General features: G+C 70.0%; 53 protein-coding genes, 1 tRNA gene and 1 pseudogene (1 of these 55 only partly in view). 40 read left to right on the top strand and 15 right to left on the bottom strand.

Annotated features, from left to right (window positions below; all coding sequences use genetic code 11):
- Positions 1-307: the 3' portion of an ABC transporter permease gene (locus tag ACGFRF_RS20575; protein WP_393741855.1), read on the top strand. The gene continues 557 nt to the left of window position 1, outside the view; only the last 307 of its 864 coding nucleotides appear in the window; its start codon lies off the left edge, out of view; it ends in the stop codon at positions 305-307.
- Positions 308-443: 136 nt separating this feature from the next.
- Positions 444-2,363, top strand: a complete 1,920-nt coding sequence (locus ACGFRF_RS20580; protein ID WP_393741857.1) for an AMP-dependent synthetase/ligase — start codon at positions 444-446, stop codon at positions 2,361-2,363.
- A gap of 51 nt (positions 2,364-2,414) precedes the next feature.
- Here ACGFRF_RS20580 and ACGFRF_RS20585 read toward each other — a convergent pair whose 3' ends face one another.
- Positions 2,415-2,813 carry a rodlin gene (locus tag ACGFRF_RS20585; protein ID WP_393741859.1) on the bottom strand — a complete coding sequence of 133 codons (399 nt, stop codon included), beginning with the start codon at positions 2,811-2,813 and terminating at the stop codon, positions 2,415-2,417.
- Between the two features lie 247 nt (positions 2,814-3,060).
- On the opposite strand from ACGFRF_RS20585, the gene ACGFRF_RS20590 reads away from it, so the two are divergent.
- The 4 genes from ACGFRF_RS20590 (at position 3,061) to ACGFRF_RS20605 (ending at position 6,475) form a co-directional block, all read left to right on the top strand.
- A complete protein-coding gene (locus tag ACGFRF_RS20590; protein ID WP_393741861.1) occupies positions 3,061-3,459 on the top strand; it encodes a rodlin in 399 nt (132 codons plus the stop codon).
- Between the two features lie 236 nt (positions 3,460-3,695).
- The gene (locus ACGFRF_RS20595; RefSeq protein WP_393741863.1) at positions 3,696-3,923 is read left to right on the top strand and encodes a chaplin; all 228 of its coding nucleotides are present in this window, start codon (positions 3,696-3,698) and stop codon (positions 3,921-3,923) included.
- A 113-nt stretch (positions 3,924-4,036) separates the two neighbouring features.
- Entirely contained in the window at positions 4,037-4,900 is an 864-nt protein-coding gene (locus ACGFRF_RS20600; protein WP_393741865.1) for a chaplin family protein, read from the top strand.
- 378 nt (positions 4,901-5,278) lie between these two features.
- Entirely contained in the window at positions 5,279-6,475 is a 1,197-nt protein-coding gene (locus ACGFRF_RS20605; protein ID WP_393741867.1) for a glycoside hydrolase family 26 protein, read from the top strand.
- On the opposite strand, the gene ACGFRF_RS20610 is transcribed toward ACGFRF_RS20605, so the two are convergent.
- Genes ACGFRF_RS20610 through ACGFRF_RS20645 form a run of 8 tightly spaced genes read right to left on the bottom strand, consistent with a single transcriptional unit; the run spans position 6,472 to position 16,235 of the window.
- The gene (locus ACGFRF_RS20610) at positions 6,472-7,599 is read right to left on the bottom strand and encodes a GNAT family N-acetyltransferase (RefSeq protein ID WP_393741869.1); all 1,128 of its coding nucleotides are present in this window, start codon (positions 7,597-7,599) and stop codon (positions 6,472-6,474) included. The genes ACGFRF_RS20605 and ACGFRF_RS20610 overlap by 4 nt on opposite strands.
- Positions 7,596-8,252, bottom strand: a complete 657-nt coding sequence (locus tag ACGFRF_RS20615) for a lipopolysaccharide biosynthesis protein (RefSeq protein ID WP_393741871.1) — start codon at positions 8,250-8,252, stop codon at positions 7,596-7,598. Before ACGFRF_RS20615 ends, ACGFRF_RS20610 begins: the two co-directional genes overlap by 4 nt.
- Positions 8,249-9,406 (bottom strand): glycosyltransferase, encoded by a 1,158-nt coding sequence (locus ACGFRF_RS20620; protein ID WP_393741873.1) that lies wholly within the window; start codon positions 9,404-9,406, stop codon positions 8,249-8,251. The genes ACGFRF_RS20615 and ACGFRF_RS20620 overlap by 4 nt, the downstream gene beginning before the upstream one ends.
- Positions 9,403-10,095, bottom strand: coding sequence for a polysaccharide deacetylase family protein (locus ACGFRF_RS20625; protein ID WP_393741875.1), 693 nt, complete (start codon positions 10,093-10,095; stop codon positions 9,403-9,405). Before ACGFRF_RS20625 ends, ACGFRF_RS20620 begins: the two co-directional genes overlap by 4 nt.
- 52 nt (positions 10,096-10,147) lie before the next feature.
- Positions 10,148-12,199, bottom strand: coding sequence for a murein biosynthesis integral membrane protein MurJ (murJ, locus tag ACGFRF_RS20630; RefSeq protein ID WP_393741877.1), 2,052 nt, complete (start codon positions 12,197-12,199; stop codon positions 10,148-10,150).
- Positions 12,196-13,557: an O-antigen ligase family protein gene (locus ACGFRF_RS20635; RefSeq protein ID WP_393741879.1), complete on the bottom strand. Its 1,362-nt coding sequence runs from the start codon at positions 13,555-13,557 to the stop codon at positions 12,196-12,198. The genes murJ and ACGFRF_RS20635 overlap by 4 nt, the downstream gene beginning before the upstream one ends.
- A gap of 3 nt (positions 13,558-13,560) precedes the next feature.
- A complete protein-coding gene (locus ACGFRF_RS20640) occupies positions 13,561-14,982 on the bottom strand; it encodes an exopolysaccharide biosynthesis polyprenyl glycosylphosphotransferase (protein ID WP_393741881.1) in 1,422 nt (473 codons plus the stop codon).
- Positions 14,979-16,235 (bottom strand): glycosyltransferase, encoded by a 1,257-nt coding sequence (locus ACGFRF_RS20645; RefSeq protein ID WP_393741883.1) that lies wholly within the window; start codon positions 16,233-16,235, stop codon positions 14,979-14,981. Before ACGFRF_RS20645 ends, ACGFRF_RS20640 begins: the two co-directional genes overlap by 4 nt.
- 294 nt (positions 16,236-16,529) lie before the next feature.
- On the opposite strand from ACGFRF_RS20645, the gene ACGFRF_RS20650 reads away from it, so the two are divergent.
- From ACGFRF_RS20650 to ACGFRF_RS20685, 8 genes and pseudogenes are all read left to right on the top strand, one after another.
- Positions 16,530-16,769 (top strand): chaplin, encoded by a 240-nt coding sequence (locus tag ACGFRF_RS20650; RefSeq protein ID WP_393741885.1) that lies wholly within the window; start codon positions 16,530-16,532, stop codon positions 16,767-16,769.
- Between the two features lie 170 nt (positions 16,770-16,939).
- On the top strand, positions 16,940-17,869 hold the full coding sequence (locus ACGFRF_RS20655; RefSeq protein WP_393741887.1) for a hypothetical protein: 930 nt from the start codon (positions 16,940-16,942) through the stop codon (positions 17,867-17,869).
- A gap of 132 nt (positions 17,870-18,001) precedes the next feature.
- Complete coding sequence (locus ACGFRF_RS20660; RefSeq protein WP_393741889.1) at positions 18,002-18,289, top strand: hypothetical protein; 288 nt, start codon at positions 18,002-18,004, stop codon at positions 18,287-18,289.
- 155 nt (positions 18,290-18,444) lie between these two features.
- On the top strand, positions 18,445-18,948 hold the full coding sequence (locus ACGFRF_RS20665) for a DUF5949 family protein (RefSeq protein WP_393741891.1): 504 nt from the start codon (positions 18,445-18,447) through the stop codon (positions 18,946-18,948).
- A pseudogene (locus ACGFRF_RS20670) lies at positions 18,945-19,267 on the top strand (vitamin K epoxide reductase family protein); the annotation flags it as partial. The gene ACGFRF_RS20665 and the pseudogene ACGFRF_RS20670, both read left to right, overlap by 4 nt.
- Positions 19,268-19,387: 120 nt before the next feature.
- Entirely contained in the window at positions 19,388-19,900 is a 513-nt protein-coding gene (locus tag ACGFRF_RS20675) for a hypothetical protein (protein ID WP_393741893.1), read from the top strand.
- Positions 19,901-20,163: 263 nt separating this feature from the next.
- A complete protein-coding gene (locus ACGFRF_RS20680; protein ID WP_393742134.1) occupies positions 20,164-20,658 on the top strand; it encodes a tyrosinase family oxidase copper chaperone in 495 nt (164 codons plus the stop codon).
- Positions 20,642-21,508: a tyrosinase family protein gene (locus ACGFRF_RS20685; protein ID WP_393741895.1), complete on the top strand. Its 867-nt coding sequence runs from the start codon at positions 20,642-20,644 to the stop codon at positions 21,506-21,508. The genes ACGFRF_RS20680 and ACGFRF_RS20685 overlap by 17 nt, the downstream gene beginning before the upstream one ends.
- Before the next feature lie 64 nt (positions 21,509-21,572).
- Here ACGFRF_RS20685 and ACGFRF_RS20690 read toward each other — a convergent pair whose 3' ends face one another.
- The 3 genes from ACGFRF_RS20690 to ACGFRF_RS20700 all read right to left on the bottom strand — a co-directional run bounded on the left by ACGFRF_RS20690 (position 21,573) and on the right by ACGFRF_RS20700 (position 24,241).
- Positions 21,573-21,872, bottom strand: coding sequence for a chaplin (locus ACGFRF_RS20690; RefSeq protein WP_393741897.1), 300 nt, complete (start codon positions 21,870-21,872; stop codon positions 21,573-21,575).
- A gap of 202 nt (positions 21,873-22,074) precedes the next feature.
- Complete coding sequence (locus tag ACGFRF_RS20695) at positions 22,075-23,034, bottom strand: D-2-hydroxyacid dehydrogenase family protein (RefSeq protein ID WP_393741899.1); 960 nt, start codon at positions 23,032-23,034, stop codon at positions 22,075-22,077.
- A gap of 448 nt (positions 23,035-23,482) precedes the next feature.
- The gene (locus ACGFRF_RS20700) at positions 23,483-24,241 is read right to left on the bottom strand and encodes a GntR family transcriptional regulator (RefSeq protein WP_393741901.1); all 759 of its coding nucleotides are present in this window, start codon (positions 24,239-24,241) and stop codon (positions 23,483-23,485) included.
- A gap of 79 nt (positions 24,242-24,320) precedes the next feature.
- Between ACGFRF_RS20700 and ACGFRF_RS20705 the strand changes: the two genes are divergently transcribed.
- The 6 genes from ACGFRF_RS20705 to ACGFRF_RS20730 all read left to right on the top strand — a co-directional run bounded on the left by ACGFRF_RS20705 (position 24,321) and on the right by ACGFRF_RS20730 (position 35,196).
- Positions 24,321-24,599 (top strand): hypothetical protein, encoded by a 279-nt coding sequence (locus ACGFRF_RS20705; RefSeq protein WP_393741903.1) that lies wholly within the window; start codon positions 24,321-24,323, stop codon positions 24,597-24,599.
- Positions 24,600-25,122: 523 nt separating this feature from the next.
- Positions 25,123-25,347: a hypothetical protein gene (locus ACGFRF_RS20710; RefSeq protein ID WP_393741905.1), complete on the top strand. Its 225-nt coding sequence runs from the start codon at positions 25,123-25,125 to the stop codon at positions 25,345-25,347.
- The gene (locus ACGFRF_RS20715) at positions 25,344-26,087 is read left to right on the top strand and encodes a GntR family transcriptional regulator (RefSeq protein WP_393741907.1); all 744 of its coding nucleotides are present in this window, start codon (positions 25,344-25,346) and stop codon (positions 26,085-26,087) included. Before ACGFRF_RS20710 ends, ACGFRF_RS20715 begins: the two co-directional genes overlap by 4 nt.
- Positions 26,084-26,386, top strand: coding sequence for a hypothetical protein (locus tag ACGFRF_RS20720; RefSeq protein WP_393741909.1), 303 nt, complete (start codon positions 26,084-26,086; stop codon positions 26,384-26,386). Before ACGFRF_RS20715 ends, ACGFRF_RS20720 begins: the two co-directional genes overlap by 4 nt.
- 3,981 nt (positions 26,387-30,367) lie before the next feature.
- Positions 30,368-30,832, top strand: a complete 465-nt coding sequence (locus tag ACGFRF_RS20725; protein WP_393741911.1) for a hypothetical protein — start codon at positions 30,368-30,370, stop codon at positions 30,830-30,832.
- A 68-nt stretch (positions 30,833-30,900) separates the two neighbouring features.
- On the top strand, positions 30,901-35,196 hold the full coding sequence (locus tag ACGFRF_RS20730) for an AAA domain-containing protein (RefSeq protein WP_393741912.1): 4,296 nt from the start codon (positions 30,901-30,903) through the stop codon (positions 35,194-35,196).
- 398 nt (positions 35,197-35,594) lie between these two features.
- On the opposite strand, the gene ACGFRF_RS20735 is transcribed toward ACGFRF_RS20730, so the two are convergent.
- Entirely contained in the window at positions 35,595-36,059 is a 465-nt protein-coding gene (locus ACGFRF_RS20735; protein WP_393741914.1) for an NUDIX hydrolase, read from the bottom strand.
- Positions 36,060-36,077: 18 nt separating this feature from the next.
- Here ACGFRF_RS20735 and ACGFRF_RS20740 point away from each other — a divergent pair, with 18 nt between their 5' ends.
- From ACGFRF_RS20740 to ACGFRF_RS20795, 12 genes are all read left to right on the top strand, one after another.
- Positions 36,078-36,857: a GntR family transcriptional regulator gene (locus tag ACGFRF_RS20740; protein ID WP_393741916.1), complete on the top strand. Its 780-nt coding sequence runs from the start codon at positions 36,078-36,080 to the stop codon at positions 36,855-36,857.
- Positions 36,858-36,994: 137 nt separating this feature from the next.
- Positions 36,995-37,351 (top strand): hypothetical protein, encoded by a 357-nt coding sequence (locus tag ACGFRF_RS20745; protein WP_171156182.1) that lies wholly within the window; start codon positions 36,995-36,997, stop codon positions 37,349-37,351.
- A gap of 2 nt (positions 37,352-37,353) precedes the next feature.
- A complete protein-coding gene (locus tag ACGFRF_RS20750) occupies positions 37,354-38,712 on the top strand; it encodes an FtsK/SpoIIIE domain-containing protein (protein ID WP_393741918.1) in 1,359 nt (452 codons plus the stop codon).
- Positions 38,713-38,796: 84 nt separating this feature from the next.
- Positions 38,797-39,000, top strand: coding sequence for a hypothetical protein (locus ACGFRF_RS20755; protein ID WP_393741920.1), 204 nt, complete (start codon positions 38,797-38,799; stop codon positions 38,998-39,000).
- Positions 39,000-39,710: a DUF2637 domain-containing protein gene (locus ACGFRF_RS20760; RefSeq protein ID WP_393741922.1), complete on the top strand. Its 711-nt coding sequence runs from the start codon at positions 39,000-39,002 to the stop codon at positions 39,708-39,710. Before ACGFRF_RS20755 ends, ACGFRF_RS20760 begins: the two co-directional genes overlap by 1 nt.
- On the top strand, positions 39,707-39,907 hold the full coding sequence (locus ACGFRF_RS20765) for a hypothetical protein (protein ID WP_393741924.1): 201 nt from the start codon (positions 39,707-39,709) through the stop codon (positions 39,905-39,907). The genes ACGFRF_RS20760 and ACGFRF_RS20765 overlap by 4 nt, the downstream gene beginning before the upstream one ends.
- Before the next feature lies 1 nt (position 39,908).
- Entirely contained in the window at positions 39,909-40,100 is a 192-nt protein-coding gene (locus tag ACGFRF_RS20770) for a mobile element transfer protein (RefSeq protein ID WP_393741926.1), read from the top strand.
- Positions 40,101-40,112: 12 nt separating this feature from the next.
- A complete protein-coding gene (locus tag ACGFRF_RS20775) occupies positions 40,113-40,268 on the top strand; it encodes a hypothetical protein (RefSeq protein ID WP_101417603.1) in 156 nt (51 codons plus the stop codon).
- 24 nt (positions 40,269-40,292) lie between these two features.
- Positions 40,293-40,610, top strand: coding sequence for a SpdD-like protein (locus tag ACGFRF_RS20780; RefSeq protein ID WP_393741928.1), 318 nt, complete (start codon positions 40,293-40,295; stop codon positions 40,608-40,610).
- A gap of 127 nt (positions 40,611-40,737) precedes the next feature.
- Positions 40,738-42,105, top strand: coding sequence for a replication initiator protein RepSA (gene repSA / locus ACGFRF_RS20785; RefSeq protein ID WP_393741930.1), 1,368 nt, complete (start codon positions 40,738-40,740; stop codon positions 42,103-42,105).
- On the top strand, positions 42,102-42,302 hold the full coding sequence (locus tag ACGFRF_RS20790; protein ID WP_356131060.1) for a helix-turn-helix domain-containing protein: 201 nt from the start codon (positions 42,102-42,104) through the stop codon (positions 42,300-42,302). Before repSA ends, ACGFRF_RS20790 begins: the two co-directional genes overlap by 4 nt.
- Entirely contained in the window at positions 42,302-43,696 is a 1,395-nt protein-coding gene (locus ACGFRF_RS20795) for a tyrosine-type recombinase/integrase (protein WP_393741932.1), read from the top strand. The genes ACGFRF_RS20790 and ACGFRF_RS20795 overlap by 1 nt, the downstream gene beginning before the upstream one ends.
- Before the next feature lie 174 nt (positions 43,697-43,870).
- On the opposite strand, the gene ACGFRF_RS20800 is transcribed toward ACGFRF_RS20795, so the two are convergent.
- Positions 43,871-43,946, bottom strand: a tRNA-Arg gene (locus tag ACGFRF_RS20800).
- 319 nt (positions 43,947-44,265) lie between these two features.
- Between ACGFRF_RS20800 and ACGFRF_RS20805 the strand changes: the two genes are divergently transcribed.
- The 8 genes from ACGFRF_RS20805 to ACGFRF_RS20840 all read left to right on the top strand — a co-directional run bounded on the left by ACGFRF_RS20805 (position 44,266) and on the right by ACGFRF_RS20840 (position 56,008).
- Entirely contained in the window at positions 44,266-45,873 is a 1,608-nt protein-coding gene (locus ACGFRF_RS20805) for a dynamin family protein (RefSeq protein ID WP_393741934.1), read from the top strand.
- A 912-nt stretch (positions 45,874-46,785) separates the two neighbouring features.
- Complete coding sequence (locus ACGFRF_RS20810; protein ID WP_393742136.1) at positions 46,786-49,014, top strand: GTPase; 2,229 nt, start codon at positions 46,786-46,788, stop codon at positions 49,012-49,014.
- Positions 49,015-49,382: 368 nt separating this feature from the next.
- On the top strand, positions 49,383-49,859 hold the full coding sequence (locus ACGFRF_RS20815; RefSeq protein ID WP_393741936.1) for a single-stranded DNA-binding protein: 477 nt from the start codon (positions 49,383-49,385) through the stop codon (positions 49,857-49,859).
- Positions 49,860-50,161: 302 nt separating this feature from the next.
- On the top strand, positions 50,162-51,547 hold the full coding sequence (locus ACGFRF_RS20820) for a Cys-Gln thioester bond-forming surface protein (protein ID WP_393741938.1): 1,386 nt from the start codon (positions 50,162-50,164) through the stop codon (positions 51,545-51,547).
- 186 nt (positions 51,548-51,733) lie between these two features.
- Positions 51,734-52,333, top strand: a complete 600-nt coding sequence (locus ACGFRF_RS20825) for a YcxB family protein (protein WP_393741940.1) — start codon at positions 51,734-51,736, stop codon at positions 52,331-52,333.
- A 913-nt stretch (positions 52,334-53,246) separates the two neighbouring features.
- Positions 53,247-54,911, top strand: a complete 1,665-nt coding sequence (gene ettA, locus ACGFRF_RS20830) for an energy-dependent translational throttle protein EttA (RefSeq protein WP_393741942.1) — start codon at positions 53,247-53,249, stop codon at positions 54,909-54,911.
- A 6-nt stretch (positions 54,912-54,917) separates the two neighbouring features.
- Positions 54,918-55,334 (top strand): acyl-CoA thioesterase, encoded by a 417-nt coding sequence (locus tag ACGFRF_RS20835; protein WP_393741944.1) that lies wholly within the window; start codon positions 54,918-54,920, stop codon positions 55,332-55,334.
- Positions 55,331-56,008, top strand: coding sequence for a hypothetical protein (locus ACGFRF_RS20840; RefSeq protein WP_393741946.1), 678 nt, complete (start codon positions 55,331-55,333; stop codon positions 56,006-56,008). Before ACGFRF_RS20835 ends, ACGFRF_RS20840 begins: the two co-directional genes overlap by 4 nt.
- Positions 56,009-56,122: 114 nt before the next feature.
- On the opposite strand, the gene ACGFRF_RS20845 is transcribed toward ACGFRF_RS20840, so the two are convergent.
- Positions 56,123-57,073, bottom strand: a complete 951-nt coding sequence (locus ACGFRF_RS20845; RefSeq protein ID WP_393741948.1) for an ABC transporter ATP-binding protein — start codon at positions 57,071-57,073, stop codon at positions 56,123-56,125.
- Between the last annotated feature and the right edge of the window lie 340 nt (positions 57,074-57,413).

Genomic DNA, 57,413 nt, shown 5'->3' on the forward strand with positions numbered 1-57,413 from the left:
CTTCGTGTCCCAGCTCGTCACCGCCGCGCTGGCGTTCTGGCTGTCGACCAGGACGGACGCCCCGCTCGGCGCGGTCGGCGGCGCGGTCGGCCTGACCATCGTCGGCAATGTCCTGGACGCCGTCACCGCCCTCGGCCACTGGCGCGACTTCCTGCCCGCGCACTGGCAGTTCGCCTGGGCCGACGCCGTCCAGCCGCACGCCGAGTGGTCGGGGATGATCCAGGGCGCGGCGATCTCCCTCACCTACGCCCTGGTCCTCTTCGCCCTGGCCTTCCGGGGGTTCGCCCACAAGGACGTCGTCTCCTGAGACCGGGGAGGATCCGGGGGCGCGTGCCGCGTCGACCTTTCCCTGCACGCGCCCCATTGACCTTTTCTTACTTGCGAGTAAGTTGACGCACCGGTAAGGACCTTCGGCAGGGCACGAGCCGCGACCGGGAGCCGTCATGGGCGTACGCAGGGATCTGAAACGGGCACGGCAGCGCACCGATCTGGCGGCCCGCGGCTCGGTGGAGCTGGTCAGGGACGCGACGGGCACCGTGCGCGAGGTCCGCGCCGCACCTCTGGCACCCCCGCTCACCACCGGCTCCATGGCCGACCTGCCGTTCACGCACGCGACCGAGACCCCGGACGCGGTGCTCCTGCGCCGCCGCGAGCAGGGCGCCTGGCGCCCGGTCACCGCGGCCGCCTTCGCCGCCGATGTCACCGCCGTCGCCAAGGGACTGGTGGCCGCCGGCCTGGAACCGGGCGGCCGGGTCGCCGTCATGTCCCGCACCCGCTACGAGTGGACGGTCCTGGACTTCGCGATCTGGGCGGCCGGCGGCCAGACCGTGCCGGTCTACCCCACCTCCTCCGCCGAGCAGGTGGAGTGGATCGTCCGCGACTCCGGCGCCCGGTTCGCCGTCACCGAGACCACCGAGAACGCGGCCACGGTCACCACCGGCACGGCCGGCCACGCCCACCCCCCACGCCTGTGGCGACTGGACGCGAACGCCCTCGCCGAACTCGCCACCCTCGGCCGTGACGTGCCCGACGAGGAACTCGGCAAGCGGCGCGCGGCGCTGACCCCCGACACCGTCGCCACGGTCTGCTACACCTCCGGCACCACGGGCCGCCCCAAGGGCTGCGTCCTCACCCACGCCAACCTGCACGCCGAGGCCGCCAACACCGTCGAGCTGCTGCACCCGGTCCTCCAGGCCGTCACCGGTCGGCAGGCCTCGACCCTGCTCTTCCTGCCGCTCGCCCACATCCTCGGCCGCACCCTGCAGCTCGCCTGCCTGCTGGCCCGCATCGAGACGGGCCACTTCCCGAGCGTCAGGCCCGACGAACTGCGGCCCGCCCTCAAGGAGTTCCGGCCCACTTTCCTGGTCGGGGTGCCGTACCTCTTCGAGAAGATCCACGACACCGGGCGCGCCACCGCCGAGAAGATGGGCCGTGCCGCCTCGTTCGACCGCGCCGAGCGGGTCGCCGTCCGCTTCGCCGAGGCCTACCTGCGCGGGTTCCTCGGCACCGGCAAGGGCCCGGGTCCCGGCCTGTACGCCGCCTGGGCCCTGTACGACCTGCTGGTCTACCGGCGCATCCGGGGCGAGCTGGGCGGCCGCATGCGGTACGCCATCAGCGGCGGCTCCCCGCTGGACCGCAACCTCAACCTCTTCTTCCACGCGGCCGGGATCGTCGTCTACGAGGGCTACGGCCTGACCGAGACCACCGCCGCCGCCACCATCGTGCCCCCGCTCGGCCCCCGCCCCGGCACCGTCGGCCTGCCCGTCCCCGGGGTGGCCGTACGCATCGCCGACGACGGCGAGGTGCTGATCAAGGGCGGGGTGGTCTTCGGCGCGTACTGGAACAACCCGGCCGCCACCGACGCCGTACTCGCCGACGACTGGTTCGCCACCGGCGACCTCGGCCGCCTGGACCAGGACGGCTACCTCACCATCACGGGCCGCAAGAAGGACATCCTCGTCACCTCCGGCGGCAAGAACGTCTCTCCGGCTGTCCTGGAGGACCGGCTGCGCAGCCGGTCGCCCGTCGGCCAGTGCGTGGTCGTCGGCGACAACCGGCCCTTCGTCGCCGCCCTGATCACCCTCGACCCGGAGGCGCTCGCGCACTGGCTGGCGGTCCGCAAGCTGCCGCCGGACACCCCGGTCTCCGAACTGGTCGGCGACGAACGGTTGCGGGCCGAGGTGCAGAAGGCGGTGGACTACGCCAACGAGGCCGTCTCCCGCGCCGAATCCATCCGGGCCTTCGCGCTCGTCGAGGGGGAGTTCACCGAGGAGAACGGGCTGCTGACCCCGTCCCTCAAGGTCAAGCGGCACGCGGTGACGGCCGCGTACGCGGAGCATATCGAGGCGCTGTACCGCCGCTGACACGCCGAAGCGGGCCGCCGAACCGCACGGCGACCCGCTTCGGCCGCTGGATCAGCGGTCGCTGTCCGCGGACAGGACCGACACGTCCTCCAGCACATGCGCCAGCGCGCCGTCGCGCTTGACGTTCGAGGAGTTCTCGGTGCACTGCTGCTGCATGTGGTCCGAGAGAACCGGGATGTCCTGGACATTGACGCCGGCGAGGGCGCCGACGCCGACGGGAATGTCGGTCAGCGCGATGCACGGCTTGTTGAAAGAGCCCTGGATCAGGGCGATCTGCGGGCTCATTTTCCCGTACGTGGCGGAGTTGCCGTAGCTCTGCCACGCACCGTTGCCGTTCGCGGCGGTCGGCCCGCTGTCGTTTCCGCTCGCCAGCGCCGCAGGCGCCGCAGCGGTGGCAGCGCCCATTGCGGAAGCGGCCACGGCCGCGGTGGCGACAATCTTCTTGATCACTGGCCAGTCCTTTCTGAGAAAACCCCGTTCGCCGGAGCGTTCTGGTCAACTCCGAGGCCTCCGCGGAGTTTCTCCCGTTCACTCCGTCGGTCGATGGTGCGGACTGGTGGTGTGTTTTTACGATGGGCGGCTGCTCGTCATCGCCCGGGCGCGCACACTCCAACCGAGTGAATCAGCGGAACCAACGCCGATACGCCGAGTTGATGAGGCCGTAGGGCATGCGTCGTTACGAGGAAAGGAACGCGAAGTGCTCAAGAAGGCAATGGTCGCCGCGGCCGCCGCCGCTTCTGTCGTGGGAATGGCGGTGGCCGCCGCGCCGCAGGCGCTTGCCGTCGGCAACGACGACGGACCGACCGTCGCGAACGGTAACGGCGCCGCGCAGTCGTTCGGCAACTCGGCGACGAAGGGCAGCATGAGCCCGCAGCTCTCCCTGGTGCAGGGTTCGCTCAACAAGCCGTGCCTCGGTGTTCAGGACACCGATGTCGCCGTCGACGCGGCCATCGGCGGCACGATCCAGGACATCCCGATCCTCTCGGACCACCTGCAGCAGCAGTGCTCCGACAACTCCGCGAACGCCAAGCGGGACGGTGCGCTCTCGCACGTCCTGGAGGACCTGTCGGTTCTCTCGGCCGACACCGAAGGCTGAACCGTTCGGTCCGGCCCGGGCCATCCGCTGAATTGACGGCGGATTGCCCGGGCTTTTTCATGCATATTCCGGCGAGGGTGAAACGCGTGAGAGCGATGCGATCGAGTGATTGTTACTCGGATCGCGTTCGAGTGACTCCCATTATGTCTATTCCTCCTTCCGTGCCACGACCGTCCACGTCGTGTTCGCACGGTTCTGGCCGTCATCGGGGCATGACCCCAGAGAAGGGAAGATTCATGAAGAAGAGCGTCGCAGTCGCCGCGGGGGCCATCCTGGCCCTGGGTCTGGCCGGGCCCGCCTTCGCCGACTCCGGGGCCGGGGTCGGCGCCGCCAACTCGGCGGGCGTCCTGTCGGGCAACGTCATCCAGGTGCCGGTCCACGCGTCGATCCACGCCTGCGGCAACACGGTCGACATCATCGGCCTGCTGAACCCGGCCCTCGCCAACTACTGCGCCAACCGCTGAGGCGGAGTACAGCGCACCAGCCCACGGCTGTCCTGGCCGGCCTCGGATCGGGGAACCTGATTCTTCGTTCCGGGGCCGGCCTTCCCACTTCTTCGAGCAGGAAGACAACGAGAGTGCGACAGACCCTCAGCAAGGGCATGGTCGTGGCCGCCGCCGCGACCAGCATGCTGTCCTTGTACGGAAGCTCCGCGCTTGCCGACACGGACGCGCACGGCGTCACCCACGGCTCACCCGGCGCGCTGTCCGGCAACAACGTCCAGGCGCCGGTCCACGTGCCGATCAACACGTGCGGCAACTCCGGGGACGCCGCCGCCGCTTCGAACGCGGCGGTCGGCAACTCCTGTTCCGGCCACAGCGGTTCGAAGGGAGACGGAGCCGGCAGCAGGCACCCTGCCGCGCACGACGACTCCGACGACGACTCCGGCCAGGGTGGTCCCGGCAGCCACCCCGGCTCCAGCAGCCCCGGCGACGACCACACATCGCCTCCGTCCGGTGGCGAGGACCACCACACGCCGTCGCCGTACGGCGGGAGCGAGACGAGTTCGCCGCCGTACGGTGGCGAGGAGACGACCCCGCCGCCTCACGGTGGGAGCGAGGCGACTCCGTCGTCCTACGGTGGGGAAAAGACCACTCCGCCGCCCTACGGCGGGAGCGAGTCGACTCAGCCGCCTTACGGTACGGACGAGTCGACCCCGCCGCCCTACGGTGAGGACGAGTCGACCCCGCCGCCCTACGGTGAGGACGAGACGACCCCGCCGCCCTACGGTGGGGAGGAGTCGACCCCGCCGCCCTACGGTGGGGAGGAGTCGACCCCGCCGCCCTACGGTGGTGGTGAACACCACCCGGGGCAGCCGCCCACCCTTCCGCACACCGGTGGTGAGGCACGGGCCATGCTCGCGACCTCGGCCGCCAGTGCCGCGCTGATCGCGGCCGGGACGATCCTGTACCGCCGCGGCCGGGCCGCCACCCGTCGGTAGCGTGCCGGGTGCCGGACCCGAGCGCCCGGCACCCAACGGCCCCAGCGCGTACCACCACCCCGGATCCGCCGGCCGGCCGGGAACAGGCCGGGGCACGAGGACTCGAACCCCCTCCCCACCTCCGGCGCCCCGTCGGCGCCCGTCGCCGGCAGCGCGCGCAGCTCGGGACAGGCGGGACCGTACGGGCCCGCGCCCACCACCAGCAGGTCGTACCATCGGCAACCGCTCGCCTTCTCTCCTTCTCGTCCGTTCGCCCGTGCGGGGGTTCGGGCCCCCTGAACGCCGTAACCCTGCGCACGGAACTCATATGGATATGACTGTGTGTCAATAACCGGAAGAGCGCAGCGAGCGTGCCGGCGAGTGAGGAGAGGAGCAGACATGGCTCCACAGCAGCGACGGGCTCGTTTCCGCCGGCTGGCCATGGTCGCGGCGGCGGTCGCGGTGTCGGCCGCCCTGGCGGCCGGTCCCGGACGCGCGGCAGGGGTGGTGCGGATCGCCGAGCCCCCCGCTCCCGCACCGACGACCGGGACGTCCACCGGGACCGCCCCGCCCTTCGGTGCCTTCCTCGACTCCGGACCGCTCGGCGTGGCCCGCATGGCCGAACTGAGCAGATGGCTGGGCGGGACCGAGCTGAGGGTCGCCCACACCTATCTGCCCGGAGGCCGCTGGGAGGACATCGAGGGACCGCCCGGCTTCCTGGACGCATGGGCCCACTGGCGACTCCAGAAGGCCGACCGGATGCTCGTCCTCAACGTGCCGATGCAGGAGCGCAACGAGGAGAACGTCTCCGACGCCGAGGTGCGGTCGCTGCTGGGGCAGGCCGCGGCCGGCGCGTTCGACCACCACTTCAAGGTGCTCGCCGAGCGGCTGGTGCGGCTGAAGGTGCCGGACACCGTGATCGTGCTCGGCTGGGAGATGAACGGCGTCACCTACACCCATCGCTGCGGACCGGACCCGCAGGCCTGGAAGACGTACTGGAACCGGATCGTCACCACCATGCGGTCGGTGCCGGGGCAGAGGTTCCGGTTCGATTTCACGCCGAGCCGCGGCCGGGACGCCGTGCCCTGGACCGAGTGCTACCCCGGGGACGACACGGTCGACATCATCGGCATGGATGCCTACGACCAGCCGACGGGACTGTCGTTCGACGAACAGGTGAGAGAGCCGTACGGACTCCAGCAGCAGGTGGACTTCGCCGAATCCCACGGCAAGCCCATCTCGTATCCGGAGTGGGGTCTCTTCCGCAACGGTGACAACGCGGCGTACATGCAGCGCATGCTCGCCTGGTTCGACGAGCACGAACCGCTGTACAACACGCTCACCGACTACTGCCCGCACGGTGTGTGGCAGTGCACCGAGAACCCCCGGTCGTCCCAGCTCTACCGGACGGCCCTGTACGGCCGCACCGAAGACCCGGCCCCGGTGCCCACCACACCCACACCCACCCCGACACCGACCCCCACCCCGGAACAGCCCCCGGCCGGCTGCTCACCGCTGGACGTGGGCGACTGGACCGAGTACTGGCTCGACGGAAAGCTCTGCCTCCGGCTCGACTGGTGGTCGCGCAGCCACTAGTCCTGGCCACGTTCCCGCCACCGGCGCAGCACCTCCTTGCCCCGCTGCCGGGCGGCCGCGTCGCACAGCACGGCCGTCAGCAGCGGGGCCGTGCGCCGCCGGGCCAGCAGCAGCCGCTGGTTGACGACCCGGTCGGGACGCCAGTGGAGTTTGTACGGCTCGTCGCCGCGCAGCAGGCTCAGCGTGCCGCGCTCGCCCAGGTGCATGACGTTGTCGGTACAGGCGTCCAGCAGCATCACCGCCACGTCGGCCCTGCGTTCCCGCAGGCCCGGATGGGCGCCGTAGAGGTAGCCGCCGGCCAGGCCGTGCGACAGCAGGGTCAGGTCGACGGCCACCACCTCGCCGTCGATCCGGAACTCGGTGACCACCGCGTTCCCGGAGCGCACCATCGGACCGACCGCGCGCGCCAGGTGGGCGTGGAACCGGGGCCGGAGATGCTCGGACGTCACCTTCCGCCCCTGCCACTGCAGCCGGTGCAGCTCCAGCAGCCGGACGAGCGCCCCGTCCACCTCCTCGGGTCCCACTGTCCTGCGCCGCACGCCGAGCGCGGCCAGCTTGCGCAGCTTGGCCCGGACCCGCTGGGCCTTGCCCGAGGGCAGCCGGGCCACCAGCTCCCGCATGGGCACGGCCGGCAGCTCCAGGCACGGGGAGTCACGGATCGCGCGGCGCGGGCCGCGCCAGCGGTCGTAGACCCGCTCCAGCGCACCGCCCGGCCGCACCTCGCGGAAGTCGATCAGCGCCGTGCGGGCCGCGTCCGCCAGCGCCTCGGTGAGCGCGCCGGCCGCGCGCCCGTCGTCGCCGTCGTCCAGCAGCACGTCCGCGTAGTCGGAGACCGCCCCGCCGAGCGGGACCAGTCTGGGCAGCAGCCGGTGAACCAGCATCAGCGGCGCGGCGGCCACCAGTTCGCCGCCGGAGCGCACCAGCAGCACCCTGAGCCGGCCACGCCTGCCGTACGACAGCCACCACGAGTGCAGCCAGGCGTGGCTCTGGAACGGGGTCGCGGCGGCGCACCGCTCGTACAGCCGTCCCCAGGCCGGGGCCAGCTCGGCGAAGGCGGCCTCGTCGGTGACGCATTCGGTGGTGAGGGCGGACAGTGCGGTGCGCGCCGGGTACGTCGCCGTCACAGTCGGCCGTGCGTGTCGGCGGAGCGGGCCGGGCCGGGCACCGAGGCCGGGCGCGCGGTCTCCTCCTCCGGCCGGCGCTTCGGCCGCACCAGCAGCGCGAGACCGCCGAGCAGCCCGCCCGCGCTCGCCCCGACCGGACCGGTCACCTCGGCGGAGGCGGAGGCCGGCTCGGTCGGCTGCACCGCCCGGGAGAACTGCAGGAGTTCGACGTGCGTGGCGGCCTTGGCGCCGTTGGCGTGCTGGGTGAGCGCGCGGGCGACCGCGTTGGCCATCTCCGCGGCCCGCGCCGGGCGGGCGGAGGTGGCGGAGACGGCGACCATCGGGGCGTCCGGCGAGGTCGCGGCGCGCACGCTGTCGCGCAGGGTGTCCACCGGCACCCCGGCCCACACCTGGGCGTCGCCGAGCACCGCGAGCTGGGTGGCGATGCGCCCGTAGGCCTGTGCGAAGCCCAGCGCGGTGGCGGTGTCGGACTTCTCGGTGGGTACGGCGATGACATAGCTGGTCGCCGTGTACGTCGGCGTCCTCAGCGCACCGTACGCGCCGCCGAGCAGCCCGCCCGCGAGGACACCGGCCGCCACCAGCGACCAGGGCGGCAGCGCGCGGAGACGGGAGAGGCGTGAGGTGCGGGATCGCCGGGTGCGGTGGTCGGTCATGACGGGGTTGCTCCCTGCTGGATCGGAACGTGGGGGGACGTCGGGGCGAGCGCCGCCGCGTAGACGTCCATGAGCCGGGCGGCGCTGCGGGTGATGCAGTAGTGGCGGGCCGCCTCGGCGGCGGTGCGCGGGCCGGGTCCGGCGGCCCGGACCTCGGCGAGCGCGCGGGCGTAGGCATCGGCCCGGCACGGGACGCGCACCGCGTCCGGCGCGGCCTTCGGCGGCAGGTCCTGCAGGGCCGGGCAGGACGTGTAACGCACCGGCAGGCCGGCCGCGAGCGCCTCCACGACCGCGAGACCGAACGCCTCCTCGGGGGAGGGCGCGGCGAGCACGTCCATCGCCGAGGTGAGCGCGGGCAGGTCCGGGCCGGGCGAGCCGTCGGGGACGTACGGCCGCTCACCGGTGAACAACACCCGGTCGGCGACCCCCGCCTCTCGCGCCGCCCGCCGCAGGGCGCTCTCCTGCGCGCCCCCGCCGACCAGCAGCAGCCGGCAGTCGGCCGGCAGCCGGGCGAGGGCGTGGATCAGGACGTCGAAGCGTTTGCCGGGGGCGAGACGCCCGATGCCGCCGACGACGAACGCGTCGGCGGGCAGCCCGAGCCGGTCGCGGGTGCGGCGCCTGGCCACGGGGTCGAAGGCGAACCGTGCCAGGTCGATGCCGTTGGGCACGACCGTGATGCGCGGCCCGGGGACACCCCAGCGGGAGAGCCGCTCGGCGACCGTGGGGGAGACGGCGACGGTGGACCGGCCCAGCCGTTCCCCCAGGAGGTACAGGCCGCGCACCCCCGCCGTGAGCGGCCGGCCCTCCATCTGCGAGTCGCCGAGGGAGTGTTCGGTGGCGACGACCGCGCGCACCCCGGCCAGCCTGGCGGCGATCCGGCCGTACAGGCAGGCCCGGTACAGGTGCGTGTGCACGAGGTCGTAGCGGCCGCGGCGGACGAGCCGGGTCAGCCGGGGCAGCGCGGTCAGGTCGCGGTTGCCGGTCATGCCCAGGTGCACCACCCGCACCCCGTCCGCCGCCAGTCCGTCGGCCACCGGCCCGGGGTCGGTCAGCGTCACCACGTCACACGGCACCGGCAGATGGCGCAGCAGCAGCCGCAGTTGCTGCTCGGCACCCCCGACCCCGAGCCCGGTGATGATGTGCAGGGCTTTCACCGCAGCCCCTCGACCGGCCGCCGGCGCAACCGGTGCAGCCGGTACTTGAGGAACAGCCGTACGGCGGTGTCGTTCTGCCCGATGTGCAGACGCGGCAGGACGTGCGGGCCGTTCAGCTCGCCGGGGTCGATGGCGCAGGCGTAGCCGTACCCGGCCTTCCGTACGGCGTCCACGGCGCGCCGGTCGACCGTGCCGTACGGATAGCAGAAGCCGGTGACCGGGGCGCCGGTCACCTCCTCCAGCAGGGCGCGGCTCCCGGCGGTCTCGGCCGTGAGGAGGGCGTCGTCGGCCCGCGTGAGGTCGACGTGGGTGAGGCCGTGGGAACCGATCTCCATGCCGGCGTCGGCGGCGCGCCGGATGCCCTCGGCGGTCAGCAACGGCTTGCGCGGGCCCAGCGGGTCCCAGGCGTTGTCGCCGCCGAGCCGGCCGGGCAGCACGAACAGGGTGGCCGTGCACTCCAGGCGGGCGAGCACCGGCAGGGCGTGCTCCAGGAAGTCGGCGTAGCCGTCGTCGAAGGTGAGGGCGACCAGGTCCCGGCCCCCGCCCCTGGCGCGGGCGGCGAGCAGTTCGGCCACCGACACCCCGCGCAGCCCTCGCCGGCGCAACCAGCGCAGCTGCCGGTCCAGCCGCTCGGCGGTGACCGTGACGCGGTACGGGTCGTCGGAGCGGTCACCGACCGAGTGGTACATGGCGATCCACGGGACCGGTCCGGTTCTGGCCGGCCGGGAAGGCGCGGTGGTCTCAACGGAGGAGGGCATGAGCGAGCTTTCGGGTGCGGGTGCGTACGGAACGGAGTGCGGATGCGAAGCCCTGGGCGCCCGGGGCCCGGCCGGCCAGGACGAACACGACGGTGACGGTGACGCCCCCGGCCGTCAGCCCGGCGAGCGGTGTGGCCGGCAGGCCCCCGACGAAGCCGCCGGCCAGGGCGGCGGCCACCGCCGCCCCGAACGGCCGGCTCAGCTCGTGCAGCACGTGCCGGGTGCGGACGGGCACACTGCGGTGCCCCATGCCGGCGAGCAGCAGGACGGCGGTGACGGTGATGCCGGCGGCGTTGGCGGCGGCGATCCCCGTGACGCCCCAGGGGCCGACGGTCCAGGCGCCGGCGCAGCAGGTCGCCACGATCCCCGCGGCCATCGCGGCGACGGGGTACCAGGTGGCGCGGCCCGCCGAGAAGTAGGAGCGGACCAGGACACCGGTCAGCGTCTGGCCGAGCAGCCCGAGCGCGTAGACACGCATCACGTCGGCGGTGGCCGCGGTGTCCTCGGGCGTGAACGCCCCCCGCTCGAACAACAGGCCGATCAGCTGCGGGGCGCAGGACACGACCGCGGCCGTGCCGAACAGCACCAACCCGGCGGCCACCGCCAGATCCCGCTCCACCCGGGCCCGGGCCCGCTCGGTATCGCCCTCGGCCAGCGCCCGCGCCACCACCGGGAAGGTGACCGTGCACAGCATCATCGACATGGTCATCGGGATCTGCGCGACCTTCTGGGCGTAGTTCAGGTGCGAGATGGCCCCGGCGGGCAGGCCGGCGGCGAGAAACCGCTCGATGAGCACCTGCGACTGCCGGCACAGCGCGAACAGCAGCACGGTGGCCAGCAGCGGTACGTCCATCGGCCGCGCCTCGCCCACGGCTCCCGGCGCCACGGGCGACCCGCTGGGGCGATGGCGCAACTCCCTTACCAGCGAGGGAAGCTGGATCAGCGTCATCAGGCAGCCGCCCGCCGCGACCCCGAACGCGGCCGCCCGCACCCCCCAGTGGCCGCCGAGGGCGTACATCGCCGTGATGATGCCGAGGTTGTAGGCGAGGTAGATCGCGGCCGGCGCGAGAAAGCGCCGGTGGGCCCTGAGGGCCGCGCTGCAGTACCCGGCGAGGCCGAAGCTGAGCACACAGCTCGCGGTGAGCCGGGTGCAGTCCGCGGCGAGGCCCGGATCGGGCAGGCCCGGCGCCAGCGCGGCGACGAACTGCGGTGCCGCCAGCGTCAGCAGCGCGCCCACCGCCGCGAACGCCAGCGCCAGCCGGGGCAGGGTGCCGGCGACCAGCGAGCGGACCGGGTCCCCGGGGGCGCCCTGGGCGCGGCGGGCCAGGGCCGCGCTGAACGCCGGGATCAACGCGAAGGCCAGCCCTTCCTCGATCAGCAGGGTGGCCGCGAACTCCGGCACGGTCCAGGCGACCAGGAAGGCGTCGGTGTCCCGCCCCGCCCCGAACAACCGCGCCAGCGACTGGTCCCGCACCAGCCCCAGCACCGCCGACGCGACCGAGAGAGAGGCGGTGAGCAGCGCGGCCCTGGCAAGAAACCGACGCGTCGGCGGAACGTGACCGAAACCGACAGCCCGCCCGGCGGCGCCCTCCCCGCCGGGTTCCGCGTGGGGGATGGGGGCGTGGTGTGGGGGTGGGGTGGCTTCGTCGGGGATGGTGGGGCGGGCCGTGGGCAGGGCGGTGTCGGTGGGGCGGGCCGTGGGCAGGGCGGTGTCGGTGGGGTGGGTCGTGGGCACGGCGATTCCCGTGGTGTCGGGGGGCCGGTGCCCTGACGAGGTGGTTCTGCCGGCGTCGGTGAAGCGGGTGGCGGGCAGGGCGGCTTGGCTGGTGCTGGTGCTGGTGTCGTTCGCGATGCCGGTGCCGGTGCCGGTGCCGGAGGCGATGGTGGTGGTCGGTGGTTCACGCACCGCGCCCGGTGCCGGGGCGGGGGGCGGGTCGGTGTTCGGGTCCGGTGCCTCGCCGGTCGTGGGGCTGGTGATCTCGACCGCCTCCGGTGTCGTACCGGCCGGACCGTGGGAGGTGCGGGGTGCCGTCATCGGAGGGCCGCCTCCCCCGCCACCGCTCCCGGCTCGCTCGGTACGGCGGTGCTCCCGCCGGAGGCGACCTGGTCGGCACCCACCAGAGCCCACCAGGCGACCAGCCCGAAGCACACCGCCGTCAGCACGGTGGAGGGACCCCCGATGTCGGCGTACACGAAGTCCACGAGCTGCCAGACCAGCAGCCCGCAGCCGACCAGCGCGCACTCCAGGCCCCGGCCGCCGGCCGCCCGGGCCCGGCACAGGCCGCGCAGGGCGCACACCAGCAGCGCCAGCCAGCCGCCCGCGAGGCACAGCAGCCCGGTCAGGCCCTGTTCACCGAGGACCAGCAGATACATGTTGTGCGGGGAGAGCAGCGGCTGCCTGCGGAACGCGGAGCCCGCCCCCTCGGTGTCGCTGCCGGAGGACAGCGCGAGCGAGGCGTGTCCGTCGCGATACTCGGGAAAGCCCTTCAGCCCCACTCCGGTCAGCAGGTGCCCGCGCCACATGTCGGCGGCCGCCGCCCACATCGTGTACCGGTCGGTGACCGACTGGTCGGGCGCGTCGGTGACCCGGGTGATGCTGTCGATCCGCTCCTGCAGCATCGCCGTACCCACCCCCAGCCCACCCACCAGGACCACGCACGCGGCCACCACGACCGCGCCGACCGTCAGCGCCCGGCGCGCCCCGGCCAGCACCAGCTGGACGGTGACGGTGACGGCGGTGGCGATCCAGGCGCCCCGGCTGAAGGACAGGGCGAGGGGCAGGAGCAGCGCGAGGGCGCAGCCGGCGGCGATCACACGGTCCCGCACCGCCGAGCGGCCCAGCGCCAGGCCCACCGAGCACACCAGCCCGAAGGACACCACCGTCGCCATGCCCATCACGTCCGTCGCCCCGAACGTGCCGACCGCGCGGACGTCCTCGCCCTGGTACGACGCACCGGTCCCGGTGAGGTACTGGTGCACGCCGATCCCGCCCTGCCACCCCGCCAGGGCCACGATCGACCAGGCCAGCAGCCGGAAGTCGGACCGGCCGCGGACGAGGAGCACGACGGCGGCGGGGACCAGCACGAAGACCTGGAGATAGCGGCCGAGTCCGGTGATCCCGGCGCCGGGTGAGACCGCGTTCATCGCGGCGAGCGACAATCCGGCCACCGGCAGGCCGAGCACCAGGGCGGCGGTCCGGCTGAGCGGTCTCCGGCGCTCGCGCAGCAGGCGTACGGCGCAGTAGCCGACGACCAGCGCGGACAGCGCGTCGGCGGGGCCGGCACCGCCCTCGCCGCCGGGCGGGACCGGCAGTGCGAGCAGCGCGACCACGGCCGGCACGGGCAGCACCGGGGACAGGCGCGGCGGACGGCGCAGCGGCAGGGCCAGGGCCATCGGTCAGCTCCCCGTCGAGCGTACGAGCGCGGCCGCGGTGCGCAGCAGGATGCAGATGTCCTGCCACAGCGACCAGTTGTCGATGTAGGCGTTGTCGAACCGCGCCCGGTCCTCGATGGAGGTGTCTCCGCGCAGCCCGTTGATCTGGGCGAGCCCGGTGATGCCGGTCTGCATGCGGTGGCGGGCCGCGTAACCGGGGTGGGCCTGGCTGAACCGGGCGACGAAGTACGGGCGTTCGGGGCGCGGGCCGACCAGGCTCATGTCACCCCGGAAGACGTTCCACAGCTGCAGCAACTCGTCCAGCGAGGTCTGCCGGAGGAAGCGGCAGAAGGGGCGCATCCTCCGCTCGCCGGCCACGCTCCACCGGGTGGCCGCCTCCTGCTCGTCGACCGGGCGGTGGGTGCGGAACTTCAGCAGCGTGAAGGGCCGGCCCTCCTTTCCGATGCGTTCCTGCCGGAAGACCACGCCGGGTCCGTCGGTGAGCCGCAGGACGACCGCGCACACCAGCAGCACCGGGCTGAGCAGCACCAGCAGCGTCCCGGACACCACCACGTCCAGCAGCCGCTTGCCGGTGCCCACCCGCCGCCGTGCGCCCAGGTTCAGCCGGCGCACGGCGAACCCGGCGAGCTGGTCGCGCATCTCGTACGCCGGGGAGTCCGCGTCGACCTCCCACACCGTGCAGCCCCCCTCGACGAGGGCCCGCAGCAGCGGCCCCTGCTCACCGCGCACGGCCGGATCGACGGTGAGCACGACCCGCACCCCGTTCTGGATGAGCGCCCGCTCCACCTCCTCGCCGCCGGCGAGCACCGGCAACCCACCGCTGGCATCCGGGAGTTCCGTCACGACGCCGACGGGCCGCACCCCGCAGCGCGGGTGCCGCAGCAGCGCGGCGGCCACCCGCTGCGCGGTCGCGGCGGGCCCGATCACCAGCGCGGTGTGCGGCCGACGCAGCAGGGCCGCCCGGCGCCGCCAGTGCACCGCGCCCCGGCCCGCGCAGGCCGCCGCCGCGTGCAGAGCCCAGCCGAGCAGCAGGATCCGGGCGGACAGGGCGCGCTCGGGGTCGTGGGCGGCGAGCAGGGCGGCGACGCCCAGCCAGGCCACCGCGATCCGGCCGGTCACCACGGGCAGTTCGTCGAGCACCCCGGGTACCGGCCGGACGGAGCGCGGGCGCAGCAGCAGCGCGCCGGACACCAAGGAGGCGACCAGCAGCGGGCGGCGGGTCGCCTCGTCCGCTGCGACCGCGCCCACCAGTGCGGCGAGCAGGTCGACGGCGAGCAGCGGCAGCGGCGAGGCGGACCGCGCGGGCCGGCGCCGCTGCGGGAACCGGAAGCTGCCGGCGGTCCGGGGCGGCAGGACCGAGACGGGTGCGCATCCGTGGTCCCATGGCTGCGCGCCGGGGGAGGGGACGGTACTTTCCGCAGTCACGAGTGGAGGGACTCCCTGTGCTCGGAGGGCACGAGCGGCCGGGCGCCGAGGAGTTCGCGGTAGAGCGCCGCGACCCGTTCGGCGGTGTGCCGCACGTCGTGCGTGGACAGGACGTGCCGCCGCCCCTGGGCACCGAGCGCCGCGCGCAGCGGGGGGTCGGACAGCAGCCCGGCGACCGTCCGGGCCAGTGCCGCGGGGTCGTCGGGCGGGACCAGGCAGCGTGCGGCGAGGCCGGGCGGCAGGCTCTCGCGGGCGCCGTCGACGTCGGTGAGTACGACGGCCCGCCCGCAGGCCAGCGCCTCCAGCGGGGCGAGCGCCATGCCCTCCCACCGCGAGGGCAGCACCACCAGGTCGGCGGCCCGGTACCAGGGCACCGCGTCGGCGACCGCACCGGTGAACCGCACGGAGGGGTGGGCCCGTCGGCGCAGGGCCGCGCCGTCGGGTCCGTCGCCGACCAGCACCAGCCGGGCCTCCGGCACCGCACCCAGCACGTCCTCCCAGGCCGCCAGCAACACATCCTGCCCCTTCTGCCGGCACAGCCGTCCGACGCAGACCACAAGGGGGGCCGCGGGATCGAGCCCCGGCAGGACAGCGGCACGGGCGGGGGCGGACGAGATGCCGGAGAGCGGGTCGGAGGGTGGGGTGGGCGAGGTGACGGGTGGAGGGGCGTGCAGCGGGGCGGACGCGGTGGTGGGGGCCGTCGGCTCCGGGCAGAAGCGGTCGAGGTCGACGCCGTTGGGGATGACGGTGCAGGGAGCGCGTACTCCGGCACGCATGCCGGTCGCACGCTCTGCCTCGCTGACGCACACCACGCGGTCGGCCCAGCGCGCCCCCCACCGCTCCCAACGCAGCGCGAGGGCCCCGGTGAGCCCGCCGACCGCTTCGAACGACCAGGCGTGCGGCTGGAACACGGTCGGCACGCGCCGGCGGACGGCGAGCCGGCCGACCAGGCCCGCCTTGGCGCTGTGCGCGTGCACCAGTTCGGGCCGCACCTCGTCGATCAGGCGTACGAGTCGCCGTAACTCGCCCGGCAGCCCCCGACCCGGGGACCGGCCGGCCTGCCAGTGCCGTACCTCGACGCCCAGGGCCCGTAGCCCCGCGGCCAGTTCACCGCCGGGGCAGGCCACCGTGACGTGCAGACCCGCCGCGAGCTGGGCCCGCGCCAGGTCCAGTACGACCCGGGCGACACCGCCGTCCACGGGTTGCGCGAGGTGCAGGACCCGCGGCCGAGGGTCGGGTGCTGACTGGTGCATGCGCGGGTTTCCTCGCTCACGGGGGCGCTCGGGACTGCGGTCGGGAACGCGTCTTACTGCCGGACGTCCACGACGACGAAGAGCGCACCGGCGCACGCCCCTTCCCGATGGGAAACGAGCCGGGAGCCCTGCTGGTCACCACCGCGCCGCAGAGCCGTGCCAGGATCGAACACGTAGCGGTCCTGGCCGAGGGCACATCACCCCATTGGCCGCACAACTCCACAGGGTGCCACGCGTTGACACAGCGCCGGGTGTCCGCCCGGATGTTGTGTCGATCCCAAGGAGCACCTCTCCATGTCGCGTATCGCGAAGGGCCTGGTCCTGACCTCCGCCGCCGTCGCGGCCGTCGCCGGCGGTGCCGGCGTGGCTTCCGCCGACTCCGGCTCGCACGGCCTTGCCGCCGACTCTCCGGGCGTGGTGTCGGGCAACGCCATCCAGGTCCCGGTTCACGTGCCGATCAACCTCTGCGGCAACACCGTGGACGCCATCGCCCTGCTGAACCCGGCGTTCGGCAACACCTGCGTCAGCGACTGACGTCGGGACGCACCCCTTCGGACCGGCCGTCCGCCCCGCGAATCCCTCGCGGGGCGGACGGCCGGTTTTCGCTCCCTCGGATGGATCACGCGTGGTATTCGAGCGGTTGCGGTGTGCGATCGATGAACCGACGGTGGGCTCAGGTCCCGATGTCCACCGAAAGGAACACCATGCGTGGTCTGCCGCCGCGGCGTCTCGCCTCCACCGTCCTCTGCGCCGCCGTCCTGGTCGGCATCACCGGCCCCGCCGTCGTCGCCGCCGACTCGGCGCGGGAACGCGCCCGTGCCGCCTCCCAGGTCGCCGTCCCCGGTGCCGAGAAACTGCTGGCCCAGGTCAGGGCCCTGGGCACCACCGGCTCCGTCCCCCCTGAGGTCATCGACCTGCTCGACCGGTCCCTGACGCAGGGCAAGCTCCCCGCCGATGAGGCCAGAAGGCTCGGCGAGGCGGCGAAGCAGGCCGTCGCCAGGGCCGCGGCGGACCCGGCCCCCCTGGCCACGCCGACGGCGCCGAACGCACCCACCGCCCCCGCGACACCCACGGCGCCCGCCGCCCCCACGGCACCGACGGCTCCCGCCAGTCCCGCGGCACCCACCGTCCCGGCGACCCCCACGACGCCCGCCGCCCCCACGACGCCCGCCGCCCCCACGACGCCCGCCGCCCCCACGACGCCCGCCGCCCCCACGACGCCCGCCGCCCCCACGGCGTCCGCCACCCCCACGGCGTCCGCCACCCCCACGGCATCGGCAGCACCCGCCACGCCGAGCGTGGTCGCGATGCCGGACGTGGCGGCCAGTCCGTCGCAGTCCGCGGCCGCCGCTGCGGCCCTCCTCGCCGCACCGAAGGACGCTGACGACGGCCAGCAGCCCGCGGCCCGCGACGCCGTCGACGACCTGCTCTCCGCGCTGGACGCCGCGATCGACAAGCTGGTCGACGCCATCACCTCCAGCATCGACCAGGTGCTCTCCTCGGCCACCGGCGTGGTGGACGACCTCCTGGGCCTCATCGACTCGGCCCTCGGCGGCGTCACTTCCGCCGCTCCCTCGCTGGCCCCCCTGCCGTCGCTGAGCCTGCCTTCGGAGCCGTCGCTGTCGGCCTCCTGACGCGGAACATATGAGATCCCGTACGGGATCTCATATGTCTTGTCGCCACGGGGTTTCCGGCCCGGCCGGAACTCGTTGGGCACGGCGCCGGAATTCCCTGGGGTGACGTGAGTCGCCGAAGAAAGGAACACGATGAAGTCCCTGAAGGCCGCCGTCGTCGTCGCCGGTTCCGTGGCACTGGTCGGCGCCGCCGCGCCCGCGTTCGCCCACAACGCCACCAACCTGCCGCCCATGAGCCTCAACGGCGCCCTCGACACGCTCGCCGAGAACCCCCCCACCGTGAAGGACCTGATGCCGCTGCAGCATCAGTCGGACGCGCTCGACACCGAGAACAAGGATTCCGTGCTGAGCACCTTCAAGGACGCCACCGATTCCCTCAACCAGCGGCAGCTGCTCGGCGGTCGGCCCCTGCACAGCTGACGCCCGTCCCCGCCCGGGCCGGTACCGCACCCGCGGCACCGGCCCTCGCCGTGTCCGGGACGACATCCCTCGAACGTGTGGAGCGTCCCGGGGCGCTGCTCCGGAAGGGTGAGAAGCCACCGGGGCGCGCCGGGGCCCGTCGATATGGTCGCGCGGTGACCTCAGCATCCAGCGCAATCCGTCCCTTCCGCGCCGCCGACCTCGGCACGCTCGTCCTGCTCGCCTGGCTCGCCAGGAACGAGCAGGGCGACGGCAGGACGCCCTGTCTGCTCGCCTGCTCCCTCGGCGACGGCCCGGACGGCCCGGAGGCCTCGTCCGCCGCCGTCGAGCGGTTGATCGACGACCTCGGCCTGCCCATCGGCGGCGAGCCCGTCGACGGCACCACCCGGCCAAGCCTGAAGGTCAGCATGCTCGTCGTGGCCGGGCAGATCGTCCTGCAGATGCCGCAGGTCACCAGTCAGGTCACCCCGCCGGCGGACTGGCTGAGGGCGGTCGAGAAGCTCGGCTACACCTACTTCATGTTCACCACGCGCATCTGTCCCTCGACCGGTCCGCGCCGGCCGGTCGACGGGAAGGAGCTGGCCGCGTTCGCGGGCGCCCCGGAGACCACGAACGCCGCCGCACACGTCTTCCTGCCCGCCCGCAGCCTGCGCGCCTGACGCGCCGGCACGCGGGCACCGGCCGCGCCTGCGCCGTGCCGCTCGTGCTCACGGGGCGGCCGGCCCGCCCGCCACCTGGGTCATCACCCTCGACGAGTTCAAGCTGCTCGAGGACCCCGCCTTCGTGCCCGGGTGCAGCCTGAACCCGGTGGTGTCCTGCGGCAGCGTGGTCGTCTGCGTGGGCGTGAGCCTGCTCGCCGGTGCCCGCTTCCCCGGCTGGTACTGGCTGCTCTACGCGGCCGGCCGCCTGTCCGGGGTCGGCTTCGTCTCCTGGCTGCAGTGCGAGTCGCTGTACCGGATCAACGCGCCGGGATGGTGGGACTTTCGGACGAGCCGACTATTACGGCACCCGGGGGAATTGCGAACTGATGCCGTTTTCCGGCTCGTTACGCGGTACGGACGTCGAACCTCCCGCATGTTGAAAAGGACCGCACCTGACATGAAGTCGACCACCCTGGGAACCCTTGCCGCCGTCGCCACGGGCATCGCGGCCACCGTGGGGGCCGCCGGCCCCGCCGCGGCGGCCGGCACGGTCCCCGTCTCCGTGCCCCTGGGCGGCGTCTCCCAGGCCCTCGACATGGAGATGCCCCACCTCGGCGCGCAGCTGCCGCTGCCGAAGTCGGGCGCCCCCGAGGGGCCGCGGTACGTCTCGGGCCGACTGCTCCCGGAGCGGACCCTCCCGCAGCTTCCGGTGACCGGTGGTCTGCCCGGCGTGGACGCCAGGACCCCGCTGCCCCACGTCGTCGACGAAGGCTTCGACCACGTCGGCGTCGACGCGCCCGCCTCCGACCTGCGCGCCCTCGCCCCCGGCCTGTCCGTGGACGCCCCGCTGACCGCGCCGAACCCGGGTGCCTTCGGCCTGCCGAGCACCAAGCTCCCCCAGGCCGGCGTCCTCGCGCCCACCTTCCAGACCGTCGCCGACGCGAACGTGGCCACGGGCCCGGGCCTGTAGGCCCGCGGACCTCCGACGCGTGCCGCCGCGCACTGAGGCGGCCTGCGCTTTCCGTAGCCCTGCGCCTCCGTCTGTGCCTGCCTCTTCCGTCGGCGGGCGTCTTCCGCCAGTGCCCGCGTCTTGCGTCGGCCGGCGTCTTCGTCGGGTTGCGTCGGCCGCCGTCGGCCGCCGTACCCACCGGATGGCCCCCTGGTGGTGACTCCGCCCGCCCTTCACGGGTTACCGATACGGAGATGATCTGGAACCCGGATGAGGAGTGCGCGATGGTCGTCGATGGCGGCAGAGTGGCAGTGGGCAAGGAACAACAGGTCACAGCGGCGGGGGGCAGACCGTCGCGCAGGGAGGTGGCGCGGGGGCTGCTGGCCTCCGCCGCGGCCCTGGCGCTGGCCCCGGTCGTCGCCGCGTCGCGGCCCGTGCCCCCGGCCGGGGGTACCGACGGCGGCTCCTTCGGGGAGACCTACCGGGGCCGCCGTATCCAGGGGGTCCTGCTGCCGGTCGGGGGACGCAGGACGGTCGGCGGCGACTGGCAGATCACCATCGACGGCCGCCCGCTGCACCTGATGCGCCGGGCCGACGGTACCTGGCTGAGCATGGCCGACCACTACACGTCGTACCCGACCCCGCTGGAGGCGGCGCGGGCGGCCGTGGACCAGATCGGCCCCGGCCAGCGGCTGCGCGACCTGGCGCCGGGCCCGGTCGGCGGCCAACACGCCGGCGGCCACACGCACACGGGGGGACAGCATGGTGTACGTGCGTAAGAACGTGCGCACGCTCACCGCGGGCGAGCGGCGGCGGTTCGTCAACGCGCTGCTGGAGCTGAAACGGCGCGGCGAGTACGACGAGTTCGTACGCATGCACATCGAGTTCTACACCGCCGACGGCGAGGACAGCCTGCGCACCGCCCACATGGCCCCCTCCTTCCTGCCCTGGCACCGCAGGTTCCTGCTGGAACTGGAGCGGGCACTGCGCCGCGTCGACTCCTCGGTGACAGTGCCGTACTGGGACTGGACCCGGGACCGTAGGACGACCTCCGTGCCCTGGACGAAGGATCTGCTCGGCGGCAACGGGCGGCGCTCCGACCGGCAGGTGATGACCGGTCCGTTCGCCTACGCCGCGGGCCGCTGGACCATCAAGGAGGGCATCACGGACGGCAGGTTCCTCACCCGGGACCTGGGCCGCTCCGCCGCCCCCCTCCAACTGCCCACCAGGAGCGAGCTGCAGTGGGCGCTGGACGACCCCGTCTATGACGCGTGGCCCTGGGACTCGACCGTCCGCAAGGGCTTCCGCAACAAGCTGGAGGGCTGGGGAAGCGGCAGTGGCAGCGCCTCGTTGCGCAACCACAACCGGGTGCACCGCTGGGTCGGCGGCGCGATGGTCGGCGGCGCCTCGGTCAACGACCCGGTGTTCTGGCTGCACCACGCCTTCCTCGACCTGCAGTGGTCCCGCTGGCAGCGCGCCCACCGCAACCACCGCTACCTGCCCGCCGAGCCGCCCGGTGCCGCCGACAAGCAGCACGAGCGGGTCGTGGCCCGGCACCAGAAGCTTCCACCGTGGGACGAGACACCGGACCGGCTGGACGATGTGAGCCGGATCTACCGGTACGCGTGAGCAGGCAACGGGAAGGGCCCCGGCGCTCGGAGTGCCGGGGCCCTTCCCTGTCCGTGCGGCCGGTTCAGCCGCCGTAGCCGCCGTCCTCACCCGGACCCGGGTTGCCGGGGGTGTCGTTGTGCTTGCTGGTGTCGAGGCAGGAGTTGCCGAAGGCGGGGTTCAGCAGGCCGACGATGTCGACCGTGTTCCCGCACACGTTGACCGGAACGTGCAGCGGAACCTGAGCCAGGTTGCCGGACACCACGCCGGGCGAGTCGACGGCTCCACCCGCGGCGCCCGAGCCGGCCGCGGCCAGTCCGGCTCCACTGATCACCACGGCACCGGTGCCGAGAGCGACGGCGGCTGCCTTCGCGATGCGAGACATCACGTTCTCCTTTTGTTGCTCGGAAAGACGCAGCGGCAGGCCAGCCGCCGCACTTCCCGTTCAACGGTGCCGTGCGGGCGTGGTCACGGTGATCAGCCGGGGATCACCCTTTTACGGCGGCCGAGCCGAGGACGGCTGAGCCGACGGTGGGAGACGCCCGGGTACGCAGGCTCGTGGGCGGGAGGGGACAGGGCTGCGCGGCTCAGGGCAGCCGTCGTACCGGCGCCCCCGCCAGATAGGCCTGGATGTTCTCCACGGCCTGCCCGTAGTACGTCGTGTAGTTGGCGCGCGACACGTAGCCGAGGTGGGGTGTGGCGAGGAGGCGGGGTGCGGTGCGCATCGGGTGGTCGGCGGGCAGCGGCTCGATGTCGAAGACGTCGACGCCGGCACCCGCGATCCGGCCGTCGTGCAGCGCGGCCAGCAGGGCGTCCTGGTCGACGATCGCCGCGCGGGAGGTGTTGATCAGGTAGGCGGTCGGCTTCATCAGGGCGAGTTCGGGGGCGCCGACGAGGCTGCGGGTGCGCTCGCCGAGGGCCAGGTGGACGGAGACGAAGTCGCTGCCGGCCAGCAACTCCTCCTTGGAGCCGGCCCGTTCGACACCCACCTCCTCGGCGCGCTCCTCGGTCAGGTTCTGGCTCCAGGCGCTGACCCGCATGCCGAAGGCGAGTCCGACCTGGGCCACGCGGCCGCCGATCCTGCCGAGTCCCAGCAGGCCGAGCCGGCTGCCGTGCAGGTCGGCGCCGACGGTGGACTGCCAGGGGCCGCCCGCGCGCAGGGCGTTGCTCTCCTCGACGATCCCGCGGGCCAGGCCCAGCAGCAGAGCCCAGGTCAGCTCGACCGGCGGGGTGCCAGAACTCGCCGTACCGCACACGGTGACGCCGTGCGCCTCGGCGGCGGCGTAGTCGATGACGCTGTTGCGCATGCCGGAGGCGATGAGCAGCCTCAGCCGGGGGAGGCGGGCGATCAGCGAACCGGGGAAGGGGACGCGTTCGCGCAGGGTGACGACGATGTCGTAGTCGGCGAGAGCCGTGGCGAGGGCGTCCTCCCCGCCGAGGTGCTCGCGCAGCGGGACGACCTCGACCTCGTCCGCGATCACCGACCAGTCGGCCATTCCGGTGGCCACACCCTGGAAGTCATCCAGCACCGCACACCGCAGTCGCACGTCGCCTCTCCCCTCCGACGGTTCCGGATCAAGGAAAGCACGAGCTGACCGAAGGACCCAGATGACCCACACGGACACCCGGGCAGGGCCGGCCACAGAATGGCGCCCCCGGCAGGACTCGAACCTGCGGCCAAGCGCTTAGAAGGCGCTCGGTGGATCTTGAGTTATACCCCTGCTGACCTGCTTGTCTTTGTCCGGCGCGTGTGTCATCGTCTGCACTTCGACACGCATTCGACCCATGGGTACGTACGGCCTCCGCCTGCGCCCAAGAGTCCTGGGTATCCGTCAGAGCATGCATGCTCTCGTGGCCTACCGTTCGTACGACGGCGCCGTCACGGTGTGGGCCTTCGTGGTCAGCATCCTCGCCGTGCTGGCGGCGGGTTGGTACATCCGGCGCCGTAGGTAGGCCGACACCTACTGACTCCCAAGCGGCGTCTCCGACCATTCCCTACTGACGGTTGATCGGAATCTCGTAGACGATCTCGCAGTGCGCGGCGGGCACCACGATGTCCGCCGTCTCCACGGGCCGTCCCTCGTCGCTGTAGTACGTCCGCCGGATGTGCGTGACGAGCGCTGCCTTCTGGATGCCCAGGAGTGACGCCTCCTCGGCGGTCGCCTGCCTCGGCTCAGGCTGCTCCACGGTGTGGCTGACGGTGACACCGATAGCGGCCATTCGGTTCACGACCCCCGCCCCGGCGTGCGGCCCTCCCTCCGGGAGGACAACGAGAGTGCCGGCGGTGAGGTCGTACGGCTCCCAACTCGTCGACAGCTGCACGGGCCTGCCGTCGGCCAGGAACTCGTACGTGGTCCGGACGCACAGGTCGCCCTCGGCGATGCCGAGCCGCGCCGCGATGTCCGCCGGAGCCGGCACCTTGGCCTCAGTCCGGCTCTCCCAATCTCCTTGCCTGCCCACGGCCTTCATGTCCGCCCGGAACGGAGACCCGTCGGGCCGCTCACGCGCGGACGAACGGACCACCCGTACTCGCTGCCGGGGCTCGGCGACGTACGTGCCCGAACCGGCGCGGCCCTCCAGCACACCCTGGGAAATCAGCAGCTCCTGCGCCCGACGGACCACGTTCTCGCCGACCCCGTACTCCTGGCCGATCTGGGTGCGGGACGGCAGACGGTCCCCGGGCTCCCATACGTGCTCCGCGATCCGGCGCCGGAGTTCGTCGGCGATGCGGAGATAGGGCGGCTGCTCAGGCATATGGAAAATCTAGTCCACTAGCTCTAATCTAGTTAACTAGCTTCACTGAAAGTGATCGCCGGTTGACGGAGGCTGCCCTGTGCCCGCTTCGGGATCTCGCGTGGCGGCCATCGTCGCCCGGCTGTCCGCCGTCGGGCTCCCCACGCGCGTGGAGGAGTGCGACCGCTACACGTCGGTCGAAGCGGAGATACCGGAAGCGCTCTGCGCCGACTTATGGCGGGAGGTTCTGGAAGTGGTGGCCGAGGCCGATCGGTTCGGACTCCTCGCCACCAGCCTGAACGGCCGCACCCTCTGGGCGGTCGTACACAAAGCGGTCCCGGCGACGGACGATGTCGGGGGACCGAGCCATCAGCGATAGGAGCTGAGCAGCGTGCTCAACCGTATCCGCCGTGCCGTCTCACTCACCAGAGCGCGGTACGCCCCCAAGGGCAGGTACCGCCGCCCCTTAACGACGTCCCGCTCGACGGTGGTCCCAGCCTGCCCGCCGTCCGCCGATGCGTCGAGGCGGCCACTGGGCCGGGTGTCTGACATCGCCAACCATCGACTCCCGCTCGCAGGGGAGGACAACGCACTCGTCCGCCCCTACGTGCTGGCCTGGGAGCAACGAGTACGGCCACGAGCGGTGGTCGTCGCTTCCCATCTACCGGCTGAAGCCTGGTCGACCCTGGCGGGGGCCTGTTGATGTCTCCACGCCAACGGCGCCGCGTCACCGAAGCATCTGCCGTCCCCTACCGGTCGACCACCTGCCGTATCGGCACACACCCGCTCTGCACGGAGTCTTCTCCCGTCTCCGCGCCGATCGACCTGCCGGTTGTCTACGAGACGTGCGCGTGCCCGTGTCACTCGATCCCGGGCCACTCAAAGCCCAGGGAGGTGCAGCGGTGAGCGGCTGGGCACCGGGCGGCGCGCTGGTTTCCACGGTCGAGGTCACGGCGACCACCGTGCAGCGTGGCGACGTCATTCAACTGGGCGGCAGAGCGTGCCGGGTTATGGACCTCATCCAACTCCCTCAAGGCGCCAAACGACTCCTCTTCGAGTCGGGCGAGCTGCTGACCATGCACACGCGAACCCGACTCGCCGCCGTTCGCGTGCAGAGAAGGCGGTGACCCGGTCCGTGCCTTCACGCCATCACGACATCGCCGACGATCTCCGGCGCCAGATCACAACTGGCGCAGTGAAACCGGGTGAACGCCTGCCGTCCGAGGCAGACCTCGCCGACCGATACGAGGTCAGTACGGCCACACTGCGAAGTGCCCTCGCGCTCCTCCAGGGCGAAGGTCTTGTCGAGAAGATCCACGGAAAGGGCAACTTTGTCCGCCGCTCCCTCCGCAAGATCGTGTACGTCGGGGGATGGGGAACGCTGGATCCCTGGACCGCCGCTGAAGCGGCCATGCGCGTCACTGTTCGCACCGCCACCGTGCAGGCAGACGGCCACCTGACGACCTTGCTGAGGGTGCCGACGGGCAGCCCTCTCGCTGAGTTCTTCTGCATCAGCCACGAGGGGGGCTCACCGCACGGTCTGGCCCGCATCTACATCCCGCGCGACCTGGCACCGGCCAGCGTGCTGGGCGACGACTCCTCGTTGCGGGACACGACCACGAGATTCGCAGTCCTCGGCTCGGCACCGGCAACTGTCCGGGAGACGGTATGCGCTCGTCCACCGACACCGGACGAGGCATCCGCCCTCCGGATCGGCCCAACGGCGGCAGCCCTCGCGATCACACGGGTCGCGACCGACTCCACCGGTCGAGTTGTCGAGGCCGCGCTACTCGTGTTCCCCGGAGATCGCGTCAACGCGGTCTTCACCACCCACGACGTGACCGATGAGAAGGGAACCCAACGATGACGGCACCGAACGAACTGCGACTCCTCCCGTGGTCGGGGCCGGAGGGGAAGCCCTGCTACTTGGCCACCGACGACAAGGCCGGCTACATGTCCCGCCTGGCGGACAACATCGAAGCGGTGCAACTGGGGACGGCGGCCGAGTTGCTGGAGCATGCCTCCGCCACTCTGGACGACCAGGGCGCCAGCCTGGAAGACATACAACGGCTGGCGAGGGAACTGACCAGGGCGTTGCGGGACGTTCTCCGCGTTGCAGTTAGCCGTGGTCACCTCCTGGCGGTGAGCGACCCTCATCGACCCTGAAGGGGGTCGCTGCGTCGTCCCAGAGGCTGAGGCAGCTTCCTCTGCTGCGGCCTGCTGGGTGCGACGTGAGATGCCGGTCTCCTGACCGTCGGTCCCGCCGAACAAGAAGCCCGACGAAGCCCACGGTTTTGAACACCATGCCGTGGGCTTCTGCCATGCGGGGTTGGCCTCGGACGGCCCGGAGATGGCTCGGCCGCCGCAGCGCGCCTCGCTTTGCCATCGCCCTGGTCGGGGCTTGCCTCGTGAGCCAGAGCCACAACTGGTTGCCGCCGTCCAGGGTCGCTGATGTAAGCGTTGGACGTCAGCGGAACAGCCCTCGGATGGGCAGACTTCCAAAGGCTCGTCTGGCCGGTCGGCCCAGCGCCACCCCACATGTCGACGGAGTTCGATCCGGGCGCTGCCTGGCGCCGCCACCGCTCGGTCGGTGCGAGGGGGCAGGGCCGTCCCCAGACGCCCGTGTCCGGTGCTGTTGATGTCACCCGCGGATGTCAGTCGGAGCTAGCGCTTCCTGCGGATCTTGCGCTTCTTCTCCTTGGCTTCCTTCTCCTTGCGTTGGGCTACACCGTACGGGGACCACGGGCCCTGATGGATCGGGCACCGAGACGTGCCTGTCAGTACCTGACGCTGGCACCGGCCGCCAGCTTTGGTCGGGGCACCACACTTCGCCATGCTGCTTCCCCCTCCGGACTTGTGAAGCTTTAGGCACGGTGTCTCGGCTTCTGCCGGTAGGGAAGGCGCATGCCATCCCTGTCTGGTGCACGCGGGCGCATGTCGACGGCATCAGCTTGGGAAGCTTGGGGCTACGGGTTCCATTGGCTTGGTGGCCTGCTGCGTAGTGGCGACATGACATGTGGTCTGCTGGATGGGTGAGCGTTTGACCTCGGGCGCGGTGTGCCTCTGAACTGCGGTAACGGCCCACCCGTGTCCGCGGCTGTCCGCCGGCATTGTCACGCAGATGGACACTCACCATTCGGGCGTGCACGGCCTGCAAGCCGCACCAGCAGCGGTTCTGAGGGGAAGAGAATGGCACGGTGGCACTGTTAGCTGCGTGCCCTAGTGGGGTCGATGTTGCGATCCGCTGGCCTCACGCCTAGTCCCTCACCCCAGGCGGGCGCTCTGTCATGTCACTGCCGACCTGCACGTGCCTGGGAGTGCCGCGCGCTGAAAAGTCCGGTCGGCCTGGACGCACCGGCAGGTATCGATGACACTAATACGCGAGCTGAGGAGGAAGCGAACAAGAGCAACTGACCAGCGAACGCAAATGGTGACGAGGCATCGACCGAGACTCGGAAGGATGCGCAGCGCACACGCAAGTTCCGCTTTAACCATCAGAGTGAGCGCTGCAACGTACGGATCGCGCCGATACGGAGAACTAGTATGGCTATCAGAGCCATTGAAACACGCTATGCAGGTTGTAGGTTCCGTTCCCGTCTTGAGGCTCGATGGGCTGTGTTCTTCGATGCCCTCGGCATCGACTGGAACTACGAACCGCAAGGATTTGAGACCCAACACGGTAGGTATCTACCGGACTTCTGGCTTCCAGGAACGAAAGCATGGATCGAGGTCAAGGGTGGGAAGCCGACCAAGCGTGATCAGCTCAGATGCGCGGAGGTAGCACTAGCGGAGTGGAAAAGCGGACATCGATTCAGAATTTTGGTGGGCGATATCCCGCGCGCCCCATTTCTAGTGTCAGAGACGGGACCCTACGGTATCTTGTGCCAGTCCTGGACGGTCATCCCTGAAACGTCAGATCCTTTGCCCAAGCTGGGAGAGCCGCTCGAATTGGCACCCACGGTGAGGCCCGGCGACAGCGGGACACGGCAAGGATTCGCGAGAACGAGCTGGGTTCCGGTACATGAAAATGCCACAGACCTACCTGAGGCCTTGACCAAAGCACGCTCCGCCCGCTTTGAACACGGAGAGTGCGGATGACGCGGATGAGGGCTTGCAGTTAGGACTTTCGGCCCGGGCCCGTCTGCCCCTGCCTTCGACGCCTGATGACTTCCTGCAGTGTGGCTTCCAGGCTCATGGCACGGGTGTGCACCGCAGGACAGTCTCTGTCCCGGGGCAAGCAACGTGGCCTCCGGGCCGCGCTGTTGAAGGCTGTGAGGCGGTCCGCCTGCTGGCCCGCTGCGGCTGCCCCCACGGGTGGCAGAGCCCCTACAGTGACCGGCGATCTACACCTTCGCCCACCGATGGAGGCCGCTGGCCAGCGCTCCCACACCGAAGTCTGCGACACAGCGTTCACCAGCGGCACCTGTGCAGCTATCCTGAGTTGGCATCGTGTCAATTGGTCCTCGCGCTGGCGGCGAGACCGCTGGGGAGGGCGAACTCACTGTGATGACTTGGCCGACACGGTCGCTTCTCGACACCGGACAGGTCCCAGTAGGTGCTCTCGCGGGGTTCGCGCGCCGTGAGGCTCGTCGCCCGCGGCCGATCTACGGAGCGCACAAGTGGTTTGCCCGCCGATTCGGCACAGCGTTCCGTGCGCTACTGGTTGCTGCTACAACCCCACATGATGGGGACTTCTGGGCTGGCTACTACGAAAACGTTGACTTGCGCGGTCATACGGTCCTGGACACATTTGTCGGTGGCGGCACGGCCCTAGTAGAGGCTCAAAGGCTCGGAGCGAGCGTAATTGGGGTGGACGTCGACCCAGTTGCAGCCGCTGTCACCAAATTCGAGCTGAACGCTTCTGGCCAGCCTGACATAGACGTGATTGCCTCCAAGCTTCACGAGCGCGCCGCTAAAAAGCTGGCACCATTTCATGCAACCCATGGAGTGGACGGCGAGGAGCGTACAGTCCTGCATCATTTTTGGGTACAAGCAGTCGACTGCGCCGGCTGTGGGCGCACTGTAGAAGCTCATCCGAGTTATCGGCTCGCTGCTAACCCAGATGGAAGCCGACAGTGGATTATTTGCCGAAAGTGCGGCGACATACTTGAGCGTCCAGGGGGTAAGGCAGCCGCGCGTTGCGGAACGTGCCGTGCTCTTACCCGTGTCGACGAAGGTGTAGTGACGGCCGGCACGATGTGCTGCCCAGATTGCGGGCACCGAGAGCGCCTCATCGACGTAGCAGAAAGAACCGGGAAGCCTCCGGTGTGGCGATTGTTCGCTCTTGAGGTTCTAGATATTGAGCCAACCCGCCGCAGCACACCGCTATCGCAGCGTTCCTTCCAGGTTGCAACCGACCGAGACCGTGCCCTTGTTGAAGAAGCTGAAATCGAGCTCCAAGAGCGACAAAAGGAAGGACGTGGTGTAATCCCAGAGGATTATATCCCTTTGGTGCGCACTGATGATCGACTACTTCGATATGGGTATGTCCAATACCGGGATCTTTTCAACCCTCGACAACTCCTGCACCTCTCTGTTCTGCTTGAAGAGATCTCTGGGCTTTCAGCCGCGGAGAAGGAAGTCGCTGCTCTAGCCTTTTCAAATCACTTGACGACCACTTGTATGCTTACTAGTTATGCCTCCGGGTGGCGCCGACTTGTCCCGCTATTTTCCCTACGGGCGTTTCGCCATGTACCACGTCCCGTGGAAGTCAATCCTTGGTTGTTGGGAACGGGGCGTGGCACATATCCCAACGCACTGAGGCAAGTGCGCGCAGCTGTGGACTTCAGCAGGAATCCCAAAGAGTTCACAAAGGAAGGTTTCACCCCAGTACCTTCCATCGCACCTCTAGCGCCTCCCAAAGTTGTCTGCGGCAGTGCCGAGGACCTGTCACATGTAGAGTCTGAGTCCGTATCTCTTGTGCTTTCGGATCCGCCGTATCTGGACAATATTGCGTATAGCGAGCTATCCGACTTCTTTGCGCCATGGCTCCGGGCTACTGGAGTTATCAGTTCAGAGGATCCCGAAGCCGCACGACGCACGAGCCTAGCGGCATCAAACCGCAAGGCGCGCGCTGCAAGCGACTTCGCCACTCGGCTCGGTAAGTGTTTTCAAGAGGCCGCGAGAGTGCTGAATAGTACTGGGCGTGTGGTTTTCACTTACCAGCATGCCACCGCGATCGGGTGGCTGGGTCTCGCGCAAGCTCTTTCAACGGCAGCACTAAAGCCTGTGCAAGTATTTCCTCTGCAAGGTGATGGGGGGCTCGGGCTCCACGCCCACGAAGGAAACAGCATTTTCGATGCCATTCTTGTCTTGCGCCGTGCGCCGCTGTTGGCGGTCAACAGCGACGAGGACGCGGGTAATGTAGAATTTGACCTCACCATCAGCTTGGACGGAGAAGCGACTGCTCTAGGGCGCGCTAATCAGTGGGAAAGGAAGCTGAACGGCGAGATTCCTGGAGTTTACCGGGTACCGGACGATATCAACTTGAAGCGTGCTTTTCTCATTTGCGCTGCGCTTGAGGAAAGGTTTGAACGGCCAGCAGGAGAGCGCAAACTTCTTCTGCAATCGCTCATTGACGTGGCTGAACCAAGTTTCGCTAAAGCTTGCTAGATAGCTGGGAGAGCACTGTGCCGCACCTCCGGAAGCAAACACTAGGGCAGTTTCTCGCGACTCAGTGTGTGAGGCAGCTTGCCTTGAATATAGCTGCGGATGAGGCGGCGCGGAAAGACGGCATCAACGAAGTCTCTCAATTCGGGATGCCAGCGAAACAAAAGACGCGTCCAGGAATCCAGCTCATTACTAAAGCCGGCCGCGATTGGGAAGCGAAGAAGTTCGCTGACATTGAGCAAACGTTTCCTGCCGGCACGTTGGTCGGCAATGCGCGAACCACCGTAGATCCAACTACCGGAAGCACAGTAGCGGTGGGCTACTCGGTGCAGGACCTTGCTGCAGCGCTACCCAAAGTCTCCCCTGGTCACTTCCTGGTAGAGGCGCAGTACGAGGTATCGGGTAGCTTTGTACAGGCATTCGCAGGAGGACTGCCAAACCTGTCTTTTGCCATGCTGCGGCCGGACCTTATCCAAGTCCGGGACGCATCGTCCTGCCCTAGTAACCTAGAGGTTCTTCCCGACGGACATATCAGGGAACTGGACGCAGAAGACGCCCGGCTTCGACTGCGGGTTATCGACATCAAGCTTACGTCGGAACCTACCCCTGGCTATTATGCAGAAGTGACTTACTATGCCATCGCCCTGGCAGGATGGCTTGTTGACAATGCTCTGACAGACCGGTTCGTAGTCACAGCCGATGCGGCGGTGTGGCCTGGTTCGCATGAGGCTGCCGCGGTACGTCGCGCTCAGGAGCAGGCTACCGCCGGCGGCGGTAGTGGGCTTACTCCGGCTGACTTGGCCCGTGCGTTGGAGGACGACCTCGAAACCGTTCCCTTTGAGGTCTTCTCCCTCTGGCTACGTCAGTTCTTCAGCGGCCCTTTGGCTGAGGCAGTGGCGGCCGGCGCTAAGTGGCGGGATCTGCCCTGGCATGTAGACAACCGCTGCCGGAACTGCGATTGGCTCGGGCAGAAGTGGTATGAGGATGGCGAGCCTTCATGGGCCGCAGATCATTGCATCCCCACCGCTGAAGCCGACGGACATCTGTCTCGTGTCGCATTCCTTGGAAGAGGGGCAGCAGAGGCGCTCCGCCAAGGAGATGTTGAGAACGTTCCAGATTTGGCGACGCTCACAGATGACGACGAGGTATATGAGCAGCATCAGAGTCTAAGGGCTGGGCGTACCGTTATCGGCTCTCGCGCCAGGGTCCTTACCGGCGAGGCAAACGCTGCGGTTATCCCGAATGCTGGTACATCTGCTGTAATGCCAGCGTTCGCGAATCTACGTCTTCGCGTCGCTACCTACTTCGACGTCGGCTCTGGTATTACGCTGGCGTTTGCGTTGAACGGGTACTGGGTTAAACCTGACCGGTCAACTAAGGCGTTCCCGACTGAGGTTTATATCGTGGAGCGTAAGGATCTATCTGATGAGCTAGAGAGGCTTCAAGCTTTCCTGGCCAGGATTAATCAGATTCTGGAAGAAGTGCATACCGCGCAGGGTGACGCGACCTATCAGGTCTACATTTGGGACCAGGCTCAGTACGAGCACCTGACACGAGTGATTGGGCGTCACCTCAACGCCATCGTTGACCCGCAAAGTGGGATTGCTGACCTCGCCTGGCTTTTCCCACCAGAGAACCTGGCTCCTAACCCGCGCATGGCGACCCGGCGGAGTCCCATCACTGTGGTGAGGGACGCGGTTAGGGCTCTAGTAGGAGCTCCGGTCGCGCACTACTACTCCCTGCTGGAGTTGGCCAAGGTTTATCAGCCTACCCGCCTTGAGCGTGCATTCGACGTTAATCCCCACCCGATGTTTCAGGATCCACTCTCGGATCAGATCCCGTCTGAACGGGCACATGAGATCTGGACCAAGGTCAAGCCTCGACCTGCTACCGCTAAAAGGCCGGCTCAGCGTAGGGACTATCAACAGGTAATCTCTGACTTGCGTCGGAATGTTGATCTCAGGATTCGGGCTTTGCAGCTCGTGACTGATCGTCTCGGCGAGGATCTGAAGGGTGTACTCAAGGCTGCGGCACCGGAAATCAGAGTTGGCCCGCTAGACAACGTTTCCAAGTTGGCTTCTGATAGCCATTTGTGGTTGGGGCATTGCCAACTCAACGCCGCCATCCAAGAGGTGGAGGTATACACGAGCCGCGCCATGCCTGTGCATGAGCGCGAGGCGCGCTTTCGAGCTGCGAGGCTGCCCAGCAGGATCATCGGGGATGAGGCTGCCGCAATTCTCCGTTCGCGGCGGGTAGACGAGAGGCCGGGAGTTCGCGTCTACGAGATCGGTGCAGGCTCGCGAGAAATGAAGATCAAGGACGGGGACATAGGTTTTTGTATCTCGTCCGCTGAAGATCCGACGTTCCTAGATCGACCGATATTTCCGTTGAAAGATATTCCCGGTATGCCGGAGTTGCGGCCATGGGAGTTCCGTTGGCGCCTCGACTCGGTCACCGAGTGTAACATCGTCGCCTTTGATCGTTCCGATGGTTATGTCATTCTGGAACTCAGAAATCCACAGATGGTGGAAGCCCTTGAGAGGGTGGGTTTGGCGTCGTTCGAGCGTGACGTAGTCCTTGATCAAAAACCTGTGGAGTTCCTCACGAGGCGAGTACAGGCCGCCCTTGCGTATATCGGCAATCCCCTGATAGCTCAGCAATCGGCGAACAGGGATGCGGCTCGCGCCACTGGGCAAGAGCGGCGCCGTAGAGGGGCTCGAACCTCGCCGCTTACTTGTGCTGGTGAAGTGCTCTGGGGAGCTCAGAGCATGCTAGAGCAAAGTAGTGCGCGAAACATGGTCGCTGCTGAAAAGGCTGCTAGTCAGCTCGGCGAGCTGAACCCTTCTCAGCGCGCTGCCTGGATCCAGGCGTTGACACGGCGTATGTCATTGATCTGGGGCCCTCCGGGGACGGGGAAGAGCCATACGCTGAGGGCTATCATCGTGTCTGCTCTCGCGGCTGCCGCCGAAGGTGATCAACCAATTCGAATCTTGGTAACTGGGCCTACCTACACCGCAGTCGACAACGTGGTGGGGGCCAGCTTGATCGAGGCGCTGCAAAAGGTTGTGGCAGGGCAGGTACATGTGGCCCGCGTACGTTCTCCCCAGCGTTCAGAGGACGAGGTTTCGAGCGGTATCAACGACGTTCCTGTCGACAGTCGGAATCCGGCGCCCGAGCTCATCGAGCTCCTGAACGACCTCACGACCTCGTCAGGTCTGACCCTAGTCGCGGCGACACCTCAGCAGGCGTCCAATCTCACGGTCGCGGCGAACGGTGTCAACGGTGCGGGCGATACTCCCGGCGCCCACCTCTTCGACATGCTGATCATCGATGAGGCCTCGCAGGTCGACGTAGCTACCTCGACGCTCCCCCTAATCGCACTGGCCGATGGTGCGTCAGTGATCGTGTGTGGCGACGATCTCCAGATGCCGCCCATCCACTCGGTGGCCCCTCCGCGGGGGCTGGAAGCGATGGTCGAGTCGATTTACACGTTCTTGCGTGTGTGTCGGGACGTCGTGCCTACTATGCTGTCAATCAACTACCGGTCCTGCGAGGACATTGTGGGGTTTGTGCGGCGAGCGGGATACGCAGAACTCGAATCGCACTCACCGGATATGCGGATGGCACTGGTATCCCCCCTACCCGAGCAGAAGCCGACGGACTGGCCGGCGTCACTGCCCTTCAGTCCGTCGTTGTCTGTGCTGCTTGATCCCAGTCGCCCTGCCTCGTCGTTCGTGTATAGCGAGGGTCTCGCTAGTCAGTGGAATGCCTTTGAGGCGCAGGCGACTGCGGCGATGATCCGTCTGCTTTACGGGCGTCTTGCCAGTCAGGTTTCCGGTGAGAAGACGCTTGGCGTGCAATCAGGCATGAAAGCGGTGGACCGGAAGGCGGCTACTGCCCAGGAGTTCTTTACGAGTGGTGTGGGTGTTGTAACCCCGCACAGGGCTCAGCAGAGTCTCGTCGTGTCAGAGTTGGTGAAGGCATTCGAAGGTGTCCCCGAGGTGACTGAAAAGCTCCTGAGGGAAGCTGTGGACACTGTCGAGCGGTACCAAGGGCAGCAGCGTGACGTCATCATTGCAACGATGGCGTTGGGAGATCCGGACGCCATCGCGAATGAGGACGAGTTCCTCTTCAATCTCCGTCGCTTCAATGTGATGATCTCGCGTGCAAGGGCGAAAGTCGTAGTTCTCTCCTCTCGTGAGGTTGAAACGCATATGCCAGGTGATCCAAAGGTGTTGGAGGATTGTCGCCTGCTGAAGGCTTACCTGGGGCTCTATTGCGACCGCGAGTTGGACGTTGAGCTCAGTTGGTTCCGCAGAGGCAGCGATGAGCGGGCGCAAGTTGGCTCTATCCGCTGGCATGGGTAGAGCAATTTTCCGCCAGCCCCATCGCTCGCGTTACTGAGGTCAAGTAGGGCGGCGGAGCGGGTTTGGCCGGTGGCCTGCCCGGTTCGGGGTCGAGCATGAGCAGGGGGCCGTACGCTGATTGGCAACTCGGGCAGGCTTTGGGCCTGACCGCAATGTGCACGAGTGGCCCCCTGGTCTTGCTCGACGCGGGACCCGGACCGGGGAGGTGGCTAAAGCCGTGGAGCCGGCCGCCCCAGCCACGACGTACCCCTTTTCTGGCATCAAGTGGCTGATTGCTCTGAGCGCGGCACGGACGCCGGCCGGGCTGGAGCGGGGCGGAGACAGGAGCGCAGGCCCGGCCGGGGGCCGGGCGGCGCGCGGTGAGCGGAGCGAGCCGCCTTGATGAAGGAGAGAAGGTTTTATCCCGCTGGGATGAGCCGCTTGCCGTCATGGCTACGCACGTGGGGGCCGTTGTCGTCCAGGGCGTCCAGGAGTCTGACCGCGAAGACCTCGGACATGCGCTCGCTGACCTCGTCGGGCGTGAGCCAGGAAACCGCCGTTGACTCGCTCGACGTGCGCTCGGTGCCGCCGGACGGCTTGCAGCGGAAGACCAGGGCCACGATGCCGCGGGTGAGGTTCTTGTAGACGCCGGTCAGCTCGTCCACCTCGACGTGGATGCCCGTCTCCTCCAGGACCTCGCGGGCTACGCCGGCCTCGGGGGTCTCGGTGAGTTCGAGGATGCCGCCGGGGAGCTCCCAGGTGCCGTTGTCGGCTCGGCGGATCGCCAGGAGGCGGCCGTCCTCGCGCACCACCACTCCGGCCACGGATACGGAGTGCAGGGGAGACGGCGTCGCTTCCTGTGCTTGACTCATGTAGAGGAGCATAGGAGGCAGAGAAGGACTATGGGAACTGCGGCTGGAGGGGTCGGGTCCGGACCTCGGTACGTGCAGATCGCGGACGAGATCGTGCAACAGATCCGGGCGGGGGTCCTCAAGCCTGGCGACATGGTGCCGAGTGAGTCTGAGCTGGTCGAGCGCTATGGCGTGTCCGGCGGGACGATCCGTAAGGCCATGGTCGAGGTGCGGGCAAGCGGGCTCGTAGAAACCCGGCATGGCAAGGGCTCGATCGTGAAGAACCGGCCTCCGGTGCGGCACCGCTCCTCCGATCGCTTCCGGCGTTCGCTCCGGCGGGGTGGACAGGCGGCCTATCTTGCGGAGTCCGCGCAGTCCGGCGCCACCGCCAAGGTCAGCGTTCTCTACATCGGGCCCACGGAGGCGCCCGAGGATGCGGCCCAGCGGTTGGGCGTTCCGGCCGGTACGCAGGTACTGGCTCGCCGGCGTCTCTACTTCCGTAACGGCACCCCGGTCGAGACCGCGACGTCGTACCTGCCCTGGGACGTCGTGAAGGACATCCCGGAGCTGTTCGCCGAGAACCCCGGCGGTGGTGGCATCTACGCCCGACTCGAAGACCACGGACACGAGTTCGCGGAGTTCGTCGAGACACTGCAAGCGCGGCCGGCCTCCAAGGCGGAAGCCTCAGAGTTGGCGCTGAGCCCGGGGGCACCCGTGGTTCACCTGATCCGGGAAGCCCGTACGACCGCAGGTCTCGTGGTCGAGGTGTGCGACACCCTCATGGCCGCTGACCAGTTCGTTTTCGAGTACCGGATCCCTGCCGCCGACTGACGCGCACTCAACACCCGTTAGCCCGTCACGAGTTCTTCTTCATGGCGGGTTGACTCATGTACATGAGTCGGGCACTCTTCTTCCTGTCACTCATGTACATGAGTGACGGAGTCCAGCATCTATAGAGGAGTGATCCTGTGCGTCAGATCCCCGTTGACACCTCCGGCGCCGTTGTGATGGTCGCCAAGTCTCCGCAGGTCAAGGTCCGTGACCGCCGTACCGGTGAGATCGCCACCGACGCCGAGACCGGGGCCAAGTTGATGACGGTCGACGTGATGTTCGCGGCGAACGAGGAGGTGGAGATCCTCTCCATCACCGTCCCGGAGCCCGGCATCACCGGAGAGCTGGCCATGGGCACGCCGGTCGCGCTCACCGGTCTGATCGCTCGGCCCTGGGAGAACGACTTCAACGGCCAGAAGCGGCACGGCATCGCGTTCCGCGCGGTCGCGGTCACTTCACTCGCCGATGCCGCCGCAAGGCCCAAGGCGGCCTGATCATGACCGCCTTAACGGTCGCCCTGGTGCTGGTCGCCGCCGCCGTAGGTTTTCTGCGGTGGCGGCGCCCCGCCTGGTACTGGTTGACCTTCGGGGTCACGCTGGCCGTGGTGCGGGTCCTGGTTCGGTACGGCTCGGTCATGGACGCGTGCGGGCTGACCGTTCCGCCCGCGCGGTGGCGGCTCGCCCTCGCCCGTGCCACCAACCGGCCGATACCGGGGCCACGCGCCCCGCGCATTCTGCGGCTGCGGCCGACTCGTACCGGCCTGGTCCTGCGGCTCAAGCTCCGGCCTGGGCAGGACGCCTTCGACGTCGCCGCCGCCTCGGACCGGCTCCGGCATTCCTTCTCGATGTACGGCGTGACCTCGCGGGAACTGCGCTCCAGCGTCGTAGAGGTGCGGATGACCGGCTATGACGTACTCAAGCGGGTGCAGATGCCGGCCGAGACCGAGAGCCGGCCGATGCGGGTGCCGGTCGCCCTGCGGCAGGACGGCTCGGTGCACTACCGCGACTACCGGGCGATACCCCATGCCCTCACCCTCGGGGCCACGGAGTCCGGGAAGTCCGTCTACCAACGCAACCTGGTCGCCGGACTCGCTCCGATGGACGTCGCCCTCGTCGGCATCGACTGCAAGCAGGGGGTTGAGCTGTTCCCATTGGCCCGCCGGTTCTCCGCGCTGGCCGACAACCCCGACACCGCCGCCGACGTGCTTGATGCGCTCGTGATCCGGATGGAGCGCATCTATCAGGTCATCCGGGCTCAGCAGCGCATCGCCGCGGGCGTGCCGGACGCGGAGATCGCCGCCGACATCTGGGACCTGCCGGCCGATCTGCGCCCGACCCCGGTCGTGGTCCTGGTCGACGAGGTTGCCGAACTCGCCCTGTTCGCCAACAAGGAGGAGGAGAAGCGGCGGGACCGCATCATCACCGCCCTGGTCCGTCTCGCCCAGCTTGGCCGCGCGGCCGGCATCTACCTCGAAATCTGCGGGCAGCGCTTCGGCTCCGAACTCGGCAAGGGCATCACCATGCTCCGCGCCCAGCTCACCGGCCGTACCGCACACCGCGTCAACGACGAGACCTCCGCCAACATGGCCTTCGGCGACATCGCCCCGGACGCCGTCCTCGCCGCCATCCAGATCCCGGCGGAGATGCGGGGGCTCGCCATCGCGGGCGACTCGTCCGGAGGGTGGCACCGCATCCGCGCCCCACACACGTCGCTCCGGCAGGCCGTGAACATCTGCAACCGGCATGCCGACCGGACCCCGGACCTGCCTGAGCTGGCTCCGTTCCGGCCCGTCTTCTCCGCCGCCGCTGCCGCTCCCATGTCGCTGGCCAAGGCTGCTCCCTCGGCCACCGTCTGATCCCTCTCTCATCCCCACTGGTCGGCGCGACCGCCTTCGCGCCAAGTCCCTACCCCGCGATGCCCAAAGAAGGGAGATCCCGCTGTGTGCCCGAACTGCGAGGACTTCGCCCGGACCGTGCTCCTGCTCGGTCAACTCGCCCTCTACGCCGACACGAACGGCGCCGACCTCGACTTCGTCGAAGCCGTCAGTCCGTCCCTCGCCGTCTCCCTGCCCGAGCCGCCGCCCGGCGCGTTCCCGGACGGCTACGACTCCGACGGCGGCCCCGCCTACCCGGGTGACTCCTGATGGGTGCCCGTCACGGCCTCCGCGTCGACGCGGTCCTGGTCCAAGCCGTCATTGCCGGCGCCCTGTCCTTCGCGCACCTGCACGACCTGGCCTCCGCCGCAGGACAGAACGGGTGGAAGGCATGGGCCTACCCGGTCAGCGTCGACCTGCTCCTGGTGGCCGCCTGGCGGCGTCTGCGCAGTGATGGCCCGTCCCGGCTGGCCTGGTGCTGGTTCCTGGTCGCACTCTGCGCCTCGCTCGGTGCCAACGTCGCCACCGCCGGGTTCCTCGACCTGACCGACCCGCCCGCCTTGCTCCGCCTCGGCATTGCCGGATGGCCTGCTCTTGCCTTCCTCGGCGGCACGCTCCTCGCCCACTCGTCGGCTGTGGAGTCGAAGCCATTGCCGTCGGCACCCGTTGCGGAGGCGGAGGGAGCCGAGCCCCCAGCCCAGCAGCAGACACCAGACGCCGAAGCCGCTTCGGCCACAGAAGCCGTGGCCGAACCTGACGCGGTCCCCGCCCCTTCGGACCAAGCTCCCGCCCAGGCTCCTGCTCCTCCGGTCCCCGCCGTCCTCGTCGACCACGCCCGCAAAGTCGCCGACGAGTACCGCGCCCGTACCGGGGCCCCTATCGACCCCGACACCCTGCGCTCCCGTCTCGGCGTCCCGCCCCACCTCGCCGACGCCATCGCTGCCCATTCGCCTGATCGGCGAGAGAGGAAAGACCTGTGATCCGTGACCCGGCCGACCTGACCGCCTCCGACTACCTCGACGGTGCCCGTGAGATGGCCGCCGCCAACCGGCCCTTCCTCGCCCACCTGCTCGCCGAGGAAGCCGCCCGCCTCACCGCCGACCCGACCACCGCCGCCGGCATCCGCGCCAGCTTCCCCGCCCCGACCATGACCTCGACCCGAGAGGAAACCGACTGACATGCCCGCCCGCGACCACTTCCACTCCGTGATGCGCATCGGCCCGGTGCAGATCGGCACGCACCGCGAGCGCAACGGCCACACAAAGCACGCCGCCGTGTGCAGCTCCGACGGCTGCGGCTGGTCCGCCGACTACTCCAGCCAGTCCGCGGCCCAGCTCGCCGCCCGCACCCACCGCTGCCGCATCCGCTAGGAGACATCCGCCATGCAGGTCCCGCTCTGGCTCGCGCTGCTCGTCGTCGGCTACCTCGGCGTCAAGCTCATCCGCCCGCCCGCCTGGCTCATCGCCGTGCTCCTGCTCGGCGGCTTCCTCCTCGCCGACAGCGTCCTCGCCCCCGCCATCAACGCCCTCGTCAAGTAACCAGCCCGCGAGAGGAGACCACCGATGTTCCGCCCGAAGATCCCGACCATGCCCACGCCGACCGGGCTCGGCACACCGCCCGCCGTCGTCGAGCCGACCGCCATCACCCCGAACGCGGGCACCCCGCCGGTCGCCCCGACGGCTCCGACGCCGTCCCGGCCCACGGTCCAGCTCACCCCCGGCACCGCCCTCGCCCTCGTCGGCGGCGGCACGGCCGTCGTCCTGGTGCTCGGAGCCGTCCTGGTCTCCCTGCTCCTGGCGGTCGCCATCACCGGAGCCTCGGTCGCCGTCTGCGCGGTCGTCCTGCGCTCCCTGCTCGCCTCCGACGCCAAGCGTCGCTGACCGGCACCCGGGCGGCCTCGATACCGCCAAGCATCCGCCGCCCGGGCGCCGTCCCTGTCCGATCTCGCAACCGGAAGGAACCCCAAGCATGGCCCACCGCGCCTCACCCGCGACACCGAGTGCGCCCATGCCCGACACATTGCTTGACCCGATCACCCTCGGGGACGTGCTCCGGGTGGCCTCGGCCTCGGACTACGCCCGCTGGGAGGACCAGATCCGCCGCACCGGCGGCTGCTCCGACCCGATCCACCTCACCGGCTGGGTCCTCCACAAGGACAAGACCACCGGCGAGACCCTGCACCACTACTCCACCGAAAAGGAGCCGGGCGGACGCCTCCGCCTCGCCTGCGGCAACCGCCGCGCGTCCCGCTGCCCGTCCTGCGCCTGGACCTACGCGGGCGACACGTACCACCTGATCCGCGCCGGCCTGGCCGGAGATGACCGCCGCGACATTCCCGCCACCGTCCGCGATCACCCGCGCGTCTTCGCCACCCTCACGGCTCCCTCGTTCGGCCCGGTCCACAACCGCCCCGATCACGGCACCTGCCGCTGCGGCACCCCGCACGCGCCCGACGCTCCGGAACTGGGCACCGCCCTCGATCCGGACAGCTACGACTACGCGGGCGCCGTGCTGTTCAACAACCACGCCGGTCAGCTTTGGCAGCGCTTTACCACGCGACTCCGCCGTGAACTCGCCGCCCGCGCCGGCCTACCCCGCCGGGAACTCGCCGAACACCTCCGCGTCTCGTACGGCAAGGTCGCCGAGTTCCAGAAGCGCGGCGCCCTGCACTTCCACGCCGTCGTACGCCTCGACGGCCCGGAGGGGCCCGGGACACCCCCGCCCGCCTGGGCCACGGTCGACCTCCTCACGGACGCCGTACGTGCTGCCGCAGCGCACTCGTACACGTCCGTATCGGTCCCGGCCGCCGGTGACGAGCCCGCCCGTACCTTCCGCTGGGGCCGACAGCTCGACGTCCGCCCGGTCAAGGCGTTCGGTGACGGCTCCGACATCACCGAACAGGCCGTCGCCTCGTACGTGGCCAAGTACGCCACCAAAGCCGCGGAGAACACCGGCACCCTGGACCGCCGTATCGGCGAACTCGCCGAACTCGACCGCCACCAGGTCCCCGACCACACCCGGCGGCTCATCACCGCGTGCCGCGACTTGGACAGCCTCTACCCGGACCGGCGCCTCTGGGCCTGGGCCCACATGCTCGGCTTCCGCGGGCACTTCTCGTCCAAGTCGCGCACCTACTCCACCACCCTCGGCGCCCTCCGTCAGGAACGAGCCGACTACCGCGCAGCCCAAGAGGCATCCGTCCTGGGCCTCGACGACCGCGAGCCGGACACCGTCCTCGTCCTGGCGGACTGGCAGTACGCCGGCCACGGCCACACCCCGGGCGAAGCCGCCCTCGCCGCGACCATCGCTCGTGACCTCCAGACCAGCCGCGAGACCGCCCGCGAAGCCCTCCTGAACGAAGGGAGCACGGAATGACCACGGCCATCCGGCCACGACGCACCATGCTCACCCTCGCGGAGGTCTGCGAGGAACTGGCCATCTCCCGCTCGACCTTCTACGACTGGCGGGCCAAGCGCCGTGCGCCGCGCTGCATCAAGCTCCCGAACGGCGACCTCCGGATCCGGCGGAGCGACCTCGATCACTGGCTCGACGACCGCGAGGACGCCGCCTGATGGAGACGACGTACGACGTGAAGATCTACAAGATCCTCACCTACAAGGGCGCCCGGAAGACCACGTACACCGTGCGTTGGGTGGTCGCGGGCAAGCGCTGGCGTGAGCCCTTCAACACCGTCGCGCTCGCCGAGGGTTTTCGCTCGGAACTCATCCGGGCCACGAGCAAGGGCGAGGCTTTCGTCGTCGCCACGGGGCTCCCGGTGTCCCATCGCTCCAAGTCGGCTGCCATGAGCTGGTACAAGTTCGCCGTCGAGTACGTGGACGCCCGTTGGCCTCAACTCGGCGGCAACAGCCGCAAGAACATCGCGAAGACCATGACGGCGACCACCATCGCGCTGTTGCGGGCCAAGCCCACCCAGTTCGCCCCTGCGGCCGTGCGCACCGCGCTGCGTGAGTGGGCGTTCAACACGAACCGACGCCCGGACGCGCCCCGAGACGTGGTGGCCATCCTCAAGTGGGTCGAGCGGAATTCCCTGCCCGTCTCCGCCTGGGAGGACCCGGAGAAGGTCGATCAGGTCCTGCAAGCCATCGACACCCGCCTCGATGGCAAGCAAGCGGCGGCCTGGTCCCGGAAGCGCAACCGCCGGATTCTCAACGTCGCCATGAAGTACGCGATCCGGCGGCGCATCCTTCGGGCCAATCCTCTTCCCAAGGGCAAGGAGTCGACTGCGGTCACGAAGACCACCAACGCCGTGGACAAGCGGTCCTTGCTGAATCCCGAGCAGGCGGCGGCCATCCTCGTCTGGATACGGCGCCGGCCGCGCGGCGGCAAGCGGCTCCATGCCTTCTTTGCCACGCTGTACTACTGCGGCCCCCGGCCCGAGGAAGCCGTAGCCATGCGGGTGGAGGACGTGACCCTGCCGGAACCCGACGCTGACGACCAGTGGTGCGAGTTGCTGATCCACACGGCGACGCCGGAGATCGGGAAGCAGTGGACCGACACGGGGGAGATTCACGAGCAACGTGACCTGAAGGGCCGAGCGGAAGGCGAGACGCGCACGGTGCCGGGGCATCCGGCCCTCACGCGCATCCTGCGGCAGCACATCGAAGACGAACAGCTCCAGCCGGGTGATCTGCTCTTCCAGGGTGAGTCCGGCGGCATCCTCGCCGGGTCCGTCATCCGCCGGGCGTGGCGCAACGCACGTAAGGCCGTACTGCCTCCGCACGTCTACGAGTCGCCCACCGGGCGCCGCGTGTACGACAACCGCAACACGCGGCTGACGAAGTGGCTCAACGACGGGATCCCGCCAGCCCAGGTGGCTGAGTGGGCCGGGAACAGCGTGGCTGTGCTCCTCGCCACGTACGCCCGATGCGTCGACGGGCAGCTGCCGGACCTCAAGCGGCGGCTCGAAGCCGCGGGTGACCTGCCGGAGCTCCCTGACGCCGGCTGATCCCCAGCCGAAAACTTCGACACGTATTCGACACGGCCACCCGCGAAAACCCGGTGACAGCCGGACAGCCCCGGACCCGACCCTTGATCAACAAGAGGGTGTCCGGGGCTTCGTCGTACCCGCTGACAGCCGCTCTGACCAGCGAAAAGCCCTCCCGAGCGGGAGGGCGGAAACTGGCGCCCCCGGCAGGACTCGAACCTGCGGCCAAGCGCTTAGAAGGCGCCTGCTCTATCCACTGAGCTACGGGGGCCTGGTGGGTGGCCTCGTACCTGGTGCCCTGGACGGGCAGACCCGTGACGTTGCCGGGGACAAGGATAGGGCTCCTCGTTCCTTGACCCTGTCGCTTCGCCTCCGTGGCTCGATGTGGAGGTTCGGTGAAGCGGTCCTGATAATCGCAGGCAGGTACGAATCGTGCACCGGATTTGGCCTCCGACGCACCGGGTGTTGTGCACTCGTTATGCCTGGACTGTGCCCGTGTCCCAGTCGCCCCTTAGGTCCGATCTGTCCCGTCGGCACGCAGACATGTCTATATGCTTCAGAATTCCCCTAAAATTGGGCATTCTTCGCATGTGGTGACCTTGGACGTACGGCCTCAGCTGCTCGACACACTCTCCGCTCTGCGCGACCGTGTCGCCGCCGCACGCTTTCCGCTGCCCTTGGCCGGGGCCCCACGCGCGCGTGCCAACCGTGACGAACTCCTCGCACAGCTCGACGACTACCTCGTGCCCCGGCTTCGAGAACCCGAGGCGCCGCTGCTGGCCGTCATCGGCGGCTCCACCGGCGCGGGCAAGTCGACGCTCGTCAACTCCCTCGTCGGGCGGCGCGTGAGCGAGGCGGGCGTGCTGCGGCCGACGACCCGGACGCCGGTGCTTGTCTGCCATCCGGAGGATCATCACTGGTTCAGTGCCGCGCGCGTGCTCCCCACGCTCACACGCGTGTGGACGCCCCACCAGGACCCCGTCGACGATCTCCTCGGCCCCGGCGAGAATCCCGGGCGCGTGCTGCGCATCGAAACCGTCGACAACCTCCCGCGCGGGATCGCCCTCCTCGACGCCCCCGACATCGACTCCCTGGTCGCCGACAACCGTGTCCTCGCCGCCGAACTGATCTGCGCCGCCGACATCTGGATCATGGTGACCACGGCCGCCCGTTACGCCGACGCCGTCCCCTGGCACCTGCTGCGTACCGCCAAGGAGTACGACGTCACCCTCGTCACCGTCCTGGACCGGGTCCCCCACCAGGTCGTCTCCGAGGTCTCCCGGCAGTACGGCGCCCTGCTCACCAAGGCCGGGCTCGGCGACGTACCGCGCTTCACCGTGCCCGAGCTGCCCGAGTCCGCCTGGGGTGCCGGCCTGCTGCCCTCCACCGCCGTCGCGGCCCTGCGCAGCTGGCTCGTCCACCACGCGCAGGACCCCGCCGCCCGGCAGCAGATCATGGCCCGTACGGCCCACGGCGTCCTCAATTCGCTCAAGGCCCGCATGCCCGAGCTGGCCAGCGCCGCGGCCGCCCAGTACGCGGCCGCCCTCCGGCTCACCGCCGCCGTGGACTCCGCCTACGACATCGAGCACGCGCGCGTGCGCGGCCGCCTCCAGTCCGGCGCCGTCCTCGCCGGGGACGCTCTCAAGCGCTGGCGGGCCTTCCCCCTGGACTGCACCCCCGGCGAGCTGCTCGACGCCCTCGTGGAGAGCCTGGCCGCGCTGCTGCTGTGCTCCGTCACCGCCGCCGACGAGCGCATCGACGAGGTCTGGCGGCGTGAGCCCGCCGCGGGTGCCCCGGAGCTCACCGACCGCGACACATCCCTGGAGCGCGCCGAGCACCGCATCGGTATCGCCGTACGGCGCTGGCGGCGCGAGCTGGAGGAGTACGCCGAGGACGAGGCGCGCGAACTGGAGCGAACGGTCGCACCCGATTCCGAGGTCGTCGCCGCCCTGGTCGCCACCGCGCTGCTGGGTGGGCGCCGGGCGCGCAGCGCGGGTGAGGGGCTCGCCGAGCGGCTCGGCGCGCACGGTGCGCTGCGTCTGCGTGACCGCGGCGGACGCCTGCTCAACGAGCACGTGGACCGGGTCATGCTCGCCGAACGCGAGCGGCGCCTCGCCCCGCTGGACGCCCTGGACGTCCATCCCGAGCCTCAGGCCGAACTCATCGCCGCCCTGTCGGTACTGCAGAAGGAGAGGTGACCGGTGACCGCCGTCACTGACCAGGACCACACGGATCACACCGACCACATGGGGCGCGCCGACCACAGGGGGAGCGTCGACCAGATGGGACGCGCCGACCACAGAGGGAACGTGGATCACAGGGGGAGCGTCGACCACATGGGGCGTATGGAGCACGGCAGCGTCGGCAGCGACACGGGGTCGGGGTCCTCGGTGGGCCCCAGCGGCCCGGGGGTTGTCAGGCCCGGCGAGCGTGGCGACGGCTCGACGGGGCTGGCCGGCCCCTCCTCTGCGGGGCTGGGCAGCCCGGGTTCCGCGGGAGACGGCAAGGGGGGTGCCGAAAAGGCCCGTCCGGTGGAGGGCGTTTCCGGTGCCGGGCCGTTCGGCGACGTCGCTGCCCCGGCCACCAGCACCGGTGCCGTCGCGGACGAGGGCGGTGCGCGGCACGCGCGCGTGGAGGGCCCGGGTGCGACGGAGCCGGAGCGGTCCGCCAGGTTGCCGGGTGAGGGCTGGGGCGATGTCGACGGCGTAGGTGAACAGGGGAAGCGGGTGCTCACGGCCGACCGGGGCACGGACCGGCTCCGGCCGGCGCTCGGGAAGGGCGCGGTCGCGGGCACGGGACCGCGTCCCCACACGCCCAAGCCCCGCAACACCGCCGACGCGCCGAAACCGCGCCCCGCCGAGGAGGCACGTACGCCCCGCACCGACGAGAGGGCGCCGCAGTCCCGTCTCCCCGAGGACGCGCTGAAGCCCGGCACCCACGAGGCGCTGGGGTTCCGTCCTACTGAGGAGGCACCGAAACTCCGCGACTCGGAGGAGGCGTCGCAGTCCCGCCCCTCCGAGCACGCACGGAAGCACGGCAACACCGACGAGGCGCCCATGCCCGGCAACAGCGACGAGGCGTCGAAGCCCGGCAACAGCGACGAGGCGCCGATGTCCGGCAACAGCGACGTGCCGAAGCCCGGTACCGACGAAGAGGCTCTGAAGCACCGGTCCTCCGGGGACGCGGCGCAACCCCGGTCCTCCGGGGACGCGACGCAACCCCGGTCCTCCGGGGACACGGCACAACCCCGCTCCGGCGAGGCCACGTCGAAGCCCCGCTCCGCCGAGGGTGAACCGAAAGCGCCTCCTACTGAGGAACCGCCGACCTCTCGCTCCGCCGACGAGCCGCCGACCTCCCGGTCCACCGACGAGCCGCCGACCCCCCGCTCCACCGAGGAACCGGCCGGATCCCGGTCGGCCGAGGAGGAACCGAAGGCGCGCCTCACCAAGGAGCTGCCGAAGTCCCGGCCCACCGAGGAGGCGGCGAAACGGCGCGTCACCGAGGAGGCGTCGAAACGGCGCGCCACCGAGGAGACGTCGAAGAAGCGTCCCTCCAAGGAGGCGTCCAAACCGCGCCCCACCGAAGAGGCGTCGAAACCCCGTTCTGCCGACGGCGTGGCGGCCGACGCCGACCCCGACTCCGCGGAGGCCTGGGACGACGGACTGATCGCCCGGCGTGTCACGGGGGCCAACGCCGCCGCCCTGGAGATTCCCAGCCGCGGCCCGAGCAGCCACAACCCCGCCCCGCTGGCGTACGACGGCCCGCTGCGCTCCCGCCTGGACGCCCTGCGCGAACTCGTCGGGCTCTCCCGCACCCGCCTGGACAGCCGCACCCTCGCCGAGGCGGGCCGCGTCCTGGACGAGGCGGCCGCCCGCCGCAAACTCTCCGGTCGGCACACCGTCGTGGCCATCGCGGGCGCGACCGGCAGCGGAAAGTCGCAGCTGTTCAACTCCCTCGCGGGCGTGGCCATTTCGGAGACCGGCGTCCGGCGTCCGACCACGGCCGCCCCCATCGCGTGCAGCTGGAGCGACGGCGCGGCGAGCCTCATCGACCGGCTGGGCATCCCGGGCCGGCTGCGCCGCCGCCCGCTGCAGAGCCCCGAGGCCGAGGCGCAGCTGCGCGGGCTGGTCCTGGTCGACCTCCCGGACCACGACTCCGCCGCCGTACAGCACCGCGAACAGGTCGACCGGATCCTCAAGCTGGTCGACGCGGTGATCTGGGTGGTCGACCCCGAGAAGTACGCTGACGCCGTGCTGCACGAGCGCTATCTGCGGCCCATGGCCGGGCACGCGGAGGTCATGTTCGTCGTGCTCAACCAGGTCGACCGGCTGCCCGGGGACGCCGCCGACCAGGTCCTGGACGATCTGCGGCGGCTGCTGGACGAGGACGGGGTCGCGCTCGGCGAGTACGGCGAACCGGGCGCCACCGTGCTCGCGCTGTCCGCGCTCACCGGCGAGGGCGTGGGGGATCTGCGTGAGGCGCTCGGCGAGTTCGTGGCGGAGCGCGGCGCCGCGGCCCGCCGGGTCTCGGCCGACGTCGACGCCGCCGCGACCGAGCTGCGGCCCGTCTACGCCACCGGGCGGCGGGTCGGCCTCAGCGAGGAGGCACGTGAGGAGTTCGCCGCGCGGCTCGCGGACGCGGTGGGCGCCACGGCGGCGGGCGAGGCGGCCGAGCGTGCCTGGCTGCGCAACGCCAACCGCGCCTGCGGCACTCCGTGGCTACGGCTGTGGCGCTGGTGCCAGGACCGCGGCGAACGCACCACCGGCCGCATCCCGGTCAGCACTCAGGCCGACGAGGAGGCCACAGCCCGCCAGCGCGTGGAACAGGCGGTCCGTACGGTGTCCGACCGGGCCTCGGCCGGGCTGCCCGCGCCGTGGGCGCAGGCGGTGCGCGAGGCGGCCGTACGCGGCTCCCACGGGTTGTCGGAGGCGTTGGACGAACTGGCGTCGCGGGCCGGGCTGCCGCCGGGCCGTCCGCCCCGGCCGGGCTGGTGGCCGGTGGCGGTGCTGGTCCAGGCGTCGATGACGCTGCTGCAGATCGTGGGCGGGCTGTGGCTGGCGGGCCAGATCGCCGGTGTCATGGCCCCCAACCTGGGGGTTCCGGTGCTGCTGATGATCTGCGGGATCGTCGGCGGGCCGCTGGTGGAGTGGGGTTGCCGGATGGCGGCCCGGGGACCCGCCCGGCGCTACGGCCAGGAGGCGGAACGGCGACTACGGGAGGCGGCCGCGAGCTGCGGCCGGGGCCGGGTCCTCGATCCCGTCGCCTCGGAGCTGCTGCGGTACCGGGAGGTGCGGGAGCAGTACGGACGCGTCGTGCGGACCGGAGCCCGGGTGGGGTGAGTACGGGGAATCCGGGGGCGCTCCGGCCCCTCCTGGGCGGGGGCACGTGTCTTCCGTGGCAGCAGGCCCTCAGGGGGTGAGGCAGTAGGCGGACGGGCGTCACTCGCGCGGGTGGCGGGGTTTTCCACAGGTGAGGTGGTCGTCCACAGCGCTCAGCGGGCCCGGCCCGGCGGAGGCAGTCTGAGTCCACGCGATCGCACGGCGGTTCCGGCCGGAGGTACGGCGGGCCGGGCCGCGGGCGGTCGGCGGGACGTGCGGGCGCGTACGGCAGTCGTACGCGCCGGCACGGCAGACGCAGCCGTACGGGAAGGGCCCGTACGCGTGTCCGCCCGGCCGGAAGGGACCGGCCGGGGGAGGGGAGCGAGGACATGAACGAGACCATCGTCTGCGTGGTGGGCAACGTGGCGACCCCGCCGGTGTACCGCGAACTGCCGGCGGGTCCGTCGGCCCGGTTCCGGCTGGCGGTGACCGCCCGCTACTGGGACCGGGAAAAGAGCGCCTGGACGGACGGGCACACCAACTTCTTCACGGTGTGGGCCAACCGCCAGCTCGCGGTCAACGTGGCCGCGTCGGTGGAGGTGGGCCAGCCCGTGGTGGTCCAGGGCCGGCTGAAGGTGCGCACGGACGTGCGCGACGGCCAGCAGCAGTGGGCGTCCGCCGACATCGACGCCGTGGCGATCGGCCACGACCTGTCCCGCGGTACCGCGGTCTTCCACCGCGCGGCCAAACCGGAGGCACCGCCGACGGCCGCCCGGCCCGAGCCGAACTGGGAGACGCCGCGGGCCGTGGACGCCACGGACGGTGCGCCGGAGCAACTGGACGCCCAGCCGGTCGCAGTGACGTGACGTCAGGTGCCTAATCGGGCCGCCGACGCTCCGCTCGGAACCACGGCTGGTCGGTGACTCGACCGCCAACACGCCGTACGAACCGGTGGATTTGTCGATAAGCCCAGCTCATGAACGGTCCCCGCGATAACGATTGCGGATCGGATCGGCCATCGGATGATCCGACCGGCAGGTGAGGCGTCGCCTGATCCATAGGATGCCGGGCGTGCCCCTTGGGGCTGCCGATTCTGCTGGTGGGACCGTCCCCCACGTCCAACGGGTCCTGCTCGAAGGGGAATTCTGTGCTTGCTGCGCTCTCTCGTTTGTGCCGGTCCACCGGAGCGGCCCGCCTGGCCGCCGCCACCGCGGTGTCCGGTCTCGTGACGGCCGGTGTGCTGTCCGGCGCCGGTACGGCCGTGGCCGACGACAATCCGCAGACCCAGGGCGGGGCGACGGCCACGATCAGTGGTCTCAAGACCTACGGCGAGGCCGTGATCCATGCGGACGGCGGCGATCAGCGCGTGTCCGCGGGACTGTTCGAGATGTCCGTGGACGGCGGCGGCACCCTGCAGACGTACTGCGTCGACCTTCACAACCCCACCCAGCGCGACGCCCGGTACCAGGAGACACCCTGGAGCGGCACCTCGCTGGGCGCCAACAAGGACGCCGGCAAGATCCGCTGGATCCTGCAGAACTCCTACCCCCAGGTCAACGATCTCGCCGCGCTCGCCCGGCAGGCGGGTGCGGGCACCCTCACCGAGCAGGACGCGGCGGCCGGTACCCAGGTGGCCATCTGGCGGTACTCGGACGGCGCGAAGGTCGACGCCGTCGACCCGCAGGCCGAGAAGCTCGCCGACTACCTGACCAAGAGCGCCCGGAACGTCGGCGAGCCGCAGGCCTCGCTCACCCTGGACCCGCCCGCCGTCTCCGGCCGGCCGGGCGACCTGCTGGGACCGGTGACCGTGCACACCAACGCGGGCGCGGTCACGGTGACCCCGCCGGCGGACGCGGCCACCAGCGGCGTGCGGATCATCGACAGCACCGGCAAGGTGCTCACCTCCGCGCAGGACGGCAGCCGCCTCTACTTCGACATCCCCGAGGCCGCGGCGGACGGTACGGCCCAGCTGACCCTGCAGGCGTCGACCACCGTGCCCGTGGGCCGCGCCTTCGCCTCCGACAGCCGCAGCCAGACCCAGATTCTTGCCGGTTCCAGCGAGTCCACGGTCTCCGCGACCGCGACGGCCACCTGGGCGGCCAAGGGCGCCATACCGGCGGTGTCGGCGCGGAAGAACTGCGCCAAGGGCGGGGTGGACGTCATCGCGGCCAACAAGGGCGACAAGCCGTTCACCTTCGAACTGATGGGCGCCGAGCACACGATCCCCGCGGGCGCCTCCCGCACGGTCACCGTCCCGGTCCAGGAGGACCAGGCCTACGACTTCACGATCACCGGCCCGAACGGCCTCAGTCACCGCTTCACCGGCGTCCTCGACTGCAAGACGCAGGGCACGATCACGACCGAGACCACCCAGGTCCACAACCAGCCCAGCCCGGCCACGGTGGGCGGCGCCGCCGTCACGGACACCACCGACCTGGCCGCCACCGGTGGCTCCGCGATCACCCCGCTGATCGCGGGCCTGGCCATCGGCCTGGTGGTCATCGGCGGCACGGTCCTGGTACTGCTGCGCAAGCGGGAACAGCCGGACGCCTGACCGGGCCGCCGAGGGCCACGACGACGGCCCACGGGGGCACCGACCCGGGTGCCCCCGAAGAAGCCCCAGGTCGGTGCCCTCGACACGGACGGGTTTCCCCCCAGGGGTGGCCGTACGTGCGGCTGCTCAGTGGCCGGCGTCACCCTATGATCCGTAACTCACACCACCGGGATCCAAGGCGAGGGCATGCAAGCGCTGACGCTGAGCTACGTGCCGGAGAGCGACGACATCGCGGAAATGGCTGCCCGGTCCCCCACGCGGCGCCACTCACGTAAGAGAGCGCTGGTGAACTCAGGCGTAAGCCTCGCGCTGACGGTCATCTTCGGCGCGCCCGGGACAATCCCCGGCGATCTGCCGGACACCTCGGTCATCACGTTGACCTGCGCGGCGATGTTCGTTGGCTACAGCTACCGGGTAATCATCCTCTCCTCCCGCTGGGGCCTCCGTCGCAGCGCACGCAGGGTCTGGAGCCGTTCTCCTGGCCTTCAGCGGCATTACGAGGAGGTGATAACTGAAGAAGCTCTGACCGTGAGGACAGAAGGCGTTACGCACACTTACGCCTGGTCGATGTTCAGTGAGCTGGTGGAGTACGACCGCCAGTTCGTCCTGATGGACCGCTCAGGGAAACCCTCTGTCGCTATACCCAAGCGTGGGCTGTCGGACCCGACACTCGTTCCGGAGTGCCGCCGTGTCCTCATCAACTGCCTTGCCACTGCGCTGAATCAGCGAAACGCAGCACCCATGGAGACCCCAGTCGACCGGCAGCAGTCCCCGTCGACCGACTGACCAGCAGGACAGACATCAGGGACCGCCCGCCCGTAGTTCTACCGAGGGGCTCAAGGCGCGGTCCCCGGACTGTGCCACTCTCGTGCCAGAACGGACGGGAACTCACGGGGACCCGGGGCCTCAACGGTGAGTTCGATCCGCACTACCCACGGTAGGGAATCCGCTGGTCCCGCACGTGACCGCCCAACCTCGCTCCAAAAGCGATGCTCACCCATGAGCGCCCTCCCGGGCCGTCCTGGGCCGTTGAAGGGCGCTCGATGATGACCAACGCCGACAACCGCCGACAGCTCAGCAGCAGGCCTGGGCATTGATCAATAAGACGGCCGCAGGTCACGGCCGCCCATGATCAGTTGTGGCTGTGCTGAGGAGCTGCCCTCGGGTTCACCAGAAGTGAGATCGTGTTCGATCACGGCCGAGAAGTCTCCGGATTAGCAAGAACGTGCCTACGGCGATCAGGGTGACCCCCATGACGGTCAAGGCCACCCCGATAGCGATCAGAAACGTCCCTATAAGGACCAGAAGTGCCCCAATCAGGACCAAGAGTGTCCCGATGATGAGGAGAAAGATCGCGAGGACGGTCACGGTTGTCTCCTGTCCTCCCTCCCGCTCTGACTTCTTCCCTCGCTTCCGTGGAAACACTCTGCTTGAGGATCACCGAGGGCTTGCCACGGCCAAGAGGTCAGCCTGGTCACGTCCGCCGGTTTCAATCAGGACCCGCGCTGGGCCGTCCCTGGGCCGTCCGAGGCCCCCGAGGCCGGCCAACGGCGACCGACAGTGACAGACGAGGCACAGTCACCGGCGAAGCCCCAGGTCACAGCCCCCCGACCTAACGGGTTTCCGCCCAGGGGTGGCCGTACGGCAAGATGGGGTGTATCTGCCCACTGCCAGATTTCAAGTTGCCGGACGGTTTCTCTTGGCTGAGTTCATTTACACCATGCGCAAGGCGCGCAAAGCGCACGGCGACAAGGTGATCCTCGACGACGTCACCCTGAACTTCCTGCCGGGTGCCAAGATCGGCGTCGTCGGTCCGAACGGTGCCGGCAAGTCGACCGTGCTGAAGATCATGGCGGGCATCGAGCAGCCGTCGAACGGCGACGCGTTCCTGTCGCCGGGCTACAGCGTCGGCATCCTCCTCCAGGAGCCGCCGCTGAACGAGGAGAAGACCGTCCTGGAGAACGTCCAGGAGGGTGTCGCCGAGATCAAGGGCAAGCTCGACCGGTTCAACGAGATCGCCGAGCTGATGGCGACCGACTACTCGGACGCGCTGCTCGACGAGATGGGCAAGCTGCAGGAAGAGCTGGACCACGCCAACGCGTGGGATCTCGACGCCCAGCTCGAGCAGGCCATGGACGCGCTCGGGTGCCCGCCCGGCGACTGGCCCGTCACCAACCTCTCCGGTGGTGAGAAGCGCCGCGTCGCGCTCTGCAAGCTGCTGCTGGAGCAGCCTGACCTGCTGCTCCTCGACGAGCCCACCAACCACCTCGACGCCGAGTCGGTGAACTGGCTCGAGCAGCACCTCGCCAAGTACCCGGGGACCGTCGTGGCCATCACCCACGACCGGTACTTCCTGGACAACGTCGCCGAGTGGATCCTCGAGCTGGACCGCGGCCGTGCCTACCCGTACGAGGGCAACTACTCCACGTACCTGGAGACCAAGGCGACCCGCCTGAAGGTCGAGGGCCAGAAGGACGCCAAGCGGCAGAAGCGTCTGAAGGAAGAGCTCGAGTGGGTCCGCTCCAACGCGAAGGGGCGGCAGGCCAAGTCCAAGGCCCGTCTCGCGCGCTACGAGGAGATGGCCGCCGAGGCGGACAAGATGCGGAAGCTGGACTTCGAGGAGATCCAGATCCCGCCGGGCCCGCGTCTGGGCAACGTCGTGGTCGAGGTGAACGACCTGCACAAGGGCTTCGGGGAGAAGATCCTCGTGGACGGCCTGTCCTTCACCCTGCCGCGCAACGGCATCGTCGGTGTCATCGGTCCGAACGGCGCCGGCAAGACCACGCTGTTCAAGATGATCCAGGGCCTGGAGACCCCGGACTCCGGTGACATCAAGGTCGGCGAGACCGTCAAGATCTCGTACGTCGACCAGACCCGCGCCAACATCGACCCGAAGAAGACGCTGTGGGAGGTCGTGTCCGACGGGCTCGACTACATCAACGTCGGCCAGGTCGAGATGCCCTCGCGGGCCTACGTCTCCGCCTTCGGCTTCAAGGGCCCGGACCAGCAGAAGCCGGCCGGTGTCCTCTCCGGTGGTGAGCGCAACCGGCTCAACCTGGCGCTGACCCTGAAGCAGGGTGGCAACCTGCTGCTCCTCGACGAGCCCACCAACGACCTCGACGTGGAGACGCTGTCCAGCCTGGAGAACGCGCTGCTGGACTTCCCCGGCTGCGCCGTCGTCGTCTCCCACGACCGGTGGTTCCTCGACCGGGTCGCCACGCACATCCTCGCCTACGAGGGTGAGTCGAAGTGGTTCTGGTTCGAGGGCAACTTCGAGTCGTACGAGAAGAACAAGATCGAGCGGCTCGGCCCGGACGCCGCGCGTCCGCACCGCGCCACCTACAAGAAGCTGACCCGGGGCTGATCGATCTTGCGCCACATCTACCGCTGCCCGCTGCGCTGGGCGGACATGGACGCGTACGGCCACGTCAACAACGTGGTGTTCCTCCGCTACCTGGAGGAAGCCCGTATCGACTTCCTGTTCCGCCCGGACAAGGAGTTCAAGCAGGGGTCCGTGGTGGCGCGCCACGAGATCGACTACAAGCGGCAGCTCGTCCACCGGCACCACCCGGTGGACATCGAGCTGTGGGTCACCGAGATCAGGGCCGCGTCCTTCACCATCGCCTACGAGGTGAAGGACGCCGATCTCGTGTACGTGCGGGCCTCCACCGTCATCGTGCCGTTCGACTTCGAGGGCCAGCGGCCCCGCCGGATCACCGCCGAGGAGCGCGAGTTCCTCCAGGAGTACATGGACGGGGCCGACGGCGAGGAGGCCGTCGCCGCATGACGGTGCTGCACCTCGCCGACGAGACGGAGGCGGCGGACCTCGCCGCCTTCCTCTCCCGGCTGCTCCACTACGACCGTGGAGCAGCGGTGCGCCTGCAGGCGGCCGGCACGGCGCTCGCCGTCTTCGGACGGCCGCCGTCCTTCGAGGTGCTGGCGGTCCGCGCGGTGCGGCTGGCGAAGCCGTACGAGAACGGGCTGGACGTCACCCTCGACGTGACCGTCTCCGTCGGTGAGTTCCTGGAGGCGGTGGACGAGCGGGCGGCCGTCGCCGCCGTTCCGGGCGCGGTCACCGGCCCGCCGTGGGCGGGTGTGCTGCCGCCGCGCGGCGGCTGGCAGCCGGAGCCGGGGCTGCCGGCCCCGGACGCGCTGCGGGCGACCGTCGCCGCGGCGGTCACCGAGTTCCGCTCCCGTACGGAGGAGCTGGCGCCCGAGGGGCGTACCCGTGCCGAGCTGGACCGGATCGGGCGGGACATCTGGTCCCGGGAGATAGCGGCGACCCGGCTTCCGGTGCGGGCCGTGCACGCGGCGCAGTCTCTCGGCTTCCTGCGGCCGGGGACCGAGCCGGCCGACACCGGGCTGTTCTCCTCGGGGGCGTGGCTCAGGCTCCGTACGCCGTACGGGTCCATCGCGGTGCGGCGGGCCGGGCTGGGGTCCCTCGGGGTCAGCGTGCGCTGAGCGGGGGCGTGGGGCGCGTTCCGCGTCCGCGGCACCGGCGCGGGTCGGCACCGCGCGCGGGTTCGCGTTCGGGTTCGGGGTCACCAGTCGTTCCGGTCGTGTCGTTCGGTCGCCTCATTCCGTGTCGTCCGGCCAGACCCCGATGTGGTCGGACTCCAGTTCCAGGGCCACGCGTTCGCGCATGTCGAGGGCGCGGAGGTAGTCGGCGGGAAGTTGCAGGCGGCCCGCGCGGTCGAGCATGGCGTACTCGCGGGCGACGACCGTCTCGTCTCCGGTCGTGGCGTCGATCTGGCTGCGGCGCAGGACCTCGGTGGAGGTGCGGCCGTCGCGGATGGCGACCGTGCGGCGGACCTCGCCCGCGACCGCCTGGTCGTGGGTGACGATGACGATCGTGGTGCCGAGGGTCTCGTTGGCGGTGCGGAACGCGTCGAAGATCTGCGCGGCCGTCTGGGAGTCGAGTTCGCCGGTGGGTTCGTCGGCGAGCAGGACCGCGGGGTCGTTCGCGAGGGCCACGGCGATCGCCACGCGTTGCTGCTGACCGCCGGACATCTCCTGCGGGCGGCGGTCGCGGCAGTCGGCCACCCGCAGCAGATCCAGCAGTTCCAGAGCGCGTTCGGTGCGGGCGCGGCGGCCCTTGCGGGTGCCGGAGAGCTGGAGGGGCAGGGCGGTGTTCTGGGCCGCGGTGAGGTAGGGGAGCAGGTTGCGGGAGGTCTGCTGCCAGACGAAGCCGACGACTTCGCGGCGGTAGGCCAGGCGGTCGCGGGCGGTCATGGTGAGCAGGTCGCGGCCGGCGACGCGGGCTGCGCCGGCGGTGGGGGTGTCCAGGCCGGCGAGGATGTTCATCAGCGTGGACTTGCCGCTTCCGGATGCGCCGACGAGGGCCATCAACTCGCCCTCGCGGACCAGGAGGTCGAGACCCTGGAGGGCTTGGACCTCTACCCCGTCCGTGGTGAAGACGCGGACCAGGCGGTCGCAGGTGATCAGGGCGTCGTGCCCGTAGGCGGGGCGGTCCTTGGCCTGTGAGACACGGTTCGCCAGGTCGGTGAGGGTGGGGTCCGGTGACATGCGGTCTCCTGCGTGCCGTGAGGTGTGGCCGGCGGGTGGGATCGCCCGCACCGGCTGACGACGTGCCCGGTGCGGTGGCTGGGCGGAGGGTGGGCCGCTCGGCCGCGTGTGCGGGGTGGGCGCTCGGAAGGGGCGCGGGGAACTGCGCGACCGGCCCCGGCGGACCCGCGGCCGAGCGCGGCGGGTCGCCCAGCCGCCACCGCCGCCCCCGCCGTGTCGCCGCTTCCGCGGCTCCGCTGCTTTCGCCCCCGCCGTGTCGCCGCTTCCGCGGCTCCGCTGCTTTCGCCCCCGCCGTGTCGCCGCTTCCGCGGCTCCGCTGCTTTCGCCCCCGCCGTGTCGC

Origin of the sequence: Streptomyces sp. NPDC048521 (assembly GCF_043199855.1) — a bacterium.
Taxonomy (GTDB): Bacteria; Actinomycetota; Actinomycetes; order Streptomycetales; family Streptomycetaceae; genus Streptomyces.

Excerpts from the sequence above, each read along its gene's own strand:
- ACGFRF_RS20580 (WP_393741857.1), top strand. The coding sequence starts at position 444 with ATGGGCGTACGCAGGGATCTGAAACGGGCACGGCAGCGCACCGATCTG.
- ACGFRF_RS20595 (WP_393741863.1), top strand. The coding sequence starts at position 3,696 with ATGAAGAAGAGCGTCGCAGTCGCCGCGGGGGCCATCCTGGCCCTGGGT.
- ACGFRF_RS20605 (WP_393741867.1), top strand. The coding sequence starts at position 5,279 with ATGGCTCCACAGCAGCGACGGGCTCGTTTCCGCCGGCTGGCCATGGTC.
- ACGFRF_RS20615 (WP_393741871.1), bottom strand. The coding sequence starts at position 8,252 with ATGACCGACCACCGCACCCGGCGATCCCGCACCTCACGCCTCTCCCGT.
- ACGFRF_RS20625 (WP_393741875.1), bottom strand. The coding sequence starts at position 10,095 with ATGTACCACTCGGTCGGTGACCGCTCCGACGACCCGTACCGCGTCACG.
- murJ (WP_393741877.1), bottom strand. The coding sequence starts at position 12,199 with ATGACGGCACCCCGCACCTCCCACGGTCCGGCCGGTACGACACCGGAG.
- ACGFRF_RS20635 (WP_393741879.1), bottom strand. The coding sequence starts at position 13,557 with ATGGCCCTGGCCCTGCCGCTGCGCCGTCCGCCGCGCCTGTCCCCGGTG.
- ACGFRF_RS20645 (WP_393741883.1), bottom strand. The coding sequence starts at position 16,235 with ATGCACCAGTCAGCACCCGACCCTCGGCCGCGGGTCCTGCACCTCGCG.
- ACGFRF_RS20650 (WP_393741885.1), top strand. The coding sequence starts at position 16,530 with ATGTCGCGTATCGCGAAGGGCCTGGTCCTGACCTCCGCCGCCGTCGCG.
- ACGFRF_RS20655 (WP_393741887.1), top strand. The coding sequence starts at position 16,940 with ATGCGTGGTCTGCCGCCGCGGCGTCTCGCCTCCACCGTCCTCTGCGCC.
- ACGFRF_RS20660 (WP_393741889.1), top strand. The coding sequence starts at position 18,002 with ATGAAGTCCCTGAAGGCCGCCGTCGTCGTCGCCGGTTCCGTGGCACTG.
- ACGFRF_RS20675 (WP_393741893.1), top strand. The coding sequence starts at position 19,388 with ATGAAGTCGACCACCCTGGGAACCCTTGCCGCCGTCGCCACGGGCATC.
- ACGFRF_RS20680 (WP_393742134.1), top strand. The coding sequence starts at position 20,164 with ATGGTCGTCGATGGCGGCAGAGTGGCAGTGGGCAAGGAACAACAGGTC.
- ACGFRF_RS20685 (WP_393741895.1), top strand. The coding sequence starts at position 20,642 with ATGGTGTACGTGCGTAAGAACGTGCGCACGCTCACCGCGGGCGAGCGG.
- ACGFRF_RS20690 (WP_393741897.1), bottom strand. The coding sequence starts at position 21,872 with ATGTCTCGCATCGCGAAGGCAGCCGCCGTCGCTCTCGGCACCGGTGCC.
- ACGFRF_RS20700 (WP_393741901.1), bottom strand. The coding sequence starts at position 24,241 with ATGCCTGAGCAGCCGCCCTATCTCCGCATCGCCGACGAACTCCGGCGC.
- ACGFRF_RS20720 (WP_393741909.1), top strand. The coding sequence starts at position 26,084 with ATGACGGCACCGAACGAACTGCGACTCCTCCCGTGGTCGGGGCCGGAG.
- ACGFRF_RS20735 (WP_393741914.1), bottom strand. The coding sequence starts at position 36,059 with ATGCTCCTCTACATGAGTCAAGCACAGGAAGCGACGCCGTCTCCCCTG.
- ACGFRF_RS20740 (WP_393741916.1), top strand. The coding sequence starts at position 36,078 with ATGGGAACTGCGGCTGGAGGGGTCGGGTCCGGACCTCGGTACGTGCAG.
- ACGFRF_RS20750 (WP_393741918.1), top strand. The coding sequence starts at position 37,354 with ATGACCGCCTTAACGGTCGCCCTGGTGCTGGTCGCCGCCGCCGTAGGT.
- ACGFRF_RS20760 (WP_393741922.1), top strand. The coding sequence starts at position 39,000 with ATGGGTGCCCGTCACGGCCTCCGCGTCGACGCGGTCCTGGTCCAAGCC.
- ACGFRF_RS20770 (WP_393741926.1), top strand. The coding sequence starts at position 39,909 with ATGCCCGCCCGCGACCACTTCCACTCCGTGATGCGCATCGGCCCGGTG.
- ACGFRF_RS20775 (WP_101417603.1), top strand. The coding sequence starts at position 40,113 with ATGCAGGTCCCGCTCTGGCTCGCGCTGCTCGTCGTCGGCTACCTCGGC.
- ACGFRF_RS20780 (WP_393741928.1), top strand. The coding sequence starts at position 40,293 with ATGTTCCGCCCGAAGATCCCGACCATGCCCACGCCGACCGGGCTCGGC.
- repSA (WP_393741930.1), top strand. The coding sequence starts at position 40,738 with ATGCCCGACACATTGCTTGACCCGATCACCCTCGGGGACGTGCTCCGG.
- ACGFRF_RS20790 (WP_356131060.1), top strand. The coding sequence starts at position 42,102 with ATGACCACGGCCATCCGGCCACGACGCACCATGCTCACCCTCGCGGAG.
- ACGFRF_RS20795 (WP_393741932.1), top strand. The coding sequence starts at position 42,302 with ATGGAGACGACGTACGACGTGAAGATCTACAAGATCCTCACCTACAAG.
- ACGFRF_RS20810 (WP_393742136.1), top strand. The coding sequence starts at position 46,786 with ATGTCCGGCAACAGCGACGTGCCGAAGCCCGGTACCGACGAAGAGGCT.
- ACGFRF_RS20815 (WP_393741936.1), top strand. The coding sequence starts at position 49,383 with ATGAACGAGACCATCGTCTGCGTGGTGGGCAACGTGGCGACCCCGCCG.
- ACGFRF_RS20825 (WP_393741940.1), top strand. The coding sequence starts at position 51,734 with ATGCAAGCGCTGACGCTGAGCTACGTGCCGGAGAGCGACGACATCGCG.
- ACGFRF_RS20840 (WP_393741946.1), top strand. The coding sequence starts at position 55,331 with ATGACGGTGCTGCACCTCGCCGACGAGACGGAGGCGGCGGACCTCGCC.
- ACGFRF_RS20845 (WP_393741948.1), bottom strand. The coding sequence starts at position 57,073 with ATGTCACCGGACCCCACCCTCACCGACCTGGCGAACCGTGTCTCACAG.